This is a genomic window from Rathayibacter sp. AY1H2 (assembly GCF_002931985.1).
GTDB lineage: Bacteria > Actinomycetota > Actinomycetes > Actinomycetales > Microbacteriaceae > Rathayibacter.
Window position 1 is genome coordinate 1 of record NZ_PSUV01000023.1, and the last position, 53964, is coordinate 53964.

Consider the following 53964-nt stretch of genomic DNA (forward strand, 5'->3'; position numbering starts at 1 on the left):
GTCCCGCCCCGTCCCGTCCCGTCCCGTCCCGTCCCAGGAGGACCGATGCCGTCCCGCTCCGCCCGCACCACCGGGATCGTCCTCGCCGCCCTCGGACTCGTCGCCGTCGTCCTCGCGATCGTGCTGCTCGTCCGGCCCGCCGGCGGGGGAGCGCCCGGCGCAGCCACGGCGTCCGCGGGCCCGTCCTCGGCGCCGTCCGGGACCGCTCCGGCGACGTCCGCCGCTCCCGGCTCCGCGGAGGCGGCCGACGGCGCCGCCGCCCCCGCACCGACGGTCTCCGCCGCTCCGTCCGGCACCGAGCCGGGCACCGGATCCGACGCTCCTCCCGCGATCGTCTCCTTCGCCTCCACCCCCGCCTCCGTCGACTGCGAGGGCGACCGCACCGCATCCGTCCCGCTCGCCCTGTCGTGGGAGACGAGCGGAGGCGCCACCGCCCGCCTGGCCGTCGGCACCACCGACGCGAGCGCGGGCGAGCCCGTCGACCTCGCGGCGTCCGGCTCCGCCGCCGTCACCGCCGACTGCCGCGACTCCGAGACCCTGATCACCCTCGCCGTCCTCGCTCCCGACGGCACCACCGCTCAGCGCACCCTCGTCGTCCCCGCCTCCTGAACCGCTCCGCCCGCGCGGAGGCGGTCACGGAGGCGTCGAGCGGCCCCGGCACGGCAGAATGGGACACGATGACCTCCACACCCCCTCCGCTCGGCCTGCTCCTCGACGTCGACGGGCCCATCGCGAGCCCCGTCACGCGCACGATCTCGATCCCCGAGATCGCCGACGACCTCGTCGCCCTGGCCAACGCCGGCATCCCGATCGTGTTCAACACGGGCCGCTCCGACGCGTTCCTGCGCGAGCGGGTCCTGCCCGCGCTCCTCGAGCGAGGCGTCTCGGCCGAGGCCCGCATCGTCTGCGTCTGCGAGAAGGGCGCCGTCTGGTTCACCGTCGACTACCGCGGCACCTCGGAGCCGATCGTCGACGAGTCGCTCGCGATCCCCGAGCCGGTGGCCCGCGACCTCGAGCGGATGATCCGCTCCGACTACGACGACCTGGTCTTCTTCGACGAGACCAAGCGCGCGATGGTGTCCGCCGAGCAGCTGGTCGACCTGCCGAGCGAGGACTACCTCGAGCGCCAGCTCGTCTTCGATGCCGACGCCCTGCAGATCATGACCGCCGCGGGCCTCGGGGTCGAGCGCCGCGGCATCCGGTATCCGAACGAGGAGGGGACGGTCGACTTCCGCATCGACCCGACCGTCATCTCGACCGACATCGAGTCGAACCGGCTCGGCAAGGACCTCGGCGCCCAGCGCGCCGTGGAGCTGCTCGGAGCGACGGGCGCGATCCCGCAGCGCTGGCGCACGGTCGGCGACTCCCGGAGCGACTACGCGATGGCCGACTGGCTGTTCGAGCACGCCTACGACGTCGCCCACGTCGACGTGCGGCCCGCGGAGGGCGTGCCCGAGAAGCCCTACCCGGTCCTCGTCGTCGACGGAGCCGTGAACGACGCGGCCGGCGCCGCCGTGCTCCGCCGCTGGACGGAGCTCGTCGCCGACGAGACGACGCCCGAGGTCGGCGGCGCGATCTCGCTCCATGCCCGGAGCTGATCCGCAACCCTCGTCCCTCGTCGCTCAGGCCCGTTAGCGTTCGAGCATGAGAATCGCAGTCACCGGTGGATCCGGCAAGCTCGGCCGCCACGTCGTCACCCGCCTCCGCGCCTCCGGGCACGAGGTCTTCAATCTGGACCGTGCGGGGGACCGCGGCGCGGGCTTCGTCCGCATCGACATCGCCGACTACGGCCAGGTCGTGGACGCGCTGCAGTCGGTGAACGACCAGTACGAGGGCATCGACGCGCTCGTGCACCTCGCCGCGATCCCCGCGCCGGGCCTCGTGCCCGACGTCGCCACGTTCCACAACAACATGATCGCGACGTTCAACGCGTTCCACGGAGCGATCCGTGCCGGCATCCGCAACGTCGTCTACGCCTCCAGCGAGACCGTGCTGGGCCTGCCCTTCGACGTCCCGCCGCCCTACATCCCGGTCGACGAGCAGTACCCGGCGCGCCCGGAGTCGGTCTACTCGCTCACCAAGCACCTCGAGGAGCAGATGGCGATCGAGCTGTGCCGCTGGCACCCGGACCTGAAGATCACGGGCCTGCGCTTCTCGAACGTCATGGACGAGGTCGACTACGCCGAGTTCCCGTCGTTCGACTCCGACGCGCTGCTGCGCAAGTGGAACCTCTGGGGCTACATCGACGGACGCGACGGAGCGCAGGCGGTCGAGAAGGCGCTGCTCGCCGAGACGACCGGGTTCGACCGCTTCATCATCGCCGCGGCCGACACCGTGATGACGCGCCCTAACGCCGAGCTGGTGGCCGAGGTGTTCCCCGGCGTCGAGCTGCGCGGCGACCTCGGGACAACCGGCACCCTGCTCTCGATCGACCACGCCCGCGAGGTCCTCGGCTACGCCCCCGAGCACTCCTGGCGCGACTCGCAGCAGGGCTGACCCGCGGGCCCGGCGCATCGGGATCCGCGCTGCTCGTCGGTGGGGTGGATCCCGATACGCGGGCTGCGCCCGCTCCTCGATCAGCAGGGGTGCGGTCGGCCCGTGACCGTGCCGGTCGAGGAGCGGCAGCGCGGCGTCTCGAGACCCGCCCTGTTCGTGCGCGGCTCGGCTCGCCGCCCCACGCACGAGCGCGCCCGGTCCGCAGGACGACTGCAGGCCGGGCGCGCTCCGTGGAGCCGAGGATCAGCTCGGGATGTAGTTGAAGGTGTCGGGGTCGGGGCCGGTGCGGTGGCCGCGGTCGAGCGCCGTGATGTCGGTCATCGCCTCGTCGTCGAGCTCGAAGTCGAAGAGAGCGAAGTTCTCCTCCACGCGCTTGCGGGTGACCGACTTCGGGAAGACGGTGTCGCCGCGCTGGATGTGCCAGCGGAGCACGACCTGCGCCGGGCTGCGGTCGACGTTGCGCGCGATGCGGGTGATGGTGTCGTCGTCGAGGACGAGGCCCTGCGCGATCGGCGACCAGGCCTCGGTCGCGATGCCGTGCTCGGTGCCGTAGGCGCGGAGCTCCTGCTGCACGAGGTAGGGGTGCACCTCGATCTGGTTCACGGCCGGGACGATGGTCGCCTCGGCGCGGAGCCGGTTGAGGTGGTTGGTCTGGAAGTTGGAGACGCCGATCGCCTTCGCCTTGCCGCTGCGGTAGATCTCCTCCATCGCCTTCCAGGTCTCCAGGTAGTCGCCCACGTTCGGGAGCGGCCAGTGGATGAGGAAGAGGTCGACGTAGTCGAACTTCAGCTCGCCGAGGGTGACGTCGATCGCGGCGAGAGCGTCCTCGCGGGCGTGGAAGCCGTTGTTGAGCTTGCTGGTCACGAAGACCTCGGAGCGGTCGAGGCCGGAGGCGCGGACGGCCTCGCCGACGCCCGCCTCGTTGCCGTACATCTCGGCGGTGTCGATGTGGCGGTAGCCGACCTCGAGGGCCGCCAGGGTCGCGTCCTTGGTCTCGGCCGGGTCGATCTGGAACACGCCGAAGCCCAGCTGCGGGATCTCCACGCCGTTGTTCAGGGTGATCGTGGGGACCGTTGCGGTGTCGTCGCTCATGAGCGAGTACGTCCTTTCGTCGGGGCGAGGGCGCAGTGGAGCCGCGCCGTCGTGCCTCCAGTCCATCGCCTGCGGCTCTCAGCATCAACCCCTTGCGCGCTCGGCGGACATCCAGCTTCCCCGCGGAGGAGGAGTCGGATCCCCCGAGCAGAGGTGCGCCCGCTCCGGGAACCCCGAAGGCCCCCGGCACGGATGCCGGGGGCCTTCGGAAAGCGCGACTTACGCGCGGGACTTGCGGCCGACGATCGCGCCGTAGATGAGGAGGACGACGATCGCACCGACGACGGAGACGATGATGCTCACGATGTTGATGCCGTTGACGGCGTCCTGGATGCCGAACAGCGTGCTGAGGAAGCCGCCGAGCAGCGCGCCCACGATGCCGAGGACGATCGTGATGATCCATCCGCCGCCCTGCTTGCCCGGGAGGATGAGCTTGGCGAGCGCCCCGGCGATGAGGCCGAGGATGATCCAGCTGATGATGCCCATGATGTTTCTCCTTCAGTTCGTGCTCGATCGGCCGTTCCGATGCGAGCGGAGACACCGGCGGGCCGGTGTCCGGTGAGTCGTGGAAGCGGGGGTCAGCGGAGGCGGCGCTGCACCTTGTCGCGGGCCTTGCTCGCGATGGCGGTGAGCTGCTTGGCCTCGCGCTTGGAGGTCTTCTTGAGCTTCTTGCGGGTCTTCTTCGTGGCCGGGTCGTTCCACACGCCGAGTGCGAGGTGGCGCAGCTCTTCGTAGCGGCCACGGCCGGCGCGGGAGCCGAACACGTAGGCGGTGAAGGCGACCAGTGCCAGCAGGACGAGGCGGGGATTCATGCGGTGACCCTTCCATCGGAGAGCACCGGGTCGTGCTCGACACCCATTTGACTCTCCTGCGCAATCCGTGACAAACCACGGCCCGACCATTGACAGGGACCCCTCGCATCGTGTTCCGCGTGCGCGTGTACCCGATTCAGCCGCAGGCCGGAGACGTCTCGGCCGGGAAGCGAGCGTGGAGGTAGTGGCCGTAGCCGCCCTCGACCCGGTTGTCGCGGCGGCCGGAGGTGACCACCTCGCCGCGGTCCGTCGCTCCGACCCGGGCGCCGCTCGCGCGCAGCCGCTCGACGAGCAGGACGTCCTCGTGCAGCGGCTCCCGGCCGAAGCCGCCCGCCGCGAGGTATGCGCTCGCGCGGACGCCGAGGTTCGCGCCGTGGATGCTGCCGATCGACTCCTCCCGCGCGCGGACGTCTCGCCAGCGCGAGTAGGCACCGGGGGAGAGGTCGGCCGGGTCGGGCCGGACCGTGCCGAGCAGCGCGTCGTGCCGTCGGGAGTGCTCGACGTGGGCGGCCAGCCAGTCGCGGGGGACCACGGTGTCGGCGTCGGTGTTGGCGATCCACACCTGCTCGAGCGGAGCGGTGACGGAGGAGAGGGCGTGCGCGATCCCGGCGGAGCGGGCGGCGCCGACTCCGCAGCGGGCGAGCTCCAGCACCTCGGCGCCGGCGGCGCGGGCCCGCTCGCCGGTCGCGTCGGAGCAGCCGTCCGCGGCGACCACGAGGCGCATCCCGATGCCGGGCACCCGGTGGGCGAGGTGGGTCGCACTGGCCTGGACGGAGGCGATCAGGCCGCCGATCCGCTCCTCCTCGTCGCGCGCGGGCACGACGACCAGCACCTGCGCGAGCCGGCTCACACCAGCCCCGTCCGGCGGGCGACCGAGCGGGAGTCGCGGGCGTGGACCTCGAGCAGGACGTCCTCCTCCTCGTGGCGGGCGAGGCGGTGCAGGCCCAGCTCGGCCACGGCGGACTGCACGGCGTCGCCGTCCAGAGCGAGCCCCTCGATCGGATGCCGCCAGTGCACGGTGACGAGCTCCCCAGCGGGGGCGAGGGCGTCGCGGATGGTGCGCAGCACGCCGGGGAGGGCGTCGCCGAGGTAGTAGCCGACCTCCGAGAGCACGACCAGGTCGAACGGACCCTCCGGCACGCCGCGGGTGATGTCGTGGTGCTCGACCCGCACGTGCTCGAGCGGAGCGAGGCGGCGGGCGGCGCGCTCGACGGCGGCGCTCGACACGTCGATCGCCAGCAGGCGGTCGGCCCGGTCGGCCAGCGCCTCGGCCAGCACGCCGATCGAGGCGCCGATCTCCAGCACGGAGCCGTAGCGCTGCTCCGGCAGGCTCGCGAGGGTCAGGGCGCGCTTGCGCTGCTCGTACCAGCGGCTCGTGTACCCCCACGGGTCCTCGTGGCGGGCGTACAGCTCGTCGAAGTAGCTCATGCGATCCTCACCAGCCGGTCGTCCCCGGTGAAGGTGCGCAGGAAGAGCGGATGGAGCACCGGACCGGTCCCGTCGGGCCCGGGGCGGGTCTGGCTGGGATAGCGGGAGCGGGCACGGCGGGTGCGCTCGAGCAGCTCGTCGTCGAGCGGCAGGCGCACGAGGTCGCCCCACGGCACCTCGGGGTCCTCCGGGACCGCCCAGTGCCACAGCCAGATCGGCGCGGCGAGCAGCGGCTGCCCGAGCTCGCGCGCGACCTCCGCGCAGATCTCGCCGACCACGCGGTGGTCCCGGTGCCCGTCCCCGGTCCAGGTGGAGAGGAGCAGGACGGTCCCGGGGGCGCCGGCCGCCCGCTCGCGCACCTCGCGTGCGATGCGCTCGTGGTGCTCCGGGGTCGCCGAGTCCGGCACGTCGAGGAAGGCGAGCCCGATGCCGGGGCCGAGCTCCGCCAATGCGTCCGAGGCCTCCCGCCGGCGCTCGGCAGCGAGGTCCGCGTCCCGCTCCCCGTGGGCCGCGGCTCCGTCGGTCACGACGACGACGTCGACCGCGATCCCGCGCCGACGCGCGAGCGCGATGGTGCCGCCGCAGCCGAGGGTCTCGTCGTCGGCGTGCGCCACGACCACCAGGACGCGCCGGATCCCGTCGGGCAGGGTCAGCTCCGGGAGGCGGTCGCGGCGGCCGTCCGCGGTCCAGCGCTCGAGAGGAGTGCCCTCGAGGCGCCCGTCGAAGGGCCGGCTCACCAGGAGGCCGCCTCGCCCGAGGCGAGCACGGCGCGGCCGAGAGCGGCGTCGTCGCGCTCGGCGTGGTGCTGGCGGACGTAGAGCGCGAGGTCGGCGACGCGCTTGGCGTGCTCGGCGTCGAGGGCGAGCGGAGCCGGGCCGAGCGCGCGGCCGGCGCGGAGCAGGATCTCCTCGACCGCTCCGGCGACGCTCGCCCGCACGCGCTTGGCGAGCAGTGAGCCGCGGGGGCCGTCGGCCTCGCCCGCGTCGACCGCCGCGGCGGCCTCGTCCAGCGCCCGGCGCGACGCGGAGAGCGCCGTGTCGATCGCTCCGAGGTGGGCCAGGAGGTGCGGGTCCTCGCGTCGGGCTGCCGCTGCCGCGACGGCAGCCGCGACTCCGAGGGCTCCGCCGTGCCAGCAGGCGGCGACGCCGATGCCGCCCCAGGCGAAGCCGGGCCGCGAGAGGTACCAGCCGGCGTCCCCCACGGGGACGGCGCGGGTGCCGGAGAAGCGGACCGGTCCGCTGGGCACCTCCGTCAGGCCCCGCGCGTGCCAGGCGTCCTGCTCCGGCGTCGCCGACCCGTCGCGCAGCGCCACGGCGAAGAGGCGGCGCTCGCCGGAGGCGTCGCCGACGTGGGCGGTGACGAGGGCGGCGTCGAGGCGGTCGGCCAGCGAGCACCAGGGCTTCACTCCGTCGAGCAGCCAGTCGCCGTCGCTCTCGCGCGCGACCAGAGGATCCCCGCCGCCCTCGGCCGCGAAGACCCCCCAGGCGGCGTCGGCGGCGACTCCGAGTCCGGACGGGTCGAGCTCCGCCTCGCCGAGGATCGCGAGAGCGTCGAGGTGCGGCTCCACCGCGCGCGCGACGCCGAGGTCGTGCCGAGCCAGGCGCTCGAGGAGACCGTGCAGCTCGGCGGTGCGACCGGTGCCGGGCCGGGGCGCGTCGGCGCTCAGACCGCGCGCGAAGCCGAGCGCGCCGTCGACGTCGTGGGGGAGGAGAGAGGAGGAGTGCTGGTCCATCGCCTCCGAAACTACGCAGTCGAGCGGGCGGCGTCCGGCGATTGTCCCCGAACGGACGGGGTGCTAAGCGTCAGATGTCAAGGTCGTTGATCCTGTGCAGGAGAGAGGCGAAGAGCTCGACGTCGGCGAGCGCCCAGCTGCGCAGCTCCTCGTGCATCAGCGCCTGGTTCGAGCTGCGGATCTCGCGCAGCCGCGCGGCGGTCGCCGGAGTCACCGAGAGGATCGTGGCGCGGCCGTCCTGCGGGTCGGGGGTGCGCTCGAGGAAGCCGAGGCGGTCGAGCGCCGTGATCTGGCGGCTGAGCGCCGACTTGTCCATCTCGAGGAGCTCGGCCAGCACGCCCGAGTGCACGGGTCCGCGGCGCTCGAGCGCCGAGATCGTCTTGTAGCCCAGTGGCGTCAGCTCCGGGTGGAGACGCTCGGCGTAGGAGCGCATCGCCGCCCGCACACGGTTGAAGAGGGTGCTGAGCTCGCCCTCCACCGAGGCGATCGCGGAGTCGACGTCGCGGGCGGAGTCGGGGGTCGGGCCGGTCATGCCTCCAGCATCCCGCGCGAGGACCCTCCTCCTCGACTTGCGCCCGCGCGCCGCGATGACGTACGCTTCCCGAAGCCAAAGACCGCCGGTTTCCGGTGTGCGCACGAGCAGGGCCCCGGCCCCGCGGATCGCCACCGGACGAAGGATTCGCGAAGCGAATTGCCCGCGCAGGTGCACGAGTTCAGTTCCGCCTCACCGCGATCCCGAAGCTCCGCGCCCCTGTGCCGGAGCTTTTTTCTTTGCCTGCCTTCGGGCTACCGGCACGAGAATTCACAGGAGTAGCCATGGCGAACAAGGAAGCCTCGGTTGCCGAACTCACGGAGAAGTTCCAGAGCTCGACGGCCGTTCTGCTGACCGAGTACCGCGGTCTCACTGTTGCTCAGCTCAAGACGCTGCGCAAGGACATCAGTGAGCACGCAACCTACGCCGTGGTGAAGAACACGCTGACCAAGATCGCGGCGAACAACGCCGGTATCTCGTCCTTCGACGACGAGCTCGCTGGCCCCTCGGCCATCGCGTTCGTGCACGGCGACCCTGTCGCTGTCGCGAAGTCGCTGCGTGCCTTCGCCAAGGCAAACCCTCTCCTCGTGGTCAAGGGCGGTTACTTCGACGGTAACCCGCTGACCGCAGAAGAGGTGGGCAAGCTCGCCGACCTCGAGTCCCGCGAAGTTCTGCTCGGCAAGCTCGCCGGCGCCTTCAAGGCCTCGCTGTTCGGCGCCGCATATCTGTTCAACGCTCCGCTCTCGAAGGCCGTTCGCACGGTCGAGGCGCTGCGCGAGAAGCAGGAGTCCGCGAGCTGACGTCTTCCCCTTCCGGGAAGCAGTGCGCGCGCGGTTCGTAGACAAAGAAAAACAAGGAGAAAAATCATGGCAAAGCTCACGCAGGACGAGCTCATCGAGGCCTTCAAGGAGCTCACGCTCATCGAGCTCTCGGAGTTCGTCAAGAAGTTCGAAGAGGTCTTCGAGGTCACCGCTGCGGCGCCCGTCGCCGCCGCCGGTGTGGCCGGCCCGGCCGCCCCCGCCGAAGAGGTCGAGGAGCAGACCGAGTTCGACGTCGTGCTCGAGGCCGCCGGCGAGAAGAAGATCCAGGTCATCAAGGAGGTGCGCGCCCTCACCAGCCTCGGCCTCGGTGAGGCGAAGGCGCTCGTCGACGGTGCCCCCAAGGCGGTCCTCGAGGCCGTCAACAAGGAGACCGCCGAGAAGGCCAAGGCTCAGCTCGAGGGCGCCGGCGCGACCGTCACCGTCAAGTAATCCCCCTCACCCGTCGCGGGTGCCGGCTCCGGCCGGTCGCTCGTCAGGGTGACGCAGGCACGCCTGCAGACGCAGGGCGTCGTCTCCTCGGAGGCGGCGCCCTTCGTCGTTCCCGGCCGTTGGCGGCGCGCGCCCCTAGGATCGGAGCGTGACTGCTCACGATCTGCTCGCCGGGCTCCCCGCCCGCGACGTCCCGCCCAGCGAGGTCTCGCTCAGCGAGCTCCTGAGCGACTTCGTCTCGGTGACGCACCGGATCACCCGCCTCGCCGCCCAGGCGACCGGCAACCAGGAGTCGCAGGCCGTCTGGCGCACGCTCTCGGTGCTCCTCTCGATGGGCCCGATGCGCCTGGGGGAGCTCGCCTCCCAGAGCCGCGTCTCGCAGCCCACGATGACCAAGATCGTGAAGAACCTCGTCGAGACCGGCTGGCTCGACCGGATCGCCGATCCCCTCGACGCGCGCGCCTGGCAGATCCGCCTGGCTCCCGCCGGCGCGGACGCGCTGAACGCCTGGCGGACCGACCTCGGCGACGCGCTGACGCCGATCTTCGCCGATCTCACCCTCGAGGACCGCCGCGTCCTCGAGCGCGCCGTCGAGATCATGCACGAGCGCCTCGTCGTCGGCCCGCGGGACTGACCCCTCCCGCGCGGTTCCGCCGCGCGGCACACTGGTCGCGTGCAGATGCGACTCGAGCTCGTCCCCCTCCCCGTCGGCGACGTCGACCGCGCGGTCGCCTTCTACACGGAGGTGATGGGCTTCCACCTCGACCACGACGTGCGGCCCTCCGCCGCGATGCGCGTGGTCCAGCTCACCCCGCCCGGCTCGGCCTGCTCGATCGTGGTCGGCAGCGGGATGGGCCCCGGTCCGGAGGAGGGCGTCGTCCGCTCCCTCCACCTCGTCGTCGACGACATCGCCGCCGCTCGCGCGGAGCTCGTCGGCCGCTCGCTCGAGATCAGCGAGGTCCAGGACCTGGGCGGCGTGCAGTACGCGTACTTCGCCGATCCGGACGGCAACACCTGGGCGCTCCAGGAGATCGGGAGCAGGACGCCCCCGGAGTGAGTCAGTCCTCGGGCCAGCGGACCCGGGCGTCGACGTCGGGGTGCTTGCGCAGCCAGGCCGCGACGAAGGGGCAGCGCGGGACGACCGTGCCGCCCGCCTCCGTGATCGCGGTGACCGCGGCCCGCGCGAGGATGCTCCCGAGGCCGTGGCCCTCCCACGCGTCGTCGACGACGGTGTGGGTGAGCGTCACCTCGTCGCCCTGACGGGTGTACGCGGCGAAGCCGGCCGGGGTGCCGCCGACCTCGATCACGAAGCGGGACCGCTCGGGGACGTCGCGGACGGTGGGGGTGTCGGAGTCGCTCATGCTCCGATTCTCGCCCCCCGCGGCGCCGAGGTGCTGGTGCGGATCACCAGCGAGGCGGGGATCAGCGTGTGGCGGGCCGGGGGAGGGGGCTCGCCGCGACCGAGGGCGGCCAGCGCGTCCAGCACCAGCGCGACTGCGAGCTCGCCCTGCTGGCGCGGGTCCTGGCGGATCGAGCTGAGACCGAAGAGCTCGGCGAGGGGGTGGTCGTCGATCCCGATGACGGAGACGTCCTCGGGCACCGAGAGGCCGAGCTCGCGCGCCGCGAGGATGATCCCGATCGCGATCTCATCGGAGGCGGCGAAGATCGCCGTCGGCCGGGTCCGCGGGTCGCCGAGGACCTGCCGTCCGGCGCTGTGCCCGCCGGGGATGTCGAAGGTGGTGGGCACGATGTCCTGCGCGCCCGGCTCGAGGCCGGCGGCCGCGAGCGCCTGGCGGAAGCCGTCGCGGCGCTGCGTGTGGACGTGGAAGTCCATCTCCTCCTCCGCGAGCCCGCCGATGTGGACGACCCGCTCGTGGCCGAGGGAGAGCAGGTGCTCCGTGGCGAGGCGGGAGGCGGCGACGTCGTCGATGCTGAAGGTGGGGATGCCGGGGAGCTCGCCGCCGATGCCGACGATGGGCTTGCCCAGGGCGAGGAGCGCCTCCGTCTCGTGCGGCGAGATCTCGAGGGTGACGGCGACGATCGCGTCGACGCGCTTGCGGACGAGGTAGTACTCGAACACGCTCCGGCGGGCGTCGAGGTGCTTGTCGATGTTGTAGAGGAGCAGGTCGTAGCCGGCGGCGAGCAGGGCGCGCTCGATGCCCTCGATGATCCCGGCGAAGAACCACTGGTTGATGATCGGGATGATCACGGCGATGTTGTTGCTGCGGCCGGTGACGAGGCTGGAGGCGTTGGCGGAGACGACGTAGCCCAGGCTCGTCGCGGCGCGCTCGACGCGCTGCTTCGTCCCCGCGGAGACGTAGCCCCGGCCGCTGAGCGCGCGCGAGACCGTCGCCTTCGACACTCCTGCGAGCTCGGCCACCTCTTCGATGCCTGGCACGGCGTTCCTCCCGACCGTCCGGCCTCGATGCTGGAAACGGTTCCAGGAAGTTATACCCCGCCCGGCGGCCGGGCGTCGCGCCGAGATCGACCTCCGCCCGGCCCGGCCGCCGCGATCGCTGTTCTGACGCCGAATCGTTATCTCAGAGAGCGCTCTATCACCGGCGTTGTGCTTTCATCGTTCTTGTGGAAAGGTTTCCCTCCGTGGGAGCCCACCCACACGAATCCGGTGATCCGCTCGGAGTTCCTCCTGGCATCGCCATCACCAGCATCCGAGTCGTCGCGGCACACGCTTCGAGCCGCCACAGCCTCCCGATCCCGATCGGCGAGGAGCGGCCTGCTCGGCTGGTTCCACCACTCAATGAGGAGGAAGAATGCGGTCATCCCTGCACCGCCGTATCACCGTCCCGGTCGCCGTTCTGGCAGCGGCCGGCATCGCACTCGCGGGCTGCTCCAGCAGCAGTGACCCCAACGACCCGAACGCCGGCGGCGGCAGCTCGGCCGGCACGGTCGGCACCGCCGACGGCGTCGTCAACGTCTACGGCACCATCAACGGCGACGAGGCCACCCTTCTCGAGCAGTCCTGGGCGGACTGGGAGAAGGAGAGCGGCATCGAGATCAAGTACACGGGCGACAAGGAGTTCGAGAAGCAGATCGGCATCAAGGTCCAGGGTGGCGACACCCCCGACCTCGCGATCTTCCCGCAGCCGGGTCTGCTCGCCGACACCGTCGCCTCCGGCAAGGTGCAGGAGCTCCCCGAGGGCGCCCTCGCCAACGTCAAGCAGAACTGGTCCGAGGACTGGCAGAAGTACGGCCAGGTCGACGGCACCCAGTACGGCGCGCCGCTGATGGCGTCCGTCAAGGGCTACATCTGGTACTCCCCAGCCAAGTTCAAGGAGTGGGGCGTCTCCGTTCCCACGACGTGGGACGAGATGGAGGCGCTCGGCAAGACGATCGCCGAGAAGACCGGCGGACCGTCCTGGTGCGCGGGCTTCAACTCCGGTGAGGCCTCCGGCTGGCCCGGAACCGACTGGATCGAGGACGCCGTCCTCCGCGAGGCCGGCCCCGACGTCTACGACTCCTGGGTCGCGGGCGACACCCCCTTCACCGACCCGGCCATCAAGTCCGCGTTCGACTCCGTCGGATCGATCCTCCTCGACCCGACCCTCGTCAACGCCGGCTACGGCGATGTGAAGTCGATCAACTCCACCGCCTTCGGCGACGTCGCCCAGAACATGGCGAACGGCACCTGCGCGCTGACCCACCAGGCCTCGTTCTTCGAGGGCTTCCTGACCTCGGCCGGCGCCAACGTGGCCGAGGACGGCGACGTGTGGGCCTTCCTCACCCCGCCGGTCAAGGCCGACGACGCCCAGGCCGTCACCGGTGGTGGCGAGATGGTCGCCGCGTTCTCGAACGACGAGGACACCGCGAAGGTCCAGGAGTACCTGGCCAGCGCCGACTGGGCCAACAGCCGCGTCTCCCTCGGCGGCGTCATCTCCGCGAACACCGGTCTCGACCCGGCCAACGCGGGCAGCGACGTCCTGAAGGACTCCATCGCGATCCTCCAGAACCCGGACACCACGTTCCGCTTCGACGCGTCCGACCTCATGCCGAAGGCAGTGGGCTCGGACAGCTTCTTCAAGGGCATGGTCGACTGGATCGACGGCACGAGCACCGACCAGGCGCTCGAGGAGATCCAGGCCGGCTACACCTCCTAGCAGCGGAGCAGAGCCGCCGCTCCCGAGTGGCGGCTCAGCTGTGACGGCCCGGCCCCCGGATCCACGGATCCCGGGGCCGGGCCCCTCCTGAGTCCAGAGTCGCACTCGAAAGGGCGTCCATGTCCCCCATCACCATCTCGGGGTTCTTCCAATGGCTGGCGGGAATCCCGCCGCTCGCGCAGATCCCGCTCATCCTCCTGGCCTTCGCGGCCGTGGTGGCGCTCATCCTCTTCTTCGTCGAGATCGCGCCCCGCCGCGGCACCGGCTACACGGTCCTCCGGCTCGCGGTCACGGTCGTCCTGCCGGTCGTCCTCCTGCTGGTCTTCGGCCTCTACAACTCCGTCCTCTGGGTCGCGGTGGTGGCCGCCGTCATCGGCGGCGCGCTGTTCCTGCTCGACTTCCGGTCCCGCAAAGGCGCGGGCTACGGACTCCAGCTCATCGCGTTCATGGCACCGGCCGCCTTCTTCATCCTCATCGGCCTGATCTACCCGACGATCACGACGGCCATCAACGCGTTCATGAAGAACGACGGCTCCGGATTCGCCGGCATCGACAACTTCGTCTGGGTCTTCACCAGCCCCGACGGCATCACCGCCTTCCTGAACACGGTGGTCTGGGTGCTCCTGGCCCCCATCACGGCGACCGCGATCGGTCTCGCCTACGCGGTCTTCATCGACAAGAGCCGCGGCGAGAAGTTCTTCAAGCTGCTGGTCTTCATGCCGATGGCGATCTCGTTCGTCGGCGCGTCGATCATCTTCAAGTTCTTCTACGACGTGCGCCAGGGCGAGCAGATCGGCCTCCTCAACGGCATCCTCACCGCCTTCGGCGCCCCGCCGGTCGACTGGCTGGGACTCGAGCCGTGGAACACGCTGTTCCTCGTCGTCGTCCTCATCTGGACCCAGGCCGGATTCGCCATGACGGTGCTCTCCGCCGCCATCAAGGGCGTCCCCTCCGAGCAGCTCGAAGCGGCCTCGCTCGACGGCACCAGCGCGTGGCAGTCCTTCTGGAACGTCACCGTCCCCGGCATCCGCTCCTCGATCGTGGTCGTCCTCACGACGATCTCGATCGCGTCGCTGAAGGTCTTCGACATCGTCTCGGCGATGACCGGCGGCCGCTCCGACACCACGGTCCTCGCGTTCGAGATGGTCCGCCAGTTCCAGCTCGGCGCCCGCAGCGGCTACAGCGCGGCCCTCGCGGTCATCCTGTTCCTGCTCGTGCTCCCGATCGTCGTCTACAACGCCCGCCAGCTCGCCAAGCAGAGGGAGATCCGATGAGCGTCACGCCCACTCCGATCCAGGTTCCGGTCGACCGCAGCACCGAGCGCGCGCTCGCCCGCGGCGAGTCCAGGATCGAGGCGGCCAGCGGCAAGGTGAAGAAGGCGACGACGTCGCGCGGCGCCACCCTCGCCGCGCTGATCATCGCCGTCATCTGGACCGTCCCCACCCTCGGTCTGTTCATCTCGTCGTTCCGCCCCGCGAACGACATCAAGACGACCGGCTGGTGGACGATCTTCGCCAACCCCGGCTTCACCCTCGACAACTACGCGAACGCGCTCAACTCCGGCGACAGCCTGACCCTGGGCAAGGCGTTCGTGAACTCGCTGGTCATCACGCTGCCGGCGGCGCTGATCCCGATCACGATCGCCAGCCTCGCCGCCTACGCGTTCGCCTGGATCGACTTCAAGGGCCGCAACACGCTCTTCGTCCTCGTGTTCTCGCTCCAGATCGTCCCCATCCAGATGGCGCTCGTGCCGCTGCTGCAGCTGTTCTCGGACGGCCTGCGCATCGGAGGGCTCTACATCCTCCCCGGCCTCGGGGTGAACGGGTTGGACGGCTCCTACGCGAAGGTGTGGATCGCGCACACGATCTTCGCGCTCCCGCTCGCGATCTTCATGCTCCACAACTTCATCTCCGAGATCCCCGGCGAGGTCATCGAAGCGGCACGAGTGGACGGCGCCGGACACGGCCAGATCTTCTTCCGCATCGTGCTCCCGCTCTCGGTCCCCGCCATCGCCTCCTTCGGCATCTTCCAGTTCCTCTGGGTCTGGAACGACCTGCTGGTCGCGACGGTCTTCACCTCCGGACAGGGGCTGCCGATCACGAAGGCGCTGCAGGACCTCACCGGCTCCTACGGCCAATCGTGGGAGCTGCTCACGGCCGGCGCGTTCATCTCGATCATCGTGCCGCTCATCGTGTTCTTCTCCCTCCAGAGGTTCTTCGTCCGCGGCCTCCTCGCCGGCGCCACCAAGGGCTGACGACCCGCGGGGGTGCCGTGGGCGGCGTTGTCGTCGTCGGCGGTAGCTCCGCTACAGCTCTCCTCCTCCGCCTTGCCCACGACACCCCCGCGGGCCGTCAGCACTGCTCGTCGGGGGGAATAGGGTGCACGAACGAAGGCCCGGGTCCTGCTGCGCAGGACCCGGGCCTTCGTCGTGCGGTGGCGCCGGGGGCGGCCACCAAGGGTGGGGGGGTACGGCGCCGGAGGCGGCCGACGGGGCGCGGCGCGGGCTTGCACGACTTCGCCGTGGGCGGAAGGGCGGGGGTCCGGAGGCGGGCGCGGCTAGGGTCGAGCCGTGAGCAGGATGGGTGACGTCGCGGCAGGCGGCGGGATGCGCGGAGGGGCGCGCGGCGGGAGGATCTCGAGCAGCGATCCGGACAGCCAGCGGGAGATCAACGCGGCGGCCCCGAAGGTCGACGACCTGCTCCGGCGCATCGCGGGACTCTTCCGCGACCACCGCCCCAAGCTCACGCTCACCGTGATCCTCGTTCTCGTCGGCGCCGCCCTCACGGTTGTGCCGCCGCTCCTCACCCAGCTGGCCTTCGACCGCGGGCTCTTCCCGCCCGGCGGACGCCCGAACCTCCCGGTGCTGCTCGAGCTGGTCGGCGTCATGGTGCTGGTCTGGGCGTTCTCGGCGATCCTCGGCGTCTGGCAGACCTACCTCACCGCGACCGTCGGCAACACGGTCATGGGGGAGCTGCGCATCCGCCTCTTCCGCCACCTGCAGGCGATGGAGCTCGGCTTCTTCACCCGCACCCGCACCGGCGTCATCCAGTCGCGCCTCGCCAACGACGTGGGCGGCGTGGCCAACGTGCTCACGAACACCGTCTCGAGCGTGCTGGGCAACACCGTCACCGTGATCGCGGCCGTCGTCGCGATGCTCCTGCTCTCGTGGCAGATGACGATCGTCGCCCTCGTCCTCACTCCGGTGCTCGTCGTGGCCCAGCGCCGCGTCGGCCAGGTGAGGGCGCGCATCGCGACGAAGACGCAGGAGTCGCTGTCCGAGATGACCGCGATCACCCAGGAGACCCTGAGCGTCTCGGGCATCCTCCTGGCCAAGAGCTTCGGCCGCCAGGAGTCGGAGGTGACGCGCTACGCCGACGAGAACGGCCGCCAGATCGAGCTCCAGGTGCGGCAGCAGATGTCCGGCCAGTGGTTCTTCGCGATGGTGCAGATCTTCCTCTCGGTCATCCCCGTGATCGTGTACCTCGTGGCCGCCTGGCTGATCCTCGGCGGCACCACCGTCACCGCCGGGACCGTCGTGGCCTTCACCACCGTGCAGGCGCGCCTGATGTGGCCGCTCCTGGGCCTGATGCGCGTCGCGCTCGACCTGCAGACGGCCGGAGCGCTGTTCGCCCGCATCTTCGAGTACCTGGACCTGCGCCCGGCGATCACGGACCGGGCCGATGCACGCGAGGTCTCGGGCGAGCTCGGCCGGGTCGAGCTCGACGACGTCGTGTTCCGCTACCCCGACCAGGCGGAGGACGCGCGCCCAACGCTCGACCACGTCTCGGTCGCGATCGAGCCGGGCCAGTTCGTCGCCTTCGTCGGTCCCTCCGGCGCGGGCAAGACCACCATCTCGTATCTCGTCCCGCGCCTCTACGACGTGGCCGGGGGAGCGGTGCGCTTCGCCGGTACCGACGTGCGCGAGCTGCGGCAGGAGTCGCTCGTGGCGCACATCGGCATCGTCAGCCAGGAGACCTACCTCTTCCACGCGACGATCGGCGACAACCTCCGCTACGCCCGCCCGGACGCGACGCAGGAGGAGCTGGAGGCGGCCGCCCGCGCCGCGAACATCCACGCGACGATCACGTCGTTCCCCGACGGCTACGACACGCTGGTCGGCGAGCGCGGCTACCGGCTCTCCGGAGGCGAGAAGCAGCGGCTCGCGATCGCGCGCGTCCTGTTGAAGGACCCGGCGGTCCTCATCCTCGACGAGGCGACCAGCGCCCTCGACACCGTCTCGGAGCGGATCGTCCAGACCGCGCTCGACGACGCCGCCCGCGGTCGCACCACCATCGCGATCGCTCACCGGCTCTCGACCATCGTGTCGGCCGACGTCATCCACGTCGTCGAGGGCGGCCGGATCGTCGAATCGGGCACCCACCGCGAGCTGCTCGGCCTCAGCGGACTCTACGCCTCGCTCTACGCGCAGCAGACGGAGTCGGCCCTCCAGGGCTGAGCCGCGGATCGGCGGCCGGACTTCGCGGGGCTACTCGCAGCCGACGCCGTCTGAGTCGCCGGGCCCCGTGCACGACGTCGGCGGAGAGCACGTGCCCCTCCCGGGTGGGGAGGCGCACCACTCTCAGCCGCTGTCGTGCGCGCCGGAGGCGGTCACTCCGCCGGGCGGTCCTCGAGCATCTGCTCCATCAGCGAGATCTCGGCCTCCTGGGCCTTCACGACGGAGGAGGCGAAGTCGGTGGCGACCGTCACGCGGCTCCGGGCGAGCAGCGCCTCGGCCATGTCGATCGCGCCGCGGTGGTGGGCGATCATCAGCTCGAGGAACATCCGGTCGAAGTCGCGGCCCGACGCGCTGCTGAGGGCGGTGATCTGGTCCGGTGTCGCGAGACCGGGCATGCTCGCGGGCACGACGCCGTCCTCGGTCCCCATCCCCATCGACGAGTGCTCGTCGGCGGCTCCGGCCAGGGTCGGCCGGCCCATCCAGGTCATCGAGGGCTCCGGAGCAGCCTGCGGCAGGCCCCACGAGTTCAGCCAGCCGAAGAGCTGCCCGGCCTGCTGCTGCTGGGTGAGCAGGATGTCCTTCGAGACGGTGAGGACCTCGTCGTCGGCGCTGCGCTCGCGGGCGATCATCGCCAGCTCGGCGCCCTGCAGGTGGTGCACCTGCATGTCGCGCGCGAAGCCCGCTTCGGCGCTGGCGCTCGAGGGCGTCGCCGCGGAGGCGAACGGGGCGAGCGCGCCGAAGAGGTAGCCGCCGGCCGCCCCGAGGAGGAGCGCGACCACGGCGACCGCGGCGACGAGGATCCGGCCCCTACTGCTTGCCGGGCGCATCGATCCCTCCGGTGCAAGGGGCGCCGGGCTCCGGAGCGCTCGAGGACTGCCAGAAGCGCTCGACGAAGGCGTCGATGCGGGGGTCCTCGGGCGAGTCGATCGCGACCTGGGCGTCCCAGGCGCTCAGCACGATGGGCGACTCGAGGCCCTCGTAGGGCGAGACGACGGAGTAGGTGTCGGGCATCGCGGCGATCAGCGCGTCGACCTCGCTCTGCGGGAGCTCGGGGTCGTACGTGGCCCAGACGGCGCCGTGCTCGAGGTCGTGCACCGCGTTCTCGTTCGGGACGGGCTCGTCGTAGACGCCGCAGTTCATCCACACGGCGTTGTGCGGGCCGCCCGCCGGCGGGGTCTGCGGGTAGTCGACGGCGCCGGCGACGTGGGTGGCGTCGTTGTCGAAGGTCTGCAGGCCGTCGATCTCGCGCGCCTCGACGATCTGCTGGTTCCCGAAGACGGTGACCGCGACGATCCCGCCGACCGCGAGGACGGCCAGGGCCGACAGCGACCAGATCCAGATGCGGGAGCCGCGCTTGCGGCGGTCCTGCTCGCGCTTGTAGGCCTCGAGCTTCTCCTGTCGGGCGCGATTCTTGGCGGACATCGTGTCTTTGGGCACGGCGGCGTCTCTCGTTCTGAGGGCGGAAGGCGCCTGGGGCGGGCGCAGGCGCCTGAGAGGCGCTCTCAGAGGATAACGAGCGAGGCTTCGGATCGGATCAATGCGCGGTCAGGGGGATCTCGATGCGCCCGAGGAGCGGGCCGCTCGATCAGCGGGAGAGGAGGCCGCGGAGGAGTGGGACGGCGCGCCGCCGCTCCGCTCAGGGGGCGAAGGTGAGCCAGAGCAGCAGGCCGTTCAGGACGATGAGGAAGACGGCGGCCAGAGCGGCGGCGAGGGTGGTGAACCAGCGGTTCGTCTGGTCGCCCATCAGGCGGCGGTCGCATGTCAGGATCACGAGCGGCACGAGCGCGAAGGGGATGCCGAACGACAGGACCACCTGGCTGAGCACCAGCGCGCGCGTCGGGTCGAAGCCGATCGCGAGCACCAGGAGCGCCGGGATCAGCGTGACCAGACGACGGGCGACGAGCGGCACCCGCACCTGGAGCAGACCGTGCATGATCTCGGCCCCCGCGTACGCGCCGACCGAGGTCGAGGCGAGGCCGGAGGCGAGCAGGCCGACGGCGAACAGGGTCGCGACCACCGGGCCGAGCGCCGCTCCGATGGCCGCGTGGGCGCCCTCGAGGCTGTCGGTCCCGGCGACTCCCGCGAGGGAGTGCGCGGCGAGGAGCAGGATCGCGAGGTTCACGGTGCCGGCGATGGCGAGGGCGATCGTCACGTCGATCCGGGTGGCGACCAGGATCCTCCGGCGCGCGCCGACGCCCTCGACGTGGCCGAAGCGGTCGCGGGCGAGCGCGGAGTGGGCGTAGATCGCGTGGGGCATGACGGTCGCGCCGAGGATCGAGGCGGCGAGCAGCACCGACTCCGAGCCCTCGAAGCGCGGCACGAGACCGGCGACGGTCGCGCCCGCGTCCGGCGGATCGACGACCACGCCGACCGTGAAGCCGACGGCGATCAGCACCATCAGCGCCGTGATCACCCGCTCGAACGGCTGCGCCCCGCCCCGCGTCTGCACGAGCAGCAGCACCAGCGAGACCGCGCCGGTGACCACGCCGCCGGCCAGCAGCGGCAGTCCGAAGAGCAGGTTCAGCGCGATCGCGCCGCCGATCACCTCGGCCAGGTCGGTCGCCATCGCCACCGTCTCGGCCTGCAGCCAGTAGGCCCGGCGGCCCCAGCGGCCGCGCAGGCGGTCGCCGAGCAGCTCGGGGAGGCTGCGGCCGGTCATCAGGCCGAGCTTCGCCGAGAGGTACTGGATGAGCCAGGCCATCAGGTTGCCGAGCACCACCACCCAGACCAGGAGGTAGCCGAACCGGGCGCCGGCCGTCATGTTGCTGGCGACGTTGCCCGGGTCGAGGTAGGCGACTCCGGCGACCAGCGCCGGACCGAGCAGGCGGAGGAGGTGGATGTCGGCCGGACGCCGCGGCGGTGCGGCGATCGGTGAGGTCATTCGGGGTCCGTTCCGGGTCGACCGCGGCGCTCGCGGACCCCCACGATAGGGCACCGGCGCGACCGGCGGCACTCCCCTCCCGAGACCGCTCCCTGTGCCTCCGCCCACCCCCGTCACACGCCCGCAGCCGGTTGCTACGCTGGCGGGATGAGCCTGGATCGCGCCCTTCCCGCACGCCCGGAGACCGGGATGGCCTACGCCGATTCGGTGCTCGACCTCATCGGCGACACCCCGCTGGTGAAGCTGGGTCCGGTCGCGGCGGGCGTGCAGGCGACCGTGCTGGTCAAGGTCGAGTACCTGAACCCCGGCGGCTCGTCGAAGGACCGCATCGCGACCCGCATCATCGACGCCGCCGAGCGCGACGGGCTGCTGAAGCCCGGCGGCACCATCGTGGAGCCGACCAGCGGCAACACCGGCATCGGCCTCGCCCTCGTCGCGCAGCAGCGCGGCTACCGCTGCGTGTTCGTGCTGCCGGACAAGGTGGGGGAGGACAAGCGCAACGTCCTCACCGCCTACGGGGCCGAGATCGTCGTGACGCCGACGGCCGTCGCTCCGGAGGACCCCGCCTCCTACTACTCCGTCTCGGACCGCCTCGCCCGCGAGATCCCCGGCGCCTTCAAGCCCAACCAGTACGCGAACCTCAACGGACCGCTCAGCCACTACGAGACCACGGGCCCCGAGATCTGGCGCGACACCGCCGGCCGGCTCACCCACTTCGTCGCGGGAGTCGGCACGGGCGGCACCATCAGCGGCGCCGGCCGCTACCTCAAGGAGGTGTCGGAGGGCCGCGTGCAGATCGTCGGCGCCGACCCCGAGGGCTCCGTCTACTCGGGCGGCGGCGGTCGCCCGTACCTGACCGAGGGCGTCGGCGAGGACTTCTGGCCGAGCGCGTACGACCCGAGCGTGGTCGACCGGATCATCGCCTCCAGCGACGCCGAGTCGTTCGCGATGACCCGCCGCCTCGCCCGCGAGGAGGGGCTGCTCGTCGGCGGATCGAGCGGGCTCGCCGTCTCCGTCGCGCTCAAGGCAGCCGCCGGTCTCGGGCCGGACGACGTGGTCGTCGTGCTCCTGCCGGACGGCGGGCGCGGCTACCTCGGCAAGATCTTCAACGACCGCTGGATGCGCTCCTACGGCTTCCTCGAGATGCGCGACGAGGGCACCGTCCGCGACGTGCTCCGCGCGAGGGCGGCGAGCGGGCAGGCCGACCTCCCGGCGCTCGTGCACGCGCACCCGACCGACACGATCCGCGACGCGATCGGCATCATGACCGAGTACGGCGTCTCGCAGCTCCCGGTGCTGACCGCCGAGCCGCCGGTCGTGATGGGCGAGGTCGTCGGAGCCGTCGACGAGCGCGAGCTGCTCGACCGCGTCTTCGCCGGATCCGCCTCGATGAACGACCCGCTCGGCGACTGCGTGGGCGACGCGCTCGCGCTGATCGGGCTCGGCGAGAGCATCACCGCCGCCCGCGCCGCGCTCACCGAGCACAGCGCCCTCCTCGTCACCGACGAGGGCAAGCCCGTCGCGGTGATCACCCGACAGGACCTCCTCACCTACGCCACGGCCTGACGGCCGCCGCCTCCGCACCTCCGACCCAGGGAGCCCGCACCATGCCCAAGAAGCAGCACTTCGACACCCGCGCCATCCACGCCGGCCAGGAGTTCGATCCGACCACCGGGGCGGTCGTGCCGCCCGTCTACATGACCTCCACGTTCGTCCAGGACGGCATCGGCGGTCTCCGGGGCGGCTACGAGTACGCCCGCTCGGCGAACCCGACGCGCGACTCGCTCCAGGAGCTCATCGCCTCGCTCGAGGGTGCGGACGTCGCCTACTCCTTCTCCTCCGGCCTCGCGGCCGAGGACACCCTGCTGCGCGCCGCCCTCGCGCCCGGCGACCACGTCGTCCTGGGCAACGACGCGTACGGCGGCAGCCACCGCCTGATCGACCGGGTGCACAGCGCCTGGGGCGTGCGCAACACGGCCGTCGACATGTCGAACCTCCGCGAGGTGCAGCGGGCGATCGTCCCCGGTGAGACGAAGATGCTCTGGGTCGAGACCCCGTCGAACCCGCTGATGACCATCAGCGACATCGCCGAGCTCGCCGACCTGGCCCACGCGCACGACCTGATCGTCGTCGTCGACAACACGTTCGCCTCCTCCGCCCTGCAGCAGCCGCTGGCCCTCGGTGCCGACGTGGTCGTGCACTCGACCACGAAGTACCTCGGTGGCCACTCGGACGTCGTCGGCGGCGCGCTCGCCCTGCGCTCGGGGCCGCTGGCCGAGAAGATCGCGTTCCTGCAGTTCGCGGTCGGAGCGATCTCGGGCCCGATGGACGCGTGGCTCACGGTCCGCGGCATCAAGACCCTCGGGGTGCGGATGGAGCGCCACTCCGTCAACGCGCAGGCGGTCGCCGAGTTCCTCGTCGAGCACCCGGCGGTGACGGCCGTGCACTACCCGGGCCTGCCCTCGCACCCCGGCCACGAGCTGGCGAAGCGCCAGATGTCGCGGTTCGGCGGGATGCTCTCGCTCGAGCTCGCGACGCCGCGCGCCGCCCGGAAGTTCGCCGAGTCGACCGAGCTGTTCCAGCTCGCGGAGTCACTGGGCGGCGTCGAGTCGCTGATCGGCTACCCGAGCGAGATGACGCACGCGTCGGTGAAGGGCACGCCGCTGGAGGTCTCGGAGTCGCTGGTGCGCCTCTCGGTGGGCCTCGAGGACTCGTCCGACCTGATCGCGGACCTGTCGGCGGCGCTGCCGAAGAAGTAGAGGCGGGAACGCCGCCCCGCGGGGCGGCATCTCGATGGTGCGCCCGATCCGGCCCCTGCCAGGATCGGGCGCATGACCTCCTCGCGCCGCTTCGTCGACCTCAGCCACACCGTCGCGGACGGGCTGGTGACCTACCCGGGCCTGCCCGCTCCGCGCATCCGGCCGCACCTCACCCGTGAGGCGTCCCGCGCCTCCTACGCACCCGGCACCGAGTTCGCGATGGACGTCATCGAGATGATCGGGAACACGGGCACCTACCTCGACAGCCCGTTCCACCGCTACGAGGGCGGAGCCGATCTCGCCGCTCTCCCGCTCGAGACGCTGGTCGACCTGCCGACCGTCGTGGTCGACGCGACCGGAGCCACCGAACGGGGCATCGGCTCGGACGCGGTCGCGGGACTCGACGTCCGCGGCGCCGCTGTCCTCCTCCGCACCGGCTGGGACGCGCACTTCGCCACGCCCGGGTACGGCAGGGGCGCCCCCTTCCTCAGCGGCGAGGCGGCGGAGGCGCTCGTCGCCGCCGGCGCGGTGCTGGTCGGCATCGACTCGGTGAACATCGACGACACGGAGTCGGGCGGATCGCGGCCCGCGCACTCGGCCCTCCTCGCCGCGGGAGTGCACGTCGTCGAGCACCTCACCGGCCTCGGCGGGCTGCCGGCGACAGGGGCGCGCTTCACCGCCGTGCCGCCGAAGGTGCGGGGCTTCGGGACCTTCCCGGTGCGGGCCTTCGCGGTCGTCGACGGGCCCTGACCGGCGCAGGGCGCCCGGGCGCCTCCGGCTAACCTGGACCGATGCATCCCGCTCTCGCCGCCGTCGGCCGGCGCGTCCGGCCCCGCACGCGCCTCGCGGCGCTGGGCCGTCGTGTCCGCCCCCGCACGCGGCTGCGCTCCGCGGCCCGGGTCGTCCGCTCCGCCCCTCAGCGCCTCTCGGAGCGCCGCGCCGCCGTGATCGCCGCCCGGCCGATCGACCACCCCTCGCCCGCGCTCCGGCGCGAGCTGCTGCTGCTCGATCTGGCCAACCGCTTCTCCCGCCGCTCCGCGGTCGATCCGGCGGGCGAGGTCGTGGTGACGATGACCACGCACGGCGAGCGGCTGCAGCGGGTCCACGTGGCGCTCGAGTCCATCGCCCGCGGCGACGCCCGGCCCGCGCGCCTGGTGCTCTGGCTCGACGACCCGGCCCTGCACGCCGACCTGCCCGCGCCGCTGCGACGCCTCCGCCGCCGCGGCGTCGAGATCCGCCTGGTCGACGGCTACCGCGTGCACACGAAGTACTACCCGCACCTGCTCTCGGGCCGGGCGGGGGAGCGCGACCTCGTCACCTCCGACGACGACATCGTGTACCCGCGCACCTGGCTGAGGGGCCTGCTCGACGCCCGCTCGCGCTACCCACGCGAGACCGTGCTCTGCTACCGCGCCCACCGGGTGGGGATCGTCGACGGCGCCGTGGCTCCGTACACGAGCTGGACGCCGGTCGCCGACACGCGCGCGTCGACCGATGTCTTCGGCACCTCCGTCTCCGGGCAGCTGCTGCCCGCCCCGCTCCTCGGCGAGATCGCCGCGCACGGGGAGGCGTTCCGCGAGATCGCCCCGGACGCCGACGACATCTGGCTGCACGTGCGCGCGGTCGACGCCGGTTACCGGATCGCGCAGATCGAGCCCCGGGCCCAGCTGTTCCCGTTCGTGCCGCGCACGCAGCAGTCCGGGCTCTACCTCGTCAACTACTGGGACGGCGGCAATGACCGCCAGGCCCGCGCGGCCTACACGCCCGAGGTGACGGCGCGGATCGCGGCGGACGCCTCCGCGAGAGGGGAGGTGCGCTGATGCGCCTGCTGTTCGTGAGCAACCTCTATCCGCCCCAGGTGCTCGGCGGATACGAGATGACCTGTGCGCGCGTCGCGGAGGCGATGGCGGCCCGCGGCCACACCGTGCGCGTGCTGACCACGCCGACCTACCTGCCGCCGGAGCCCTCGGGCGTCGAGGTGCACCGCACGCTGAGCCTGCGCACCTACTTCCCGCTGCCGCAGACCGGCGGCGAGATCGCTCAGCTGCTGCACCACGAGAGCGCCGTCTCGCGGTTCGAGAACACCCGCATCCTGCTCGAGGAGCTGCGCGACTTCGCGCCGACCCACGTGGTGGCCTTCAACCTGCTCGGGATCGGCGGCCTCGCGATGATCGACCTGCTGCGGGCGGTGGAGGCGCCGTGGATGTGGAACCTCGGCGACCGCATCCCGAACGCCCTGGTCGACGGGCTGCCCGAGCGCGTGCTCCGCGTCTACGGCGCCCAGGCCCCCGACCACTTCGACCGCGGCGAGATCGTCGCGGTCAGCCGCTCCCTCGTCGACGCGATCGAGGCCGGCGGGCTGAGCCTGGGCGAGGTCGAGGTGATCGGGCGCGGAGTGTCCGTTCCCCCCGACACCGCGGAGCCGCGGCGCTACCGCGAGGGCGGGACCACCCGGTTCACGTTCGCCGCGTCGCTCGGCGAGCACAAGGGCGTCGGGCTGGTGCTGGAGGCGGCGGCGTCTCTCGCGGAGGAGACCCGCGACTTCCGTGTGGACCTCTACGGCGACGGAGACGTGGACGGCTGGCGCGCCCGGGCGGACGAGGCGGGCCTGGACGGCCTGGTCGAGTTCCACGGACCGACGCCCCACGCCGAGGTGCTCGCCGCGCACGGCCGCGCCGACGCGTTCCTCTTCCCGACCTGGGCCGGAGAGGCGTTCGGCGTCGCGCCGGTCGAGGCGGCCGCGGCGGGCGCCGTGCCGATCGTGACGGCGGCCAGCGGAGTAGCGGAGTTCCTCATCGACGGCGTCGACTGCATCAAGATCACCCGCTCCGCCCCGGCGCTCCTCGAGGCGATGCGGGACGTGGCGAGCGGGGCGGTGGACCTCGAGGCGCTCGGCCGGCGGGGCCGGGCCGCGGCGCGCGGACCGCTCTCGTTCGAGCGCTCCGTCGAGCTGATCGAGGCCTCGCTCGAGCGCCGCTCCCGGCCGGGCCTCGCCGACCGCCTCGCCGACACCACCCTCGAGGCCGACATCATGGACAAGGATCTGCGGGCGATGGACGTGCTCCACCGCCGCTTCTCCGGACGGGACCACGACGATGACCACTGACCACGACTTCCTCCAGGACCCCGGCTCGGCGCCCACCCGGCTCGGCCGCGGCGGCGTCGTGCTCCGCGACGCCGTGCACCGGCTGGTCGCCCCCTGGTTCGAGCAGGCGCGGCTGCGCACGGAGGAGCTGCGCGCCGAGACGGCGGCCCTGCGCGACGAGGTGGCCGGGCTCCGCGGCGAGCTGAGCGCGGTGCAGGGCGACGTCTCCGTGCTGCGCGACGAGTCGGCGGGCCTCCGGGAGGCGCTGGACGAGCTCAGCGCGTCGGTCGCGGCCGACCGCGCCTCGTCCGAGGCGGCGGGTGCGGCGGCCGCCGAGCAGGCCGCCGACACCGCGGCGGCTCTCGACGAGCGCGTCCGCGGGGTCGAGCTCGAACTGCGGGCGGTCACCCGGCGCCTCGCGGAGGCGCTCGACCGCTGAGGCGGCGAGGCCCGGTCCTCGCGGCGATCAGGCGGGGACCGCCGTCCGCGCGAGCAGCTCGGCGATACGCCCGGTGCAGCCGCCGCAGCCCGTGCCGGCGCGGGTCGCCCGCCCGACGCAGGCGACCGTCCCGTGTCCCGCCGCAGCCGCATCGGTGATCACCGCCGCCGTCACGCCGTTGCACCAGCAGACCGTGGCATCGGGGGCGAACGGATCGCCGGTCGCCGCGGCGCCCGCATCCGGGGCGTCCAGACGCAGGAGGCTCGACCGGTCCGCCGGCAGCTCCGAGCCCCGCTCGAAGAGGAGGCTGAGCTCGGCGCCGACCCGGGGCAGACCCACCGAGACGAACCCGCGCAGCACTCCTCCTGCGGTCACGAGCTTGGCGTAGCCGCCGCGGGCGGGGTCAGCCCACAGCGTCACCTCGAGGTGCTCCTCGCCCGGGCGGTGCGGGTCCCACGGCTCCGGGGCCACGTCGCCTCCTGCCACGAGGTCGACGCCCTCGGCCTTCAGCATCACGACCGCCGGTCGGGCGTCGGGGACGCGCTCCTCGCCGCAGCGGCCCTCCGCCTCCGCCCGGATCCGTGCTGCGAGCCGGTCCGCCTGCTCCCATCCCGGACCGATCAGTCCGCTCGGTCCGCCGGGCACGCGGCCGTCGGGCAGGGCCGAGCCGCGGGGGGCGACGTGCGCGCAGTCGCCGATCGCGAAGACGTCCGGGTCGCTCCAGCTGCGCAGCTGCTCATCGACCAGGATCCCGGTCGAAACGGCGAGCTCCGCGCCCGCGGCCAGCTCGACCCGCGCACCGACACCGCACGAGAGCACCAGCAGATCCCCCTCGATCTGCTTGCCGTCAGCGCAGACGAGCGCCTGGAAGTGCGCACGGCCGCGGTCGTCGTGCGCGAGCAGGACGCTCTCGGACCGGGCGTGCGCCACCATCTCGACGCCGGCCGCGCGGGCGGCCGCGGCCAGCATCCGGCCCCCGCCCGTGTCGAGATTGCGGGCCATCGGGATGTCGCCGTGGAAGACCACCACCACCTGCGCGCCCTGCTCGGCGGCCGCGAGGGCGAACTCGATCCCGAGCACTCCCGCCCCGAGCACGACGAGGCGCGCGCCGGAGCGCACGGACTCGCGGACCACCCGGGCGTCGGCCAGGTCGCGCAGCGCCACCACCCGCTCCGGGAGGGGCCGGGAGCCCGCGTCGAGCGACTCCGGATCGGCGGCGCGCACCGTCCGCTCGCGTCGGGACCGCTCCATCCCGGCGAGGGTCGGCACGTTCGCCCGGGCGCCGGTGGCCAGGACGAGGCGGTCGTAGGGCAGCCGCTCGCCGTCGTGCAGCCGCACGACGTTCCGCGCGCGGTCGATCCCCACGACGGCCGCTCCCAGGCGCAGGACGACGCCCGCCGCCTCCGCCGCCGTCCGGTCGCCGAGGTCGAGGCGCTCGCGGGTCGCCCGGCCGACGGCGTACTCCGCGAGCAGGACACGGTTGTATGGGTCGTCGCTCTCGGCGCCGACCACCGTCAGCGCGACCAGACCGGCCCGCACGGCCGGCAGCAGCTCCTCGACGAAGCGCGAGCCGACGGGGCCATAGCCGATCAGGACGATCCGCTCGGGAGGTGTCTCAGGCATGTGCCGTCCCTTCCGCGCGGACCCAGACCCGCGTGCGCTTGAACTCGGGCATCGACGACACCGGGTCCACGACGGCCTCGGTGAGGAGGTTCGCGCACTGCTCACCCGCGTAGTGGAAGGGCAGGAACACCGTGTCGTGGCGGATGTCCGCGGTGACGCTCGCGCGGGCGCGGACCACGCCGCGCGCGTTCCCGATCGCCACAGGTGCTCCGTCGCGGACGCCGAGCCGGGAGGCGGTCGCCGGGTGGATCTCGAGCCGAGCCTCGGGACGGGCCGCATCGAGCTCCGCGACCCGCCGGGTCTGGGTGCCCGACTGGTACTGCTGGAGGTAGCGGCCGGTCACGAGGGTCAGCTCCTCGCCGCGGTCCACGACGACGGGGACGGCGGGGATGACGGCGACCAGGCGCGCCCGGCCGTCGGGGTGCCCGAAGCGCTCAGCGAAGAGGCGCGGCGTCCCCGTGCCGCCCGCGGGGTAGGGCCAGTGGGCGGCGATCCCGGTGTCGAGCAGGGCGTGCGAGAGGCCGGAGTAGTCGGCCACGCCTCCCGCGGACGCGCGGGCCAGCTCGTCGAACACCTCCGAGGGGACCGCCGACCAGCTCGAGGGGGCGTCGAGACGGCGCGCCAGCTCGCTCATGATCCAGAGCTCGCTGCGCACTCCTGCCGGCGGGTCGATCGCCCGGCGGCGGCGGAGCACCCGGCCCTCGAGCGAGGTCATCGTGCCCTCCTCCTCCGCCCACTGCGGCACCGGGAGCACCACATCGGCCAGCGCGGCGGTCTCGGAGAGGAAGAAGTCGCAGACGACCAGCGTGTCCAGGGCCTCGAGCCCGGCGCGGACGGCGTCGGCGTCCGGGGCCGAGACGACCACGTTGGAGCCGTGCACCAGCAGGCAGTGCACGGAGCGTCCGAGCTCGGCGAGCAGGGCGGTGGCGGGCAGCCCTGGGCCCGGGATCGATTCGGGCGTCACGTCCCAGACGGCGGCGACGTGGCGCCGCGCCTCCGGATCGCGGATGGAGCGGTACCCCGGGAGCTGATCGGCCTTCTGTCCGTGCTCGCGTCCGCCCTGGCCGTTGCCCTGACCGGTGAGCGTGCCGTACCCCGACCCCTCGCGACCCACCAGGCCGAGCACGAGAGCGAGGTTGATCGCGGCGGTCGCGGTGTCGGTGCCGTCGACGTGCTGCTCGACCCCGCGGCCGGTCAGCACGAACGACCGCCCCGCGGCGAGCCGGCGCGCCAGGGAGCGGAGGAGCGAGGTCGGCACGCCCGTGACCGCGGAGGTGCGCTCCGGCCACCACGACGAGACGCTGCGGCGCAGGGCCTCGACGCCGGTCGTGCGCGCGGCGAGGTAGGCGGTGTCGGCGAGGCCCTCGGCGAAGACCAGGTGGATCAGCCCGAGGAGGAGCGGCAGATCCGTCCCGGGAGCGGGCTGCAGATGCGTGCCGGCGCCGTCCTCCGTCAGCCGCGCGGTGGCCGAGCGGCGCGGGTCGACGACCACCAGGCCGCCCCGCGAGCGGGCACCGGCGAAGTGGGCGAGAAGCGGCGGCATCGTCGCGGCGACGTTCGAGCCCAGGAGCAGGATCGTGTCGGCGTCGTCGAGGTCGGACACCGGGAACGGCAGTCCGCGATCGACGCCGAAGGCGCGGTTGCCGGCCGCCGCGGCCGAGGACATGCAGAAGCGGCCGTTGTAGTCGATCCGGGAGGTGCCGAGAGCGATCCGAGCGAACTTCCCGAGCTGGTAGGCCTTCTCGTTGGTGAGGCCCCCGCCGCCGAAGACGGCCACCGCGTCGGCGCCGTGCCGCTCCCGGACGCCGCGCACCGCCCCGGCGACCGCGTCGAGCGCCTCCTCCCACGACGCCTCCGCGAGGACGCCGTCGGCGCCGCGCAGCAGCGGGGAGACCAGGCGCTGTCCGCTCGCCAGCAGCTCGACGGAGGTCCAGCCCTTGGCGCAGAGCCCGCCCCGGTTCGTCGGGAACTCCCTCCCCTCGACCGCCAGGGGCACGGGGCCCGCCGCGGGTGTCAGCGTCATCGCGCACTGCAGGGCGCAGTACGGGCAGTGGGAGTCGGTCGGGGCGGGTGCGCTCATCGTCAGATCCGGGTCCCCGTCTTCGCGGCGAGGCGGAGGTAGACGCCGGCCGTGATCGCGAGCATCACCGCATAGGCGCCGACGAACCAGCCCAGCGCCGTGGTGTAGTCGCCGAACTCGGTCTTGGAGAAGCCGAGCAGCTGGGGGATCACGAAGCCGCCGTAGGCGCCGATCGCCGAGATCAGGCCGAGCGCCGCGGCGGACGTGCGCTGGGCGCCGATGCCGTCGTCACCGCGCTGGCGGGCGCGGAGGGCGAACACCGTGGGGATCATGCGGTAGGTCGCGCCGTTGCCGATGCCGGCCGCCGAGAAGAGCACGAGGAAGCAGGCGAGGAAGAGCCAGAAGCTGCCGAGCGGCAGTGTCGCGATCACGCCGAGGATCCCGGCGCCCATGGCGACGAAGGCGAGGACCGTGACAGGCGCTCCGCCGAAGCGGTCGGCCAGACGGCCGCCGGAGGGGCGGGACAGCGAGCCCACCAGGGAGCCGAGGAACGCGAGGCCGACCGTCGCCGAGCCGACGGCGAAGCCGGAGAACTCGGGGAAGGTGTCGGCGATGAGCTTCGGGAACACGCCGGCGAATCCGATGAAGGACCCGAAGGTGCCGATGTAGAGCACGGCCAGCAGCCAGAGGTGCGGCTCGCGGAGCGCGGCGAGGGAGGCGGCGACGTCGGACTTCGCGGTCGAGAGGTTGTCCATGCGCTTGGCGGCGCCGATCATCGCCACGACGATCAGGGGGACCCAGAGGAAGCCGGCGATCGGCAGGTTCAGCGTGGCCGCGGCGCCGACGGTGATCGCGATCGGCACGACGAGCTGCGCGACGGAGGCGCCCAGGTTGCCGCCCGCGGCGTTGAGCCCCAGAGCCCAGCCCTTCTGCGCGTGCGGGTAGAAGAAGGTGATGTTCGCCATCGAGCTGGCGAAGTTGCCGCCGCCGAAGCCGGCGAGCGCGGCCACCAGGAGCATGACGCCGAACGGGGTCTCCGGATTCGAGACCGCGATGCCGAGTCCGACGCTCGGGATCAGCAGGAGGCCCGCCGACACGATCGTCCAGTTGCGGCCGCCGAAGCGGGGGACCATGAACGTGTACGGGATCCGCAGGGTGGCGCCGACGAGGCTCGGCATCGAGATGAGCCAGAAGATCTGCCCGGTGTCGAAGGCGAACCCGGCCGCCGGCAGCGAGACGACGACGACCGACCAGAGCTGCCAGACGACGAAGCCGAGGAACTCGGCGAAGATCGACCACCTCAGATTGCGAGCGGCGACGGAGCGTCCCTCCGCCTCCCACTGGGCGGGGTCCTCGGGGTTCCAGCCGTCGATCCAGCGGCCCGGCCGTCGGATGATGCCGGTGGATGTGGCGGCGGTCGTGGGGACGGTGGTCGGGGGTGCAGCAGTCATCGTGGTCCTCCGGAGGGTGGGCGGCGCGCGCGAGGGCGCGCTCGGGACGGGGAGGTGGAGCGGTGGTGGTGCGGGGAGGAGGCGTCAGGCGTTGCGCCCGAACAGCTCCGAGACGATGTCGACCAGCTCGCGGGCGGGCGGATCGACGGCGGTGAGGAGGGGAGCGGAGGCGAGGTCGGCCCCCGCGGAGGCGGCCAGGCCGGCGAAGTAGCCGGGCGCGAGCAGGTAGGTGGCGACCACGACGCGCGCGCCGGGGTGGGCGGCGCGCTCGGCGGCGACCGCCTCCGCGATCCGCGGCTCGGCGGCCGAGATGAACGAGGTGCTCACCTCGCGGCCGAGCTCGGCGGCGAGGAGGCGGCCGGTGGTCCAGCAGTCCGCGACGGCACCGGCGTCGCTCGAGCCGGCAGCGGCGAGCACGACGCGGTCGCCGTCGTCGAGCCCTGCCTCGTGGAGCCGGCGGGCGAGCACGCGCGCCAGGCGGGGATCGGGTCCGAGCGCGCCCGAGACCCGCACCGGCCGCTCCGCCTCCGCCGCGGCCTCGGCGAGGTCGACGTGCACGTGGTAGCCGGCCGAGAGCAGCAGCGGCACGACCACCGCCGGCCGGCCCGGCTCGAGAGAGCCCAGGGTCGCGGGGACGTCGGGCTGCTGCACGTCGACGAAGGAGTCGAGCACGTCCAGCGCCGGGTTGGCCCGGCGGACCGCCTCGACCAGCGCGGCGACGGCACGCCTCCCGTCGTCGTCGGAGGTCCCGTGGGACGCGGCGACCAGAGCGGTCCGCTGGGCGACCTCGATCGTGCCGTCGCTCTCGCGCACCTGCCAGGTGGCGAGGTGCAGCTCCGCTCGTGTGAAGCAGGCGCCGGTCTCGAGGTCGAAGACGTCCTTGTGCAGGGGGGAGGCGATCGTGGGCCGCTGCACCCCGTCGACCAGACGCGAGCCGACGATGCCGCGTGAGAGCACGGCGGCGCCGGTCGCGGGGTCGAGGTTCGAGACGGCCCGCACCCGCCCGTCGGGCAGGAGGAACAGGGCGAGCTGCACACCGCCGACCAGGGCGGCCTCGCCCCAGAGCGGCTCGAGGTCGCCGACGGCGCAGACCGGCACCCAGGTGGTGGCGGTCGCGGGGGCGAGCCGATCGAGGAGGGTCATCGCTGCGCCTTCTTCCTGCGGGTGGGCCACCGCATCCGGTCGGACGCGATGAGGCAACGGTAGGGATCGCGCGTTTCGTGCGAGCACGCCTTCGGTGTCACGGGCGTAACGAAGCCCTCACGGCCTGCGGCGCTCGCCGAGAGGCGCGCGTCACACGCTGTTACACAGGGGCAACGGCGGGGAAACGGGCCGTCCCTACGGTGGACGTCATGACTCCTGGAGCGAACCCCGCCGCCCGGCCCCGACGCGTGCTCGTCGTCGGAGCGGGACCCGCCGCGCACCGCCTGGTCGACGCGCTCGTCGCCCGGGCCGGCGACCAGGCGCTGGAGATCACCGTCCTCGGCGAGGAGGTGCACCGTCCCTACGACCGCGTCGCACTCTCGAAGCGCCTCGACGGCGAGCACGACCTGACTCTGGGCGACGGCGCTCTGTGGGAGTCGGCGCGGCTGATCACCTCCTCCCGTGTCGTCGCGATCGATCCCGACCGCCTGCGCGTCGAGCTCGCGGACGGCCGCTCCCTCGAGGGCGACGAGATCGTCCTGGCGACGGGCTCCTCCGCCACGGTCCCGCCGATCGAGGGCGCCGAGCACGGCCGCGTCTACCGCACGCTCGAGGACGTGGACGGGCTCGTCGCCGAGCTCGCCGCGTTCCGCGCCCGGCGCGGACGCCCCGCGATCGTGGTCGTGGTCGGCGGCGGTCTGCTCGGCCTCGAGGCGGCGGGAGGCGCGCACCGGCTCGGTGCGCGCACCGCCCTCGTCCACTCCGGCCGCTGGCTGATGAGCGCGCAGCTCGACGAGGGCGCCGGGCAGGCCCTCGGCCGCATCATCTCGGCGCAGGGGATCGCGCTGCACCTCGGCAACCGGCCCACCGCGATCCTCACCTCGCCGACGGGGACGGTGCTCGGAGTCGCGCTGACCGACGGCAGCAGCATCAGCGCCGATCTCGTGGTCTTCTCCATCGGGATCACGGCGCGCGACGAGCTCGCCCGAGCGGTCGGGATCGAGGTCGCACCGCGCGGAGGCGTGGTCGTCGACGAGGCCTGCCGCACCAGCAGGGCGGGAGTCTGGGCCATCGGCGAGGTCGCCGCGATCGCCGGCCGCACGGTCGGGCTCGTCGCACCCGCCAACGCGATGGCGGAGGTGGTCGCCGACCGGATCCTCGGCGGCGACGCGACCTTCCCGGGGGTCGACGACGCCACCAAGCTCAAGCTCTCGGGCGTGGAGGTCGCCAGCTTCGGCGACGCCCTCGGCACCACGGAGGGAGCGCTCGAGGTCGTCTACGCCGATCCGGCCCGCGGTCTCTACCAGAAGGTCGTCGTCTCGGACGATGCGCGCACGCTGCTCGGCGGGATGTTCGTCGGCGACGCGGGCCCCTACTCCTCCCTCCGCCCGCTGCTGGGGCGCGAGCTGCCGGCCGAGCCCGGCGCCTACCTCGCGGCGGCGGGGGCGGAGGCGCCCTCGGGCGACCTTCCGGACGACGCTCAGGTCTGCTCGTGCAACAACGTCTCGGTCGGCGAGGTCCGCCACGCGATCGGCGAGGGGTGCACCGAGCTGGGGCCGCTCAAGGCCTGCACCCGCGCGGGCACCCAGTGCGGATCGTGCGTGCCCCTGGTGAAGAAGCTGCTCGACACGGAGCTGATCCGTGCGGGCGTCGAGGTCTCCCGCGCCCTCTGCGAGCATGTGGCGCTCAGCCGCAGCGAGCTGTTCGAGTCGGTCCGTATCCTCGGGCTGCACTCGGCCGAGCAGGTGATGGAGCGCTTCGGCTCCGGGCTGGGCTGCGACGTGTGCAAGCCGGTGATCGCCTCCGTCCTCGCCACCCAGACGAACGCCTACATCCTCGACGGCGGCCAGGCGCCGCTGCAGGACACCAACGACCGCGCCCTGGCCAACATGCAGAAGGACGGCACCTACTCCGTCGTCCCGCGGATCCCCGGGGGCGAGATCACGCCGGCGAAGCTCAAGGTGATCGCCGAGGTCGCCGAGCAGTACGGCCTCTACACGAAGATCACCGGCGGGCAGCGGATCGACATGTTCGGCGCCCGCCTCGAGCAGCTGCCCGAGATCTGGCGCCTCCTCGTCGACGCCGGCTTCGAGTCGGGTCAGGCGTACGGCAAGTCGCTGCGCACGGTCAAGTCGTGCGTCGGATCGACCTGGTGCCGCTTCGGAGTCCAGGACGCGGTCGGGATGGCGGTCTTCCTCGAGGAGCGGTACCGGGGTCTCCGCTCGCCGCACAAGTTCAAGCTCGGGGTCAGCGGCTGCGCCCGCGAGTGCGCCGAGGCGCGGGGGAAGGACATCGGCGTCATCGCGAGCGACCTCGGCTGGAACCTCTACGTCGGCGGCAACGGCGGCTACCAGCCGGCGCACGCCCAGCTGCTCGCGCAGGACCTCGACGACGAGACCCTGGTGCGCTACATCGACCGCTACGTCATGTACTACGTGCGGACGGCCGAGCGGCTCCAGCGGACCGCACGCTGGCAGGAGGAGCTCCCCGGCGGACTCGAGCACGTGCGCGAGGTGGTCTGCGAGGACTCGCTCGGCATCGCCGCCGAGCTGGAGGCCGCCATGGCCACGCACGTCGACACCTACGTCGACGAGTGGGCGGCGACCCTCGCCGATCCCGACCGGCTCCGCCGCTTCCGCTCCTTCGTGAACGCCCCGGACACCGCGGATCCGCGCGTCGCGACCGTGCGCGAGCGCGGGCAGGTCCGGCCCGCCGGCCGGGACGAGAGACCGGACGGACCCGTGCTGGTCGCGGGGCCGAGGATCCCCGTCGGTCCGGCCGGGATCGGATCGGACTCGTGATGCAGCTCTCCCTCGACCTCGCCGGACGCCGCGTGCTCGTGATCGGCACCGCCTCCGGGACCCGCCGCGTGCTCGCCCGCTACCGAGCCGCCGGCGCACTCGTCGAGCGGCACGAGGCGGAGGACGCGCTCACCCCGGCGCCCCCGGCCCTGATCGTGTGGGTGGAGGGGCCGGCGCCGCTCCGAGCAGCGGCGGCCGAGCTCTGCCCCTGGATCGTCGACGAGGCCCCCGCGCCGACCCGGCCGGTCGGGCACGTCAGCATCGTCGGCGGCGGCCCCGGCGATCCGGATCTGATGACCCTCGCCGCCCGCCGCGCCCTCCGCGACGCGGACGTGGTGCTCTACGACCGGCTCGGTCCGCACGAGGGCCTGGCCGAGTGGGCGCCCGGCGCCGAGCTGATCGACGTCGGCAAGACGCCGGGTCATCATGCGGTGCCGCAGCACGAGATCGAGCGGCTGATGATCGAGCGGGCCCTCGCGGGTCTGGACGTCGTGCGCCTGAAGGGCGGCGATCCGTTCGTGTTCGGCCGCGGGTCGGAGGAGGTGCGCGCGTGCCGGCTCGCCGGCGTCGGCTCCACGGTCGTCCCCGGAGTGACCAGCGCGATCTCGGTGCCCGCCGCCGCCGGGATCCCGGTCACCCACCGCGAGGTCAGCAGGGCCTTCACCGTGGTCTCGGGCCATGCGCCGTTCAGCGAGCAGGAGCTCGGCCATCTGGCCGGGCTGGGCGGGACGATCGTGGTGCTGATGGGCGTGAACACCCTCCCGCACCTCGTCGCCGGGCTGCAGCGCGCCGGGATGCGCGCCGACACGCCCCTCGCGATCGTCGAGCGGGGCTGGTCGCGCGACCAGCGCACGACGGTCTCGTCGGTCGGCGCAGTGCTCGGCCTGCTCGCCGAGCTGGCACCGCGCTCGCCCGCCGTGATCGTCATCGGCGAGGTGGTCCGGCAGGCCGCGTGCCATGATGCGGGGGACCCCGAGAGCATCGCCCGAGCGGTCGATGCACTGACCGCGTGAGACCCCGAGGGGGCCGAGCATGACCGGCACCGATCCCGACGCCGCCGTGGGGTTCCGACCCGACCAGCTGGACGGCTTCCGCATCGGGGTCACCTCCGACCGCCGCTCCGAGGACCTGATCGCCGCGTTCGAGCGCCGCGGTGCCGCCGTCACGCACGCCCCCACCATCCGAATGCGCGGCGTCGACACCGAGGGCGCGCTCGAGGAGGAGACCCGCGCCATCGTCGCCGCCCGTCCCGACGTGCTCCTCGCCACCACCTCCTACGGCCTGCGGCGCTGGCTCGAGGCCGCGGACGCCGCGGGGATCGAGCTGGCCGACGCGCTGTCCTCCGCGCGGATCCTCGTCCGCGGACCCAAGGCGCGCGGAGCGATCCGTGCGGCGGGTCTCGACGACCACGGGATGAGCGAGCGCGAGACGACCACCTCCCTCGTCGACCTGGCCCTGCGCGAGGGCGTCGCCGGCCGCACGATCGCGGTGCAGCTGCACGGATTCACCGACCCGGCTCAGCTGCAGCGTCTCCGCGACGCCGGCGCCCGGGTGCTCACGGCCGCGCCCTACCGCTGGAGCGTGCACGAGGACTCCGCCCGGGTGCTGCGGCTGATCGACGCGGTCTGCGGAGGGGGCATCGACGCCGTCACCTTCACCAGCGCGCCGGCGGTGGAGGCGCTCTTCACGGTCGCGGAGGCCGCGGGCCGCCTCGACGACCTCCAGGCGGCCTTCCGCGAGACGGTGGTCGCCGCCGCCGTCGGCCCCGTGACCGCAGCACCCCTGGTCGAGGCAGGGATCCTCCCGGTCGTGCCGGACCGGTTCCGGATGGGTGCGCTCATCCGCCTGACCTGCGAGCACCTCGAGCAGGCGTCGCCCCGCATCGAGACGGCCTTCGGCACTCTCGAGCTCCGAGGCCGGCACGCCGTCCTGGCCGGGACCCGGGTGGCGCTGACCCCGGTCGCGCTTGCGCTGTTCCGGACTCTCGTCGCCGCCGAGGGCGCGACCGTCGCGCGTCACGTCCTCGCGGCCTCCGCGCCGGAGGCTCTCGACGACCACGCGGTCGACGTCGCTGTCAGCCGCCTCCGTCAGGCCCTCCCCGAACCGCGGCTCGTGGCGACGGTGATCAAGCGCGGCTACCGGCTCGCGACCCCGCTCTGAGTGGCGGCGCGGTGCCACACTGAGCGCGTGGGCAGGCTGAGGGTCGTCGTCGCGCCCGACTCCTTCAAGGGGTCGGCGAGCGCGGTCGAGGTCGCGCGGGCGATCGCCGAGGGCTGGAGCGCTGCGCGCCCGGGGGACGAGATCGTCCTCGCGCCGATGGCCGACGGAGGAGAGGGCACGGTCGAGGCCTTCGCGCTCGCGGTCCCGGGGTCGCTTCGGCGGCCGGTCGTCGTCCCCGGCCCGGACGACCGGCCGGTCCGCGCCTGGTGGCTGCTGCTCCCCGACGGGACAGCCGTCGTCGAGCTCGCCTCCACGAGCGGCATCACGCTGCTCGACCCGCTCCGTCCGCTCACCGCGCACACGCGCGGCTTCGGCCGCGCGATCGCCGCCGCCCTCGACGCGGGGGCGCACGCCCTGCTGCTGGCGATCGGCGGCAGCGCCTCGACCGACGGCGGAGTCGGAGCGCTCCGCGAGCTCGGCGCACGCTTCTCCACCGCCTCCGGCCGCGACCTCGGCGAGGGAGGCGGTGCGCTGCCCGCGCTCGCCGCCGCCGACCTCCGCGCGCTGCGTCCTCTGCCGCCCGGAGGCGCGGTCGTGCTCAGCGATGTCGCGACCCCGCTGCTCGGCGACTCCGGGGCGGCCCGCGTCTTCGGTCCGCAGAAGGGGGCCGGCCCCGAGGACGTCCTCCTCCTCGAGAGCGGCCTCCGCCGTCTCGCCGCGCACCTGGACGCGGATCCCGATGCGCCGGGCTCCGGGGCGGCGGGCGGGACGGGCTTCGGGCTGCTCGCCTGGGGCGCGCGCCCGACCTCCGGCGCCGGCGCCGTCGGACGGGCGATCGGGCTCCCGACGCTCCTCGCGGGCGCGGACGTCGTCATCACGGGGGAGGGGCGCTTCGACGCGCAGTCCGCCGCCGGCAAGGTTCCCTTGCACGTCCTCGCGCTCGCCGAGGCGGCCGGGGCGCGGACGCTCCTCGTCGCCGGGGCGATCGCGGCGCCGACTCCCGGCTTCACCGCGGCGGTGTCGCTGACGGAGGCGGCGGGCTCCTCGTCCGCGGCCCTCGCGGACCCGCTCCCGCACCTGCGCGCCGTCGCCCGGGAGTGGGCCGCGCAGCTCCTCTGACCGTTCGCGGTGTCGGTGGTCGGGCGTACCGTCCGGGCATGCCCCGCGATGCGATCCGACCACCACATCTTGTGGTCGAGCCGCCGCGCGGACCCCACCGGTCGGGCATGCCGACACGCCGTGGCGCGTTGTACACAGTGAACGGGATCCTTCTGTCCACACCTGTGGATGGTTCGTCCGGATCCGCGTCCTTCCGCGGTTCCACGGGCTCCGGCCTGTGGATGAACGGGGGAGGAACCGGTGGATAACTACACGGCTGTAACTACTACGTCTAGTGGGCTGACACCGGCCCGCCCCCTATATGTAGTATTGCTGAGCAGGTCGGAGCGAGAGCCCCACCGGCACCCAGAACTCACCCGGACCACCCTCCGACCCCGCCCGCATCGCGAGCCGCCGGTCGGGGAGCTGCACCGGGACACCCCCTCCGAAAGGCGACACCCATGGCTGTGACGGTCTACACCAAGCCCTCCTGCGTCCAGTGCACCGCGACGTACCGCGCCCTCGACAGCAAGGGCATCGACTACGAGGTGTTCGACCTCTCCGTGGACGAGAAGGCCCTCGAGGCCGTCAAGGCCCTCGGCTACCTCCAGGCGCCGGTCGTCATCACGGACGACGACCACTGGTCCGGCTTCCGCCCCGACAAGATCGCGACCCTCTGAGGCGCACGGGCGGCGATCCGCGACGTCGTCGGCGGGCGCCGTAGCGCCGCTGCGGCTTCCTCCTCCGCCTTGCGGCTCACCGCGCAGCCGCCTCGGAGGCGGGACCGAGAACAGCAGCTGACGGGGAGAGGGGCCGGAGGATGAGCGGGCTCGTGTACTTCTCCAGCAGCTCGGGGAACACGCACCGGTTCATCGAGAAGCTCGGACGGCCGGCGCAGCGCATCCCGCTCCACGCCCGTCGCGACGGAGCCGCCCTCGACACGCTCCACGTCCACGAGCCGTACGTGCTCGTCCTCCCCACCTACGGCGGCGGCAACGGCGGAGGAGCGGTCCCCAAGCAGGTCATCCGGTTCCTCAACGATCCGTGCAACCGCTCCCTGATCCGCGGCGTCATCGGCGCCGGCAACACGAACTTCGGCGAGGCGTACTGCCTCGCCGGCGACATCATCGCCCGCAAGTGCGAGGTGCCGCACCTCTATCGATTCGAAGTATTCGGAACACCCGACGACGTCCGCGCCGTCGACGAAGGATTGGACACGTTTTGGACGCAGCAGTGATCGACGCTCCCCGCGACGCCGCACAGATGGACTACCACTCGCTCAACGCGATGCTGAACCTCTACGGCCCGAACGGAGAGATCCAGTTCGACAAGGACCGCGAGGCCGCTCGCGAGTTCTTCCTGCAGCACGTCAACCAGAACACGGTGTTCTTCCACACGCTCAAGGAGCGCCTCGACTACCTGGTCGAGAAGGAGTACTACGAGCAGGCCGTGCTCGACCAGTACTCGTTCGAGTTCATCCAGCAGCTCAACGACCTGGCGTACTCGAAGAAGTTCCGCTTCGCGACCTTCCTCGGCGCGTTCAAGTACTACACCTCGTACACGCTCAAGACGTTCGACGGGAAGCGCTACCTCGAGCGCTTCGAGGACCGCGTCGTGATGACCGCCCTCGGCCTCGCCCAGGGCGACGAGACGCTCGCGACCGCCCTCGTCGAGGAGATCGTCGCCGGCCGCTTCCAGCCCGCGACCCCGACCTTCCTCAACACAGGCAAGGCACAGCGCGGCGAGCTCGTCTCCTGCTTCCTGCTCCGCATCGAGGACAACATGGAGTCGATCGCCCGCGGCATCAACTCCGCGCTCCAGCTCTCCAAGCGCGGCGGCGGCGTCGCCCTCTCGCTCTCGAACATCCGCGAGGCCGGCGCCCCGATCAAGCAGATCGAGAACCAGTCCTCGGGCATCATCCCCGTGATGAAGCTCCTCGAGGACAGCTTCAGCTACGCCAACCAGCTCGGCGCGCGCCAGGGCGCGGGAGCGGTGTACCTCTCGGCGCACCACCCCGACATCCTCCGCTTCCTCGACACCAAGCGCGAGAACGCCGACGAGAAGATCCGCATCAAGACGCTCTCCCTCGGCGTCGTCGTGCCCGACATCACGTTCGAGCTCGCGAAGAACAACGAGGACATGTACCTCTTCTCGCCCTACGACGTCGAGCGCGTCTACGGCATCCCCTTCGGCGACATCTCCCTCTCGGAGAAGTACCGCGAGATGGTCGACGACCCGCGCATCAAGAAGACCAAGATCTCGGCGCGCGAGTTCTTCCAGACCATCGCCGAGATCCAGTTCGAGTCGGGCTACCCCTACATCGTGTTCGAGGACACGGTGAACCAGGCGAACCCGATCAAGGGCCGCATCAACATGTCCAACCTCTGCTCCGAGATCCTCCAGGTCAACACTCCGACGACCTACAACGAGGACCTCTCCTACGCGCAGATCGGCAAGGACATCTCCTGCAACCTCGGCTCGCTGAACATCGCGCTGACGATGGACTCGCCCGACTTCGGCCGCACCATCGAGACCGCTATCCGCGGCCTCACCTCGGTGTCCGACCAGTCGCACATCACCTCGGTCCGCTCGATCGAGGACGGCAACGACAAGTCGCACGCCATCGGCCTCGGCCAGATGAACCTGCACGGCTACCTCGCCCGCGAGCGGATCCACTACGGATCCGAGGAGGGCATCGACTTCACCAACATCTACTTCTACTCGGTGCTGTTCCACGCCCTGCGCGCCTCCAACAACCTCTCCATCGAGCGCGGCACCACCTTCGAGGGCTTCGCCGACTCGAAGTACGCCTCGGGTGAGTTCTTCGACACCTACACGGAGAAGGAGTGGACGCCGGCCACCGAGCGCGTCTCCCGCCTCTTCGCCGACTCGGGCATCGCGGTCCCCACCCAGGACGACTGGCGTGCGCTCAAGGCCTCGGTCATGGAGCACGGCATCTACAACCAGAACCTGCAGGCCGTCCCGCCGACCGGCTCGATCTCGTACATCAACAACTCGACGTCCTCGATCCACCCGATCGCGTCGAAGATCGAGATCCGCAAGGAGGGCAAGCTCGGCCGCGTCTACTACCCGGCGCCGTTCATGACGAACGACAACCTGGAGTACTACCAGGACGCGTACGAGATCGGCTACGAGAAGATCATCGACACCTACGCCGCGGCCACGCAGCACGTCGACCAGGGCCTCTCGCTCACGCTCTTCTTCAAGGACACGGCGACCACCCGCGACGTCAACCGCGCCCAGATCTACGCCTGGCGCAAGGGCATCAAGACGATCTACTACATCCGCATCCGTCAGCTGGCGCTCGAGGGCACCGAGCTCGACCAGTGCGTCTCGTGCATGCTCTAGAGCACGCAGCCCCACCCCCCTCCGCACGACCCATCCGCAGCAGCGAGAAGGAATCATGACTCCCCCCGAGAAGCTCAAGCTCGTCGACTCCGTCCAGGCGATCAACTGGAACCGGATCCAGGACGACAAGGACGTCGAGGTGTGGAACCGCCTCACGAGCAACTTCTGGCTGCCCGAGAAGGTCCCGCTGTCGAACGACATCCAGTCGTGGAACACGCTCACGCACCAGGAGCAGCAGCTCACCATGCGCGTGTTCACCGGGCTCACCCTGCTCGACACCGTGCAGGGCACCGTCGGCGCCGTCTCGCTCATCCCGGACGCGATCACGCCTCACGAGGAGGCCGTCTACACGAACATCGCGTTCATGGAGTCGGTCCACGCCAAGTCGTACTCCTCGGTGTTCTCGACCCTGTCGAACACTCAGGACATCGACGAGGCCTTCCGCTGGTCGATGGAGAACCCGAACCTGCAGAAGAAGGCGTCCATCGTGATGGACTACTACCGCGGCGACGACCCGCTGAAGCGGAAGGTCGCCTCCACGCTGCTGGAGTCGTTCCTCTTCTACTCGGGCTTCTACCTGCCGATGTACTGGTCCTCGCGCGCCAAGCTCACCAACACGGCCGACCTCGTGCGCCTGATCATCCGCGACGAGGCCGTGCACGGCTACTACATCGGCTACAAGTTCCAGAAGGGGCTCGAGCGGGTCGACCAGGCCAAGCGCGACGAGATCAAGGACTACACGTTCTCGCTGCTCTACGAGCTCTACGACAACGAGGCGCAGTACACGCAGGACCTCTACGACCAGCTCGGCCTGACCGAGGACGTCAAGAAGTTCCTGCACTACAACGCCAACAAGGCGCTGATGAACCTCGGCTACGAGCCGATGTTCCCCAAGCAGGTCACCGATGTGAACCCCGCGATCCTGTCGGCCCTCTCGCCCAACGCGGACGAGAACCACGACTTCTTCTCGGGCTCCGGCTCCTCCTACGTGATCGGCAAGGCCGTGAACACCGAGGACGAGGACTGGGACTTCTAGGCGTCGACACCGCGTCCCGGCCTCCACGGCGAACGGCCCCTCCCCTCGCGGGTGAGGGGCCGTTCCTCGTCTCCGGGCGGCGGGCGGGCGCCGGGTCACCGCACCCGGCGAGGCGCCGCCCTGTCGCCGAGGCGCCGTCCTGTCGGCGGCGCCTCGCGCGGCACGTCGGTGTCTCGCGGAGCGGGGCCGGAGCGGCCGTCGTGCGCGCCTCAGAGGGCCAGGCGCATCAGCACCCGGGGGAAGCCGTCGAGCACCGAGGTCGTGTCCGCGGCCTTCTCGAAGCCGGCGCGCTCGAACAGCGAGCGCGTGCCGACGTACGCCATCGTCCGGTCGACCTCCGCACCGGCGTTGTCGACCGGGTAGCCCTCGATCGCCGGTGCCCCGTGGGCTCGGGCGAACTCGACGGCGCCCTCGAGCAGCGGATGCGAGATCCCGCGCCCGCGGAAGCCGGGCCGCACGCGCAGGCACCACACGCTCCACACGTCGAGGGCGTCCACGTGCGGGATGCGCCGGTTCGTCGAGTAGCTCGTGTCGGCCCGGGGGTGCACCGCCGCCCAGCCGACCACCTCGTCGCCGTCGTACGCGAGGACGCCGGGCGGAGGATCCTCCGCGACGAGCTCCCGCACCCGGGCGCCGCGAGCGGGACCGGCGAGAGCCCGGTTCTCGACGGAGGAGCGGAGCCGGTAGCTCAGGCACCAGCACACGCTCGCGTCGGGGCGCTTCGGGCCGACCATCGTCGCCAGGTCGTCGAAGACGGTGGCTGCGCGCACCTCGATCGTCATGGCGGCAGCCTTCCACCGTCGCGATGCGCGGACAAGCCGTTCAGAACTCAGGACGAACGACGAAGGACTCCCTCCCTGCCGCGGAATCGGGGTCGCGGCACCACGTTCGTCCGGCATCCTCGACGCCCTCCGCCGATTCACCACTCCGCCGGATGAATCGCACCAGCACCCCCTGTTGGACGGCGCCTAGGCGGGGCGCCTAGCGTGGACGAGGTATCCAACGAAGGAGCACTCCCTGTGAAGCACGTCCCCCTCGGCACCTCCGGTGTCGACTCCCCGAACGTCGTCCTCGGCCTCATGCGCATCCCCGAGATGAGCGACGAGGCGATCCGCGGCCTCGTCGGCGCCGCCCGCGACTCCGGCATCGACTTCTTCGACCATGCCGACGTGTACGGCGGCGAGCTGCACCGCTGCGAGGAGCGCTTCGCCGAGGCGATGGCGCTGACCCCGTCGGAGCGCGAGCAGGTCGTCCTGCAGACCAAAGCGGGCATCGTCCCGGACGGCCCCTACTTCGACTTCTCGTACGAGCACCTGATCGCCTCGGTCGAGGGCTCGCTGAAGGCGCTGCGCACCGACTACGTCGACGTGCTGCTCCTGCACCGGCCCGACGCGCTCGTCGAGCCCGATGAGGTGGCCCGCGCATTCGACGAGCTGCACGCGTCCGGCAAGGTGAAGCACTTCGGCGTCTCGAACCAGACGCCGTACCAGATCGAGCTGCTGAAGAAGTCGCTGAACCAGCCGATCGTGGCGAACCAGCTGCAGCTCTCGATCACCCATGCGCCGCTGATCGCGCAGGGCGTCGCCTCCAACATGGTCGGCGAGGACCAGTCCGTCATGCGCGACGCCGGCATCCTCGACTACTGCCGCCTGAACGACATCACCGTCCAGGCCTGGTCGCCCTTCCAGGCGGGGTTCTTCACCGGCGTCTTCCTCGACAACCCGGCCTACCCCGAGCTGAACGCCGTCATCGACCGGCTCGCAGCGACGTACGGGGTCCCGGCGATCGCCGTGGCCACCGCCTGGATCACCCGCCACCCGGCGGGCATGCAGGTCGTGCTCGGCACGACGAACGAGCAGCGCGTGCGCGATGCGGCCCTCGGCTCCGATCTGCCGCTCACGCGGCCGGAGTGGTACGAGCTGTTCCGCGCGGCGGGCTACCTCGTCCCCTAGAGCTCCCACCCCGGAGGAAATGCGCGTCGGCGCAGAGAGGCACGGACTCCCCGGAGTCCGTGCCTCTTCCCGTCCCCGCGAGACGCCGGTCGGAACGCCCGCCGCGGTGTGCCGTGGACCGAAGCGGCATCTCGCGGGGGAGGGGCGGGAATAGGAACGGCACCCCTGCGTTGAACTTGAGCGTAACCGACTCAACTTCCTCAGGAGGACAGGTGCCCGACAACTACAGCGAGGCCGGAGCGAGCTCGTTCGACGACTTCCTCGCCCGCTACCTCGACGGTGAGCGCGCCCGCGCGGCGCGGTCGATCGACCTCAGCCGATTCCTCACCGCCCGTACCCGCGACATCCTGCAGTCCGCAGGACGCTTCGCCCTCGAGCGCGGCCAGACCGAGCTCGACGCCCTGCACGTGCTCCGCGTGCTCATCGACGACGAGACCGTCTCGCAGGCCGTGCGCCGCATCGGCGTCGACCCCGCCGCCATCGCCACCGCCGCGGAGGCGCGCCTCCCGCAGGCCGACGAGGCCCACGCCTCGCAGAACGCGGCCACCATCACCCCCAGCGCGCAGCGCGCGCTGTTCCACGCCTACCAGGTCGCCCGCTCCAGCGGCTCGACCTACATCGAGCCCGAGCACCTCTTCTTCGCGCTCGTGCTCGGCCAGGACGCCCCCGCCGGGCAGGTCCTCGCCCGCGCCGGCGTCACCGCCGAGGCCCTCACCCAGGGCATGCGCGAGACCGAGGCCCCGCAGCAGCAGGAGGCGGGACAGCCCGCCTCCGACACTCCGATGCTCGACAAGTTCGGCACCGACCTCACCGCTCTCGCCCGCGAGGGCCGGCTCGACCCGGTCATCGGGCGCGCCGACGAGATCGAGCAGACCGTCGAGATCCTCAGCCGCCGCACCAAGAACAACCCGGTGCTCGTCGGCGAGGCCGGCGTCGGCAAGACCGCGATCGTCGAGGGCCTCGCCCGCGCGATCGTGGCGGAGGAGGTCCCCGAGCAGCTGCGCGGCAAGCGCGTGATCTCGCTCGACCTCCCCGGCATGCTGGCCGGCACCCGCTACCGCGGCGACTTCGAGGAGCGCCTCACCGGCACCATGGACGAGATCGCGGCGCACTCCGGCGAGCTGATCGTCTTCATCGACGAGGTTCACACCGTGGTCGGTGCGGGCGGCGGCGGCGAGGGCGGCATGGACGCGGGCAACATCCTCAAGCCGCGTCTGGCCCGGGGCGAGCTGCACCTCGTCGGCGCCACCACGCTCAAGGAGTACCGCACCATCGAGAAGGACCCGGCACTGGAGCGGCGCTTCCAGCCGGTCCGCGTCGGCGAGCCCGGCATCGAGGACGCGGTCGCCATCCTGCACGGCCTGCGCCCCGCCTACGAGGAGCACCACCGCGTGCGCTTCACGGACGAGGCCCTGCGCGCCTCCGTCGAGCTCTCGGCCCGGTACCTCACCGACCGCGTGCTGCCCGACAAGGCGATCGACCTGATCGACCAGGCCGGCGCGCGCCTCCGCCTCCGCCTCGGAGCCGGCGTCGACACCGGAGCTCTGCTCGAGCGTCTGGCGACCCTGGAGGCCGAAAAGAACGCGGCCGTCTCGGCCGAGCACTACGAGGAGGCGTCCCGCGTCCGCGACGAGATCAGCGCCGTGCAGGCGGAGCTCGACGCGGCCACCGGCAGCGCCCCCGCGGAGGCGGTCGTCGGCGAGACCGAGATCGCGGCCGTCATCGCCCGCGCCACCGGCATCCCGGTGTCGCGGCTCACGGAGGGGGAGCGCGAGCGCCTCGCCCACCTCGAGACCGAGCTGCACCAGCGGGTCATCGGCCAGGACGACGCGGTCACCGCGGTCGCCCGGGCCGTCCGCCGCAGCCGCACAGGCCTCGGCGACTCCTCGCGCCCGGTCGGCTCGTTCCTCTTCCTCGGTCCGACCGGTGTCGGCAAGACGGAGCTGGCGCGCACCCTCGCGGGCTCCCTCTTCGCCGATGAGCAGTCGGTCATCCGCTTCGACATGAGCGAGTTCGGCGAGCGTCACACGGTCTCGCGGCTGGTCGGCGCCCCTCCCGGGTACGTCGGCTACGACGAGGCCGGTCAGCTGACCGAGCGCGTGCGCCGGAACCCGTACTCGGTGGTCCTCTTCGACGAGATCGAGAAGGCGCACCCCGACGTGTTCAACCTGCTGCTGCAGGTGCTCGACGACGGGCGTCTGACCGACGGCCAGGGGCGGACGGTCGACTTCCGCAACACGGTGATCATCATGACCTCGAACCTCGGCTCGGAGTTCCTGGCCTCGCGGTCGGGTGCGCTCGGCTTCGTCGCTCAGAGCGACGCGTCTGCCGAGGGCTTCGCCTCGGAGAAGGACCTGCGCGATCGCGTCATGGGCCGTCTCCGCGAGGCGATGCGCCCCGAGTTCCTCAACCGGATCGACGAGATCGTCCTGTTCCGCCGCCTCGGCCGCGAGCAGCTGCGGGAGATCGTCGGCATCGTCCTCGACACCACGCGCTCCCGCCTCGCTCCCCGCGAGGTGACGCTCGAGGTGACGGAGGCGGCCGTCGACTGGCTCGCCGAGAACGGCTACGAGCCGCAGTACGGCGCCCGGCCCCTGCGCCGGCTCGTCCAGCGCTCCATCGACGACCGGATCGCCGACCTGTTCGTCAGCGGCGAGGTCTCCGACGGAGGCGCGGTCCGCGTCGACGCCGTCGCCGGCGAGCTGCTGGTGACCTCGGCCGCCGCCCTCCCGCTGGCCGCGTAGCCGGTCCCGCTCCGACCCCCGTCCCTCCTCCTTCCGCGAGACACCGCTCGTGACGACGGCACCGCCCGTCGTCGCGAGCGGCGCCCGCGGAGGGGGAGGGGCGGGGGTCTTCGCGTCCCCACGGCTTGCCACAGCGGTCCGGGCGGGATAGACACGAGAGCACGAGAACCGGAGGCACGATGTCGAACCCGCGCTACTACGACCCCGTGGGCAAGGCGGTCCGGGCGCTGCTCGTGCTGAGCCTCGTCTGCTTCGCCCTGGCGGTGGGCATGTTCGCCCTCGACATCGTCATGCCCGGCACCATGACGGACGAGCGACGGCCCTGGGCCGAGGCCAGCGGGGCGCTCGCCTCGTTCGGCGTGCTGGCCCTCATCGTCTACTTCGCGACCGTCGCGATCGTCGGCGCGATCCGGGGCCGCGGGCAGTAGCGCCGGCTCCGACGCCGTCGTCCGACAGGAACGCGTCCGGCCCGCGGGATCCGAGGATCCTCGCGGGCCGGACGCGTTCTCGCGAGCCGTCAGGCGCCGGTCAGGGGCACTTCTTCGCGGTGATCGTCACCTTCAGCGTGGCGTCCGGAGCGACGGGGGAGCCGCCGGCCGGCTCCTGCCCGGTGACCTGGCCGGCGTCGGGCGCCTTCGGGTCCTCGGCGCAGGCGAGCGTGATCTTCGTGAAGCCGGCTGCGCCGAAGGCGTTCTTCGCGGCCTCCAGATCCTGGCCCGTCACGTTCGGCACGGTCTTCTGGTTGCCGGAGCTGGTGAACACGGTGATCGCGGTGCCGCGCGGGGCCGAGCCCGACGGGTCGGCGCGGGTGACCGTCCCGACCGCGGCGTCGCTCGCCTCCGTGCCGCCCTGCACGACGCCGAAGCCGGCCGCCTCGAGCTTGGCCTCGGCGTCGGCGGAGGAGAGCCCGACGACATCCGGGATGTCGACCTTCGGGACGACCTGCAGCGAGCCGTCGGCCTCCGGGAAGTCCGTCCCGCCGTAGGTCGCGTCGGCGGCGCGCATGACGACCGGCCAGATGCGGTGGCGCGCGGTGGCGGCGGATCCGGAGTCGAAGGAGTAGCGGCCGAGGCGCAGGTTCGCGTCGCCCTTCACGTTGAACACGCCGACGGCGGTCGCGACGCGGGTGCTCGCTCCGGTCATCCAGGTGGCCTTCGCGTCGTCGGTGGTGCCGGTCTTGCCGATCAGCGGAACGCCGTCGCCGGTGCGGGAGGCGACGGCCGTCCCGCCGCCGGTGAAGGTCGCCTGCAGCGCGACGGCCGCGGTGGCGGCGACGTTGCGGTCGATCGACTGGCGGCAGTTCGCCGGGGGCACCGGCTGGTCGGCTCCGGCGGAGTCGGTGATGCGGTCGATCGCGACGGGGTCGCAGGTCGTGCCGCCGGAGGCGATGGTGGCGAAGGCGCCGGCCATCGAGAGGGGCGAGACGTAGTTCGTGCCGAGCACCGACGACGGGTTGTGCTCGAGCTCCTCGCCGCTGCCCTGCTTCACGCCCATGTCGACCGCGGTGTCGCGGATGCCGCACAGGTCGAGCTCACGGGCCATGCCGACGAAGCCGGTGTTCAGGGAGGTCTTCGTGAAGGACACCGGGGTGCCGACCTCGCCGGTTCCGCCCTCGTCGTTCTTCGCGCTCGTCTCGTTGCTCGTGTCGGTGCCGCCGGAGACGCAGGAGTCCGTGAAGGTGCCCCAGGTGGACTTGCGCGTCCCGTCGACCGACTCGTTGATGCTGTGGCCCTCCTTCAGCCACTCCACCAGCGTGAAGAGCTTGTAGGTCGAGCCCGGCTGGATCCCGGAGGATCCGCCGTTGGCCCGATCGGTGCTGTAGTTCACGGCGCTGTAGGACGGGTCGGTCGTGAGGACGTCCGGATCCTGCGAGTACTTCTTGTTCTGCGTCATCGCGAGCACGCGCCCGGATCCGACCTCGACGCTGACGGAGACGGCTCCGACGTCGAAGTTCCAGGTCTGCGGGACCTGCGCGTCGACGGCGGCGACGGCCGCGTCCTGCAGGCCGACGTCGAGCGTCGTGTAGACGTCGAGGCCGCCGCGGCGGAAGTTGGTCCAGCGGGTGTCCTCGTCGGCGCCGAAGATCTCGTTGTTCTTCAGGACGTTGGTGACGTAGTCGCAGAAGAAGCCCGCGTTGCCCGCGGTCGAGCAGCCGGTGCTGGGCTGGGTGATGCGGGGCTCGATCGGAGCGGCGACGGCGGCGTCGTGGTCCTCCTGCGAGATCTTCCCCTCCTCGAGCATCTTGCCGATGATGTAGTCGCGGCGGTCCTTGTTGCGGGCGTAGCCGTTCGCGGCGCCGTTGTCCGGGTTGTCGGGCTGGTCGATCCGCAGGACGGCCGGGTTGTTGACGATCGCGATGAGGCTCGCGGCCTGGGCGATCGAGAGGTCCGCGGCCGAGGTCGCGTAGTAGTAGTTCGCGGCGGTCTCGAGGCCGTAGGTGGTGCCTCCGAAGAACGCGATGTTGAGGTAGCCCTGGAGGATCTGGTCCTTCGTGTACTGCTTCTCGAGCCCGATGGCGAGCTTCATCTCGCGGAGCTTGCGCTCGGGGGAGGTCCGGGTGGCCTCGTCGATCGCGGCCGCGCGCTCGGCGTCGTCCGAGATGTTGCGGACGGCCTTCTCGACGAGGACGTTCTTCACGTACTGCTGGGTGATCGAGGATCCGCCCTGCACGTCGTTGCCGAGCACGTAGGTCTGCGCGACGGCGCGGAGCGTGCCGGGGAGGTCGACTCCGCCGTGGTCGTAGAAGCGGGGGTCCTCACCCGAGACGGCGGCGTCCTTGGCGGCCTGGGCGATGCGGTCGAGCGGCACCTCGACGCGGTTCTCGACGTAGAAGGAGGCGAGTAGCTGCGGGCCGTCGGAGCCGGTCGCGTAGATGTTGCTCTTCTCGGAGAGCTTGTCGACCTCGAGGTAGTCGGGCAGGCCGTCGAAGACGCCGATCGACTGGTTCGCGGCGACTCCGGCGAGCGCCACGGCCGGGGTGACGGTGGCGGTCACGAGGACTCCGGCCACGACGCTCATGCCCAGGAAGCCCACGATCGCCTTGACCACACCACCGGTGGTCCTTCTGTCGGACGCCAAACCTTCTCCTTCGCGAATCCCCCCGGATGCTGCGACGACCGCGGCCGACGCCCTGCACGCTCCGTGCGGCAGGTCAACCTCGACAGACTAACCCGAGAGCCCCCGAAGACGAAGGCCCGGCCAGAGGCCTGAAAAGACCCTGACCGCCCCCGGAGGACGGCGTTCCCTAGGCTGTCGGCATGGCGAGCCCCTCCTCCGACTCTCGACCGGCCGACGCGACGACCCCGGAGGCCGCTCCGGTCGCGCCTCCGCAGGCCGTCCCCGCACCGCCCACGGGCGCCCTCTCGTACGCTCTCGGCTTCCTCGCGTTCATCGGGATCCCGTTCCTCAGCCTGATCGTGGGCGGCATCGTCATGGCCTCCGTGTACCCGTCCGCCCGGAGGAAGGGCGGGCTCGCCGCCGAGAACGCGCGGAACGCGGCGAACTGGGGCCTGACGGTGATCCTGATCGGGGTCGTGACGCTCGGCGCGCACGTCGTGCTGCTCTTCGCCGCCTCCGACACCCCGCTCGCGAAGGACTTCTATCCGATCGGCATCCCGATCACGCTGTTCGCCGTGCTCTGGCTGGTGCACTTCGTGCTGATCATCTGCGGACTGGTGAAGGCGAACCAGCGCGAGGTGTTCCGTCCGCGCATCGCGATCCCGTTCCTCCGCCCGCCCGCGGCCTGAGCTCAGGCGCCGACGGGCCAGAGGTAGCCGAGCCCCGGCGGCGTGCCGGGGAACAGCGGGCCGTAGTGGTCCTCGTCCTTGGCCACGAGCTTCGAGCGGTGCGAGAGGTGCAGCCGCTCGTCGCCGAACCACGGCGGGAGCGCGTAGTCGCCGGTCAGGTAGGCGGCGAGATCCTCCGGGGCGGCGGCGAGGGCCTCCTCGGTCTTCACGAGGCACGTGTCGGCGAAGCCGCGCTCCGTCCACTCCGCGCAGGTCTCGCGCTGGTAGGTCATCAGCGCCGGCCGGTAGCCCCGCCACATCCGCGTGACGGGGTGGTTCTGCCAGCCGTACCCCGGGACGGTCAGCGCCCGCATGACCTGCAGCGTCTCGACGCGCTGCTTGCCGAGCCGCTTGCCGTCGAGGGCGCGGACGCTGCGGTGGAAGTCGGGGTAGGGGAGGAAGGTCTGCACGCCTCCCAGTCAACAGCGGCCCGTCTCCCTCCGGCCACCCTCCCGTCACGCCGATGTCGCCTGGCGTGCGTAGCGTCCGGGGCATGACCGGACTCCCCCTCCTCGCCACCGACGACGTGCAGCTGCGCTGGGCGCGGCCCGAGGTCCTCGACTCCGCCCGCCACCGGATGCTGCGCCTGCTCACCCTCGCCGAGCGCCTGCGCTACGAGGCGACGAGTCGGCGCGAGGTCCGGGACGGCTTCCTCCTCGGCCGGGTCCTCGTGCGCGAGCTGGCCGCCGAGACGCTCGGGATCGATCCCCTCGAGGTCGCCGTGGACGCGCGCTGCGAGCGCTGCTCCGGACCGCACGGCCGCCCGGTGCTCCGCGGCGAGCACCCGGCGCTGGAGCGGATGCGGATCAGCATCGCGCACTGCGACGGCGCGGTGGTCGCGGCGCTGGCGACCGGACGCGACATCGGGATCGACGCGGTGCGCGCCCGCACCGTCCGCGACCGCGTGGCCTCCGGGGCGACGACGGCGGAGCAGGTGCTCGCCGATCTGCGCTCGCAGGCGGTCGCGAAGGCCGACGGGCGCGGGACCTCGAGCGACGAGCCCGTCCGCTTCCGCACCAGGGAGGGTGCGACCGAGGCCTGGATCGAGGGCTCGAGCCGCTACTTCGCCGTCTCGGAGCCGACGGTCCACTCCGCGCTCGTCGTGGCGGTCGCGGTCGCTCAGGAGTGACCGCGGGGCGCGGTCCCCGGCCGTTGCGCTGGTCCGCGCCTAGGCGAACAGCGACAGCGTGATCGTCGAGCGGTAGGAGCCGGCCTCGACGTCCGGCTCGGCCAGCAGCCGCAGCTCGGCGTCGGCGCTCCAGGTGCCGGCCCCGCCGGCGGCTCCGAGCAGCAGCGCGTCGCGCAGGCCCGCGCCGCCCTCGAGGGAGGAGGCGACCGGATCGCCCGCGACGGCGCCGGTGCCGGTGATCAGGCGCGGGGTCCAGCCGAGGTGGTCGGCTCCGATCGAGGCGCTCGGGCCGGTGAGGGCGCTCGCCGAGGCGAGGACGTACCAGTCGTTCTGTGCGCCGACGCGCGAGTCGGTGACGGTGACCGTGGGGAGCCCGCCCGTGAACCGGCGCTGGAGGGCGGTGGAGCCCGACTCGGCGAGGTCGACGGCGTCGGCGGCGACGGAGAGCGAGAGGGAGCCGGGCTGCGCCGGAGGGGTGATGTCGACGTCGACGTCCACTCCGTCGAGGTCGTGGAGCAGGGGCGGCGTGCGGACCGGGTCCTCGCCGGTGAGGGGATCGGCGGCGTCGGGCGGGGT

General features: G+C 72.1%; 51 protein-coding genes. 30 read left to right on the top strand and 21 right to left on the bottom strand.

The window, feature by feature from the left end; genetic code table 11:
- Positions 1–45: 45 nt before the first annotated feature.
- The 3 genes from C5C29_RS14460 (at position 46) to C5C29_RS14470 (ending at position 2496) form a co-directional block, all read left to right on the top strand.
- Positions 46–609, top strand: a complete 564-nt coding sequence (locus C5C29_RS14460; RefSeq protein ID WP_104224326.1) for a hypothetical protein — start codon at positions 46–48, stop codon at positions 607–609.
- Between the two features lie 68 nt (positions 610–677).
- The gene (locus tag C5C29_RS14465; protein WP_104224327.1) at positions 678–1598 is read left to right on the top strand and encodes a hypothetical protein; all 921 of its coding nucleotides are present in this window, start codon (positions 678–680) and stop codon (positions 1596–1598) included.
- Positions 1599–1644: 46 nt separating this feature from the next.
- A complete protein-coding gene (locus tag C5C29_RS14470) occupies positions 1645–2496 on the top strand; it encodes an NAD(P)-dependent oxidoreductase (RefSeq protein WP_104224328.1) in 852 nt (283 codons plus the stop codon).
- A 243-nt stretch (positions 2497–2739) separates the two neighbouring features.
- Here C5C29_RS14470 and C5C29_RS14475 read toward each other — a convergent pair whose 3' ends face one another.
- The 8 genes from C5C29_RS14475 to C5C29_RS14510 all read right to left on the bottom strand — a co-directional run bounded on the left by C5C29_RS14475 (position 2740) and on the right by C5C29_RS14510 (position 8092).
- On the bottom strand, positions 2740–3588 hold the full coding sequence (locus C5C29_RS14475; RefSeq protein WP_104308506.1) for an aldo/keto reductase: 849 nt from the start codon (positions 3586–3588) through the stop codon (positions 2740–2742).
- Between the two features lie 219 nt (positions 3589–3807).
- Entirely contained in the window at positions 3808–4074 is a 267-nt protein-coding gene (locus tag C5C29_RS14480) for a GlsB/YeaQ/YmgE family stress response membrane protein (protein WP_104224330.1), read from the bottom strand.
- Positions 4075–4166: 92 nt separating this feature from the next.
- Positions 4167–4400: a hypothetical protein gene (locus tag C5C29_RS14485; protein WP_104227476.1), complete on the bottom strand. Its 234-nt coding sequence runs from the start codon at positions 4398–4400 to the stop codon at positions 4167–4169.
- A 136-nt stretch (positions 4401–4536) separates the two neighbouring features.
- The gene (locus C5C29_RS14490; protein ID WP_104308507.1) at positions 4537–5250 is read right to left on the bottom strand and encodes a glycosyltransferase family 2 protein; all 714 of its coding nucleotides are present in this window, start codon (positions 5248–5250) and stop codon (positions 4537–4539) included.
- Entirely contained in the window at positions 5247–5828 is a 582-nt protein-coding gene (locus tag C5C29_RS14495) for a class I SAM-dependent methyltransferase (RefSeq protein ID WP_104234596.1), read from the bottom strand. Before C5C29_RS14495 ends, C5C29_RS14490 begins: the two co-directional genes overlap by 4 nt.
- Positions 5825–6565, bottom strand: a complete 741-nt coding sequence (locus C5C29_RS14500; RefSeq protein ID WP_181027272.1) for a PIG-L deacetylase family protein — start codon at positions 6563–6565, stop codon at positions 5825–5827. Before C5C29_RS14500 ends, C5C29_RS14495 begins: the two co-directional genes overlap by 4 nt.
- The gene (locus C5C29_RS14505; RefSeq protein WP_219812390.1) at positions 6562–7560 is read right to left on the bottom strand and encodes an acyl-CoA dehydrogenase; all 999 of its coding nucleotides are present in this window, start codon (positions 7558–7560) and stop codon (positions 6562–6564) included. The genes C5C29_RS14500 and C5C29_RS14505 overlap by 4 nt, the downstream gene beginning before the upstream one ends.
- A 70-nt stretch (positions 7561–7630) precedes the next feature.
- Positions 7631–8092, bottom strand: a complete 462-nt coding sequence (locus C5C29_RS14510; protein ID WP_104224334.1) for a MarR family winged helix-turn-helix transcriptional regulator — start codon at positions 8090–8092, stop codon at positions 7631–7633.
- 284 nt (positions 8093–8376) lie between these two features.
- On the opposite strand from C5C29_RS14510, the gene rplJ reads away from it, so the two are divergent.
- From rplJ to C5C29_RS14530, 4 genes are all read left to right on the top strand, one after another.
- Entirely contained in the window at positions 8377–8892 is a 516-nt protein-coding gene (rplJ, locus tag C5C29_RS14515; RefSeq protein ID WP_055791018.1) for a 50S ribosomal protein L10, read from the top strand.
- Between the two features lie 66 nt (positions 8893–8958).
- Complete coding sequence (rplL, locus tag C5C29_RS14520) at positions 8959–9342, top strand: 50S ribosomal protein L7/L12 (RefSeq protein WP_104224335.1); 384 nt, start codon at positions 8959–8961, stop codon at positions 9340–9342.
- Between the two features lie 148 nt (positions 9343–9490).
- Positions 9491–9976 (top strand): MarR family winged helix-turn-helix transcriptional regulator, encoded by a 486-nt coding sequence (locus C5C29_RS14525; protein WP_258059518.1) that lies wholly within the window; start codon positions 9491–9493, stop codon positions 9974–9976.
- A gap of 39 nt (positions 9977–10015) precedes the next feature.
- Positions 10016–10399 carry a VOC family protein gene (locus C5C29_RS14530; RefSeq protein WP_181027271.1) on the top strand — a complete coding sequence of 128 codons (384 nt, stop codon included), beginning with the start codon at positions 10016–10018 and terminating at the stop codon, positions 10397–10399.
- A 1-nt stretch (position 10400) separates the two neighbouring features.
- Here C5C29_RS14530 and C5C29_RS14535 read toward each other — a convergent pair whose 3' ends face one another.
- Both C5C29_RS14535 and C5C29_RS14540 read right to left on the bottom strand, forming a co-directional pair.
- Complete coding sequence (locus C5C29_RS14535) at positions 10401–10703, bottom strand: GNAT family N-acetyltransferase (RefSeq protein WP_104224336.1); 303 nt, start codon at positions 10701–10703, stop codon at positions 10401–10403.
- Positions 10700–11740, bottom strand: coding sequence for a LacI family DNA-binding transcriptional regulator (locus tag C5C29_RS14540; protein WP_104224337.1), 1041 nt, complete (start codon positions 11738–11740; stop codon positions 10700–10702). Before C5C29_RS14540 ends, C5C29_RS14535 begins: the two co-directional genes overlap by 4 nt.
- 373 nt (positions 11741–12113) lie before the next feature.
- On the opposite strand from C5C29_RS14540, the gene C5C29_RS14545 reads away from it, so the two are divergent.
- From C5C29_RS14545 to C5C29_RS14560, 4 genes are all read left to right on the top strand, one after another.
- Positions 12114–13457, top strand: coding sequence for an ABC transporter substrate-binding protein (locus tag C5C29_RS14545; RefSeq protein ID WP_104227181.1), 1344 nt, complete (start codon positions 12114–12116; stop codon positions 13455–13457).
- Positions 13458–13576: 119 nt separating this feature from the next.
- A complete protein-coding gene (locus C5C29_RS14550; protein WP_181027270.1) occupies positions 13577–14731 on the top strand; it encodes a carbohydrate ABC transporter permease in 1155 nt (384 codons plus the stop codon).
- On the top strand, positions 14728–15711 hold the full coding sequence (locus C5C29_RS14555) for a carbohydrate ABC transporter permease (protein WP_104224339.1): 984 nt from the start codon (positions 14728–14730) through the stop codon (positions 15709–15711). Before C5C29_RS14550 ends, C5C29_RS14555 begins: the two co-directional genes overlap by 4 nt.
- Before the next feature lie 324 nt (positions 15712–16035).
- On the top strand, positions 16036–17913 hold the full coding sequence (locus tag C5C29_RS14560) for an ABC transporter ATP-binding protein (RefSeq protein ID WP_104224340.1): 1878 nt from the start codon (positions 16036–16038) through the stop codon (positions 17911–17913).
- Between the two features lie 152 nt (positions 17914–18065).
- On the opposite strand, the gene C5C29_RS14565 is transcribed toward C5C29_RS14560, so the two are convergent.
- The 3 genes from C5C29_RS14565 to C5C29_RS14575 all read right to left on the bottom strand — a co-directional run bounded on the left by C5C29_RS14565 (position 18066) and on the right by C5C29_RS14575 (position 20794).
- Positions 18066–18740, bottom strand: coding sequence for a DUF305 domain-containing protein (locus tag C5C29_RS14565; RefSeq protein ID WP_104224341.1), 675 nt, complete (start codon positions 18738–18740; stop codon positions 18066–18068).
- On the bottom strand, positions 18721–19350 hold the full coding sequence (locus tag C5C29_RS14570) for a DUF3105 domain-containing protein (protein WP_244230507.1): 630 nt from the start codon (positions 19348–19350) through the stop codon (positions 18721–18723). Before C5C29_RS14570 ends, C5C29_RS14565 begins: the two co-directional genes overlap by 20 nt.
- A 199-nt stretch (positions 19351–19549) precedes the next feature.
- Entirely contained in the window at positions 19550–20794 is a 1245-nt protein-coding gene (locus C5C29_RS14575; protein ID WP_104224343.1) for an Nramp family divalent metal transporter, read from the bottom strand.
- Positions 20795–20983: 189 nt separating this feature from the next.
- Here C5C29_RS14575 and C5C29_RS14580 point away from each other — a divergent pair, with 189 nt between their 5' ends.
- The 6 genes from C5C29_RS14580 to C5C29_RS14605 all read left to right on the top strand — a co-directional run bounded on the left by C5C29_RS14580 (position 20984) and on the right by C5C29_RS14605 (position 27077).
- Complete coding sequence (locus C5C29_RS14580) at positions 20984–22360, top strand: cystathionine beta-synthase (protein WP_104224344.1); 1377 nt, start codon at positions 20984–20986, stop codon at positions 22358–22360.
- A 41-nt stretch (positions 22361–22401) separates the two neighbouring features.
- Positions 22402–23553 carry a cystathionine gamma-synthase gene (locus C5C29_RS14585; protein ID WP_104224345.1) on the top strand — a complete coding sequence of 384 codons (1152 nt, stop codon included), beginning with the start codon at positions 22402–22404 and terminating at the stop codon, positions 23551–23553.
- A 72-nt stretch (positions 23554–23625) separates the two neighbouring features.
- Positions 23626–24303 carry a cyclase family protein gene (locus C5C29_RS14590; protein ID WP_104224346.1) on the top strand — a complete coding sequence of 226 codons (678 nt, stop codon included), beginning with the start codon at positions 23626–23628 and terminating at the stop codon, positions 24301–24303.
- A gap of 41 nt (positions 24304–24344) precedes the next feature.
- Positions 24345–25373 (top strand): glycosyltransferase, encoded by a 1029-nt coding sequence (locus tag C5C29_RS14595; protein WP_104224347.1) that lies wholly within the window; start codon positions 24345–24347, stop codon positions 25371–25373.
- Complete coding sequence (locus C5C29_RS14600; protein ID WP_104308508.1) at positions 25373–26659, top strand: glycosyltransferase; 1287 nt, start codon at positions 25373–25375, stop codon at positions 26657–26659. Before C5C29_RS14595 ends, C5C29_RS14600 begins: the two co-directional genes overlap by 1 nt.
- On the top strand, positions 26649–27077 hold the full coding sequence (locus tag C5C29_RS14605) for a hypothetical protein (protein ID WP_104256353.1): 429 nt from the start codon (positions 26649–26651) through the stop codon (positions 27075–27077). The genes C5C29_RS14600 and C5C29_RS14605 overlap by 11 nt, the downstream gene beginning before the upstream one ends.
- Positions 27078–27104: 27 nt before the next feature.
- Here the strand turns inward: C5C29_RS14605 and C5C29_RS14610 are convergent, their stop codons facing one another.
- The 4 genes from C5C29_RS14610 to nirD all read right to left on the bottom strand — a co-directional run bounded on the left by C5C29_RS14610 (position 27105) and on the right by nirD (position 33314).
- Complete coding sequence (locus C5C29_RS14610; RefSeq protein ID WP_104227174.1) at positions 27105–28700, bottom strand: NAD(P)/FAD-dependent oxidoreductase; 1596 nt, start codon at positions 28698–28700, stop codon at positions 27105–27107.
- Positions 28693–30780: a molybdopterin oxidoreductase family protein gene (locus tag C5C29_RS14615; protein ID WP_104308509.1), complete on the bottom strand. Its 2088-nt coding sequence runs from the start codon at positions 30778–30780 to the stop codon at positions 28693–28695. Before C5C29_RS14615 ends, C5C29_RS14610 begins: the two co-directional genes overlap by 8 nt.
- A gap of 2 nt (positions 30781–30782) precedes the next feature.
- Positions 30783–32171, bottom strand: coding sequence for an MFS transporter (locus C5C29_RS14620; protein WP_104224352.1), 1389 nt, complete (start codon positions 32169–32171; stop codon positions 30783–30785).
- 84 nt (positions 32172–32255) lie between these two features.
- Positions 32256–33314: a nitrite reductase small subunit NirD gene (nirD, locus tag C5C29_RS14625; protein WP_104224353.1), complete on the bottom strand. Its 1059-nt coding sequence runs from the start codon at positions 33312–33314 to the stop codon at positions 32256–32258.
- A gap of 209 nt (positions 33315–33523) precedes the next feature.
- Here nirD and nirB point away from each other — a divergent pair, with 209 nt between their 5' ends.
- The 8 genes from nirB to nrdF all read left to right on the top strand — a co-directional run bounded on the left by nirB (position 33524) and on the right by nrdF (position 43778).
- Positions 33524–36115, top strand: a complete 2592-nt coding sequence (gene nirB, locus C5C29_RS14630; protein ID WP_104224354.1) for a nitrite reductase large subunit NirB — start codon at positions 33524–33526, stop codon at positions 36113–36115.
- Positions 36115–37128: a uroporphyrinogen-III C-methyltransferase gene (cobA, locus tag C5C29_RS14635; RefSeq protein ID WP_104224371.1), complete on the top strand. Its 1014-nt coding sequence runs from the start codon at positions 36115–36117 to the stop codon at positions 37126–37128. The genes nirB and cobA overlap by 1 nt, the downstream gene beginning before the upstream one ends.
- A 19-nt stretch (positions 37129–37147) precedes the next feature.
- Positions 37148–38275, top strand: coding sequence for a uroporphyrinogen-III synthase (locus C5C29_RS14640; RefSeq protein ID WP_104238252.1), 1128 nt, complete (start codon positions 37148–37150; stop codon positions 38273–38275).
- Positions 38276–38311: 36 nt separating this feature from the next.
- Complete coding sequence (locus C5C29_RS14645) at positions 38312–39394, top strand: glycerate kinase (protein ID WP_104308512.1); 1083 nt, start codon at positions 38312–38314, stop codon at positions 39392–39394.
- 440 nt (positions 39395–39834) lie between these two features.
- Positions 39835–40053: a glutaredoxin-like protein NrdH gene (nrdH, locus tag C5C29_RS14650; RefSeq protein WP_068255139.1), complete on the top strand. Its 219-nt coding sequence runs from the start codon at positions 39835–39837 to the stop codon at positions 40051–40053.
- Between the two features lie 140 nt (positions 40054–40193).
- Entirely contained in the window at positions 40194–40610 is a 417-nt protein-coding gene (gene nrdI, locus C5C29_RS14655; protein ID WP_104224357.1) for a class Ib ribonucleoside-diphosphate reductase assembly flavoprotein NrdI, read from the top strand.
- A gap of 26 nt (positions 40611–40636) precedes the next feature.
- Positions 40637–42742 carry a class 1b ribonucleoside-diphosphate reductase subunit alpha gene (gene nrdE, locus C5C29_RS14660; protein ID WP_104267670.1) on the top strand — a complete coding sequence of 702 codons (2106 nt, stop codon included), beginning with the start codon at positions 40637–40639 and terminating at the stop codon, positions 42740–42742.
- 55 nt (positions 42743–42797) lie between these two features.
- Positions 42798–43778, top strand: a complete 981-nt coding sequence (gene nrdF / locus C5C29_RS14665) for a class 1b ribonucleoside-diphosphate reductase subunit beta (protein WP_104224358.1) — start codon at positions 42798–42800, stop codon at positions 43776–43778.
- Between the two features lie 209 nt (positions 43779–43987).
- Here the strand turns inward: nrdF and C5C29_RS14670 are convergent, their stop codons facing one another.
- Positions 43988–44560, bottom strand: coding sequence for a GNAT family N-acetyltransferase (locus C5C29_RS14670; RefSeq protein WP_104308510.1), 573 nt, complete (start codon positions 44558–44560; stop codon positions 43988–43990).
- A gap of 237 nt (positions 44561–44797) precedes the next feature.
- Here C5C29_RS14670 and C5C29_RS14675 point away from each other — a divergent pair, with 237 nt between their 5' ends.
- The 3 genes from C5C29_RS14675 (at position 44798) to C5C29_RS14685 (ending at position 48902) form a co-directional block, all read left to right on the top strand.
- Positions 44798–45730 (top strand): aldo/keto reductase family oxidoreductase, encoded by a 933-nt coding sequence (locus C5C29_RS14675; protein ID WP_258059515.1) that lies wholly within the window; start codon positions 44798–44800, stop codon positions 45728–45730.
- A 212-nt stretch (positions 45731–45942) separates the two neighbouring features.
- Positions 45943–48474: an ATP-dependent Clp protease ATP-binding subunit gene (locus C5C29_RS14680; protein WP_104227170.1), complete on the top strand. Its 2532-nt coding sequence runs from the start codon at positions 45943–45945 to the stop codon at positions 48472–48474.
- Positions 48475–48653: 179 nt separating this feature from the next.
- Positions 48654–48902, top strand: a complete 249-nt coding sequence (locus C5C29_RS14685) for a hypothetical protein (protein ID WP_104224361.1) — start codon at positions 48654–48656, stop codon at positions 48900–48902.
- Between the two features lie 100 nt (positions 48903–49002).
- Here the strand turns inward: C5C29_RS14685 and C5C29_RS14690 are convergent, their stop codons facing one another.
- Entirely contained in the window at positions 49003–51552 is a 2550-nt protein-coding gene (locus C5C29_RS14690) for a transglycosylase domain-containing protein (RefSeq protein ID WP_258059513.1), read from the bottom strand.
- A 179-nt stretch (positions 51553–51731) separates the two neighbouring features.
- Between C5C29_RS14690 and C5C29_RS14695 the strand changes: the two genes are divergently transcribed.
- On the top strand, positions 51732–52220 hold the full coding sequence (locus C5C29_RS14695; RefSeq protein ID WP_104227169.1) for a DUF4870 domain-containing protein: 489 nt from the start codon (positions 51732–51734) through the stop codon (positions 52218–52220).
- A gap of 2 nt (positions 52221–52222) precedes the next feature.
- On the opposite strand, the gene C5C29_RS14700 is transcribed toward C5C29_RS14695, so the two are convergent.
- Positions 52223–52669, bottom strand: a complete 447-nt coding sequence (locus tag C5C29_RS14700) for an MSMEG_6728 family protein (protein ID WP_104227168.1) — start codon at positions 52667–52669, stop codon at positions 52223–52225.
- Between the two features lie 83 nt (positions 52670–52752).
- Here C5C29_RS14700 and C5C29_RS14705 point away from each other — a divergent pair, with 83 nt between their 5' ends.
- On the top strand, positions 52753–53388 hold the full coding sequence (locus C5C29_RS14705; RefSeq protein WP_104224364.1) for a 4'-phosphopantetheinyl transferase superfamily protein: 636 nt from the start codon (positions 52753–52755) through the stop codon (positions 53386–53388).
- Between the two features lie 39 nt (positions 53389–53427).
- Here the strand turns inward: C5C29_RS14705 and C5C29_RS17240 are convergent.
- A partial coding sequence (locus tag C5C29_RS17240; RefSeq protein ID WP_104308511.1) for a hypothetical protein occupies positions 53428–53964 on the bottom strand: 537 nt, incomplete at its 5' end.

Bases quoted from the DNA above. Each gene is read 5' to 3' on its own strand.
- C5C29_RS14460 (WP_104224326.1), top strand. From the start codon at position 46: ATGCCGTCCCGCTCCGCCCGCACCACCGGGATCGTCCTCGCCGCCCTC.
- C5C29_RS14465 (WP_104224327.1), top strand. From the start codon at position 678: ATGACCTCCACACCCCCTCCGCTCGGCCTGCTCCTCGACGTCGACGGG.
- C5C29_RS14470 (WP_104224328.1), top strand. From the start codon at position 1,645: ATGAGAATCGCAGTCACCGGTGGATCCGGCAAGCTCGGCCGCCACGTC.
- C5C29_RS14475 (WP_104308506.1), bottom strand. From the start codon at position 3,588: ATGAGCGACGACACCGCAACGGTCCCCACGATCACCCTGAACAACGGC.
- C5C29_RS14480 (WP_104224330.1), bottom strand. From the start codon at position 4,074: ATGGGCATCATCAGCTGGATCATCCTCGGCCTCATCGCCGGGGCGCTC.
- C5C29_RS14485 (WP_104227476.1), bottom strand. From the start codon at position 4,400: ATGAATCCCCGCCTCGTCCTGCTGGCACTGGTCGCCTTCACCGCCTAC.
- C5C29_RS14495 (WP_104234596.1), bottom strand. From the start codon at position 5,828: ATGAGCTACTTCGACGAGCTGTACGCCCGCCACGAGGACCCGTGGGGG.
- C5C29_RS14505 (WP_219812390.1), bottom strand. From the start codon at position 7,560: ATGGACCAGCACTCCTCCTCTCTCCTCCCCCACGACGTCGACGGCGCG.
- C5C29_RS14510 (WP_104224334.1), bottom strand. From the start codon at position 8,092: ATGACCGGCCCGACCCCCGACTCCGCCCGCGACGTCGACTCCGCGATC.
- rplJ (WP_055791018.1), top strand. From the start codon at position 8,377: ATGGCGAACAAGGAAGCCTCGGTTGCCGAACTCACGGAGAAGTTCCAG.
- rplL (WP_104224335.1), top strand. From the start codon at position 8,959: ATGGCAAAGCTCACGCAGGACGAGCTCATCGAGGCCTTCAAGGAGCTC.
- C5C29_RS14535 (WP_104224336.1), bottom strand. From the start codon at position 10,703: ATGAGCGACTCCGACACCCCCACCGTCCGCGACGTCCCCGAGCGGTCC.
- C5C29_RS14545 (WP_104227181.1), top strand. From the start codon at position 12,114: ATGCGGTCATCCCTGCACCGCCGTATCACCGTCCCGGTCGCCGTTCTG.
- C5C29_RS14550 (WP_181027270.1), top strand. From the start codon at position 13,577: ATGTCCCCCATCACCATCTCGGGGTTCTTCCAATGGCTGGCGGGAATC.
- C5C29_RS14555 (WP_104224339.1), top strand. From the start codon at position 14,728: ATGAGCGTCACGCCCACTCCGATCCAGGTTCCGGTCGACCGCAGCACC.
- C5C29_RS14560 (WP_104224340.1), top strand. From the start codon at position 16,036: ATGGGTGACGTCGCGGCAGGCGGCGGGATGCGCGGAGGGGCGCGCGGC.
- C5C29_RS14565 (WP_104224341.1), bottom strand. From the start codon at position 18,740: ATGCGCCCGGCAAGCAGTAGGGGCCGGATCCTCGTCGCCGCGGTCGCC.
- C5C29_RS14575 (WP_104224343.1), bottom strand. From the start codon at position 20,794: ATGACCTCACCGATCGCCGCACCGCCGCGGCGTCCGGCCGACATCCAC.
- C5C29_RS14580 (WP_104224344.1), top strand. From the start codon at position 20,984: ATGGCCTACGCCGATTCGGTGCTCGACCTCATCGGCGACACCCCGCTG.
- C5C29_RS14585 (WP_104224345.1), top strand. From the start codon at position 22,402: ATGCCCAAGAAGCAGCACTTCGACACCCGCGCCATCCACGCCGGCCAG.
- C5C29_RS14590 (WP_104224346.1), top strand. From the start codon at position 23,626: ATGACCTCCTCGCGCCGCTTCGTCGACCTCAGCCACACCGTCGCGGAC.
- C5C29_RS14595 (WP_104224347.1), top strand. From the start codon at position 24,345: ATGCATCCCGCTCTCGCCGCCGTCGGCCGGCGCGTCCGGCCCCGCACG.
- C5C29_RS14600 (WP_104308508.1), top strand. From the start codon at position 25,373: ATGCGCCTGCTGTTCGTGAGCAACCTCTATCCGCCCCAGGTGCTCGGC.
- C5C29_RS14605 (WP_104256353.1), top strand. From the start codon at position 26,649: ATGACCACTGACCACGACTTCCTCCAGGACCCCGGCTCGGCGCCCACC.
- C5C29_RS14610 (WP_104227174.1), bottom strand. From the start codon at position 28,700: ATGCCTGAGACACCTCCCGAGCGGATCGTCCTGATCGGCTATGGCCCC.
- C5C29_RS14615 (WP_104308509.1), bottom strand. From the start codon at position 30,780: ATGAGCGCACCCGCCCCGACCGACTCCCACTGCCCGTACTGCGCCCTG.
- C5C29_RS14620 (WP_104224352.1), bottom strand. From the start codon at position 32,171: ATGACTGCTGCACCCCCGACCACCGTCCCCACGACCGCCGCCACATCC.
- nirD (WP_104224353.1), bottom strand. From the start codon at position 33,314: ATGACCCTCCTCGATCGGCTCGCCCCCGCGACCGCCACCACCTGGGTG.
- nirB (WP_104224354.1), top strand. From the start codon at position 33,524: ATGACTCCTGGAGCGAACCCCGCCGCCCGGCCCCGACGCGTGCTCGTC.
- cobA (WP_104224371.1), top strand. From the start codon at position 36,115: ATGCAGCTCTCCCTCGACCTCGCCGGACGCCGCGTGCTCGTGATCGGC.
- C5C29_RS14640 (WP_104238252.1), top strand. From the start codon at position 37,148: ATGACCGGCACCGATCCCGACGCCGCCGTGGGGTTCCGACCCGACCAG.
- nrdH (WP_068255139.1), top strand. From the start codon at position 39,835: ATGGCTGTGACGGTCTACACCAAGCCCTCCTGCGTCCAGTGCACCGCG.
- nrdI (WP_104224357.1), top strand. From the start codon at position 40,194: ATGAGCGGGCTCGTGTACTTCTCCAGCAGCTCGGGGAACACGCACCGG.
- nrdE (WP_104267670.1), top strand. From the start codon at position 40,637: ATGGACTACCACTCGCTCAACGCGATGCTGAACCTCTACGGCCCGAAC.
- nrdF (WP_104224358.1), top strand. From the start codon at position 42,798: ATGACTCCCCCCGAGAAGCTCAAGCTCGTCGACTCCGTCCAGGCGATC.
- C5C29_RS14670 (WP_104308510.1), bottom strand. From the start codon at position 44,560: ATGACGATCGAGGTGCGCGCAGCCACCGTCTTCGACGACCTGGCGACG.
- C5C29_RS14685 (WP_104224361.1), top strand. From the start codon at position 48,654: ATGTCGAACCCGCGCTACTACGACCCCGTGGGCAAGGCGGTCCGGGCG.
- C5C29_RS14695 (WP_104227169.1), top strand. From the start codon at position 51,732: ATGGCGAGCCCCTCCTCCGACTCTCGACCGGCCGACGCGACGACCCCG.
- C5C29_RS14705 (WP_104224364.1), top strand. From the start codon at position 52,753: ATGACCGGACTCCCCCTCCTCGCCACCGACGACGTGCAGCTGCGCTGG.